Source organism: Ruegeria sp. CDSC081 (assembly GCF_059610485.1).
The window spans coordinates 1-57,200 of the sequence record NZ_JBXWNS010000010.1 but is presented as its reverse complement, the minus strand read 5'-3'; the positions used below and the strand labels follow the sequence as shown (position 1 = coordinate 57,200).

Sequence of the window (57,200 nt, the reverse complement as noted above, 5' to 3'; positions counted from 1 at the left end):
AGAAATGTGCGGGTCAGTGAGGCTCCGTCATACGCGTTGCCGGTTTTGCAATATGACTCGGGGTCTCTGGGCGCGATGGCCTATCGGCATTTGGCCCGGGAAGTCATGCATAAGAACAATAAAACCGCAGCCTGAGCGGTACTAGGAGGACCCTGTGACAGCCAGAAAATCAAAACCAAGAGGGTTGGGTCGCGGGCTTTCGGCGTTGATGGCAGATGTCACACAAGAGCCCCAGGGACGCGTGCCAACTGATTCACGGCGGCCGGACCTGACGGTTCCAATCGAAAAGCTTCACGCAAACCCAAATCAGCCGCGCCGCACCTTTGCCCGGGAACATCTGGATGAGCTTGCCGCCTCGGTCAAAGAGAAGGGGATCATTCAGCCGCTGATCGTCCGCGAGATTGCCGAAGGCGATTATGAAATCGTCGCGGGCGAGCGCCGCTGGCGCGCGGCGCAAATGGCGCAGTTGCATGATATCCCCGTTATCGTTCGCGATTTTGATGACACTGAGGTTCTGGAAGTCGCCATTATCGAAAACATCCAGCGCGCGGATTTGAATGCGGTGGAAGAGGCGGCCGGCTATAAGCAGCTGATGGACCGCTTTGGTCATACGCAAGAAAAGCTGGCTGAAGCATTGGGCAAAAGCCGCAGTCATATTGCCAATTTGCTGCGCCTGTTGTCCCTGCCAATGGATGTACAAACCCTTGTAATAGAAGGAAAATTATCGGCTGGCCATGCACGGACGCTGATCACGGCCGAGAATGCCTCGGACCTTGCAAAGCAAATTGTCAAAGACGGGCTGTCGGTGCGGGCAACGGAAGCGCTGGTGAAGAAGCAACAGCAGGGGGATGCGGCCCGACCGGCACCAAGGTCTCGGGATCTGAATGCGGGTAAAGATGCGGATACCCGGGCGCTGGAAAAGGATCTTTCCGCGATTCTGGCGATGAAAGTGGCGATCAATCACAAAGCGGGCTCGGAAACGGGGCAGGTGGTCCTGACCTATGAGAACCTGGATCAACTGGATGATCTTTGTTCCAAGCTCAGCCGCTAGGGCGGGTCCAGATAAATATCATCACGCCGCCAAGTACAATCGCCTGGATGATCAGGACATGAGACGGCGCAGACATCATGACCGATAATCCAAATACGGCGGCGACCGACAGGGTGGCCGCCTTTTTTGCGGCCGGACGAATCGCACCCGAACTCTGCCAATCGACGATCATTGGGCCAAACAGTCGGTGCGTTATCAGCCAGCTATGCAGCCGTGAAGACGAGCGGGCAAAGAAGAAGGCGGCGAGTAGCAGAAATGGAACCGTTGGTAGTAGGGGAAGTACCACCCCAACAGCGGCCAGCCCGACACATAACAATCCAAGCCCTGCCCACAGATATTGCATGGTCTACCCCAAAAGTTCGCGGATCACGGCGTTCAAGACGGCCCGCCCGTCGGTTGTAGCCATCAGTCTACCATCCAGCATTTGAACCATGCCGATATCCTGAAGATGGCCCAATGGGTCTTGTGGTAAGGGGTGGCCTGATATTCCCATATATCTATCTATATCTAGCCCGTCGGAAACTCTAAGACCCATCATAAGGTATTCACTTGCCTGATCTTCACGCGACAATGCGGCGCGTTCTTTCTCTCCGCTACCACAGGAAGCCGCATCCAACCACCGTTGCGGATTCAGATAGGTTTCAGTCGCGTATTTCTGGCCATTCTGGGTGATCCGCCCATGGGCGTCGGGGCCAATGCCGACATAGTCACCATAGCGCCAATAGATCAGATTGTGCTGTGATTCCGCGCCGGGGCGGGCGTGGTTCGATACCTCATAGGCGGGCAGACCATGAGCCTCGCAGATTTCTTGCGTGGCCAGATACATATCGGCGGCGCTATCATCCAAGGGCAGGCCGCGTAGCTTGCCCACGGCATAGCGATCACCAAAGGCGGTTCCGTCTTCTATGGTCAGTTGGTACAGCGACAGGTGATCGACCGCCATCGACAGGGCTTCGGTCAACTCTGCGCGCCAGGCATCAAGGGTTTGATGTTGCCGCGCATAGATCAGGTCAAAGCTGACCCGTTCAAAACAATGACGGGCTATGTCATAAGCAGCCCGCGCTTCGGCCACGCTGTGAATGCGGCCCAACCGGCGCAGATCGTCATCATTCAGCGCCTGTACCCCCATCGAGATACGGTTGACGCCTGCTTCTCGGTAGGCAGCGAACCGTCCCGCCTCGACCGAGCCGGGATTGGCTTCAAGTGTGATTTCCATGTCATTGGCGGGGTGCCAAAGGGCGCGGGCGGTATCAATCACTGCGGCGACGGTTTCGGGATCCATCAGAGACGGGGTGCCGCCGCCAAAGAAGATGGTGTTCAGGACACGGTTGGGGGTTTCGGAAGCGCTACGGCGCAGCTCGACCAGATATGCATCAAGCCATTGTTTTTGATCAATATTTTTGGAAACATGGCTGTTGAAATCGCAATAGGGGCATTTGGCCTCGCAAAAGGGCCAATGCACATACAGGCCAAAGCCCCCATTGCGCCAATCATCCGCCAAAACAGCCTTTCACGAACATCTCAACCGCGCGACCGCGATGGCTGATCTTGTTCTTTTCCCAGCGATCCATCTCGGCAAAGGTAATGTCATGACCCTCGGGCACAAACATTGGATCATAACCAAAGCCGTCCGCACCGCGAATGGGCCAGATCAAGTGACCGGGGGCGATGCCTTCGAACACCTCATCATGCCCGTCGGGCCAGGCCAAAACCAGCGTGCAACGAAATTGTGCGGTGCGGGGATGGGCAGCGTTCTTCGCCTCAAGCTCCCCATGTGCGCGTGTCATCGCCACCAGGAAATCGCGGCCATTGCCGGTTTCTGCCCAATCGGCGGTGTAGACGCCCGGCGCCCCGTCAAGCGCGTCGATGGTGATCCCGGAATCGTCCGACAGGGCAGGAAGGCCGGTGGCTTTGGCGGCGGCATGGGCCTTGATCCGGGCATTGCCGACGAATGTATCCTCGGTCTCTTCCGGTTCAGGCAGGTCCATGTCCGCGGCACCGATAACAGTGACGCCAAAGGGTTCAAGCAGATGTGCCATCTCCTCAAGCTTGCCTTTGTTATGCGTGGCCACCAGCAACCTGTCGCCGTCGAACTTGCGGGTCATGCGGTGGCGGCCTTTTGCGCAGCAGCCAGTTCACTAACGCCCTGTTCAGCCAGATCCATTAGTTGATCCATCTGAACGCGGCTAAAGACCGAGCCTTCGGCGCTCATTTGAACTTCGACCAATTTGCCGGACCCGGTCATGATAAAGTTGCCGTCCACGCCGGCTTCGCTGTCTTCGGGGTAATCCAGATCCAGCACCGGTTGACCGGCGTAGATACCGCAGGACACGGCTGCAACCGGGTCAACCAGCGGGTCCGAGATCACGTCACCCGTTTTCATCAGCTTGTTGACCGCAAGACGCAGCGCAACCCAACCGCCTGTGATCGAGGCACATCGGGTGCCACCATCGGCCTGGATCACATCGCAGTCGACGGTGATCTGGCGTTCACCCAAGGCAACCCGATCGACACCTGCACGCAGGGCACGGCCGATCAAACGCTGGATTTCCACGGTACGACCACCCTGCTTACCGCTGGCAGCCTCGCGCCGCATCCGTGTATTGGTCGCACGGGGCAGCATGCCGTATTCAGCGGTAACCCAGCCCAGGCCCGAACCCTTGATGAACGGTGGCACGCGATCTTCGATCGTGGCAGTGCACAATACATGGGTATCGCCCATCTTAATCAGGCAGGAACCTTCGGCATGTTTGGTAAATCCCGTTTCGATTGAAACGGCGCGCATTTCGTTTAGATCACGTCCTGAGGGTCGCATGGGAATTCCTTTGTTTGCTGGTTTGGGGATACCGCCCCGCAGCGTCAGGATGCAACCCTGATTGACCTTTCGCCTACCTGCTATTTAATGGCCATCCAGCAGAGGATTGCCGATGAGTGACGCAAGCAAAATTCTGAACGAGATGAATGACCGGTCGCGCGAGGTGTTTCGGCTGATCGTCGAAAGCTATTTGGATAGCGGTGAGCCTGTCGGCAGCCGTACCCTGACGCGCACTTTGTCGGAAAAAGTCAGTGCGGCGACGGTTCGCAATGTGATGCAGGATCTTGAGTTTCTAGGCCTGCTCGACAGCCCTCATGTCAGTGCGGGGCGGATTCCGACGCAACACGGGTTACGGATGTTCGTGGACGGATTGCTGGAGGTCGGTGATCTGGGCGCGGATGACCGGCAGAAGCTGGACGACACACTGGGCGCTAACTCGGGGGATGTCGGCGGGATGCTTGACCGTGTCGGTGCGGCCTTGTCACACGTGACACAAGGGGCCTCACTGGTTTTGACGCCGAAACACGAAGCGGAAATCAAACATATCGAATTTGTGTCGCTTGGGCATGACAGGGCCCTGGTGGTTTTGGTCTTTTCCGACGGTCAGGTGGAAAACCGGCTGTTCAAGCCGCCACCCGGGCAAACGCCCAGCTCGATGCGGGAAGCAGCGAATTTTCTGAACGCCCTGATCGAGGGCCGCACAATCAGCGAAGTCCGCCGTCAGATGCTGACCCAGATAGATGCGCGCAAGCAGGAAATTGACGTGTTGGCCCGAGAAATGGTCGACAGCGGCATGGCCGCATGGGACGGAGATGATGGCGACTCGGCCCGTTTGATCGTCCGAGGGCGGGCGAATCTGCTGGGTGAACGCGGCGAAGCAGATGAGTTGGAGCGCATTCGCACCCTGTTTGACGACCTCGAACGCAAGCGCGACATCGCCGAATTTCTGGAATTGACCGAAGAAGGCGAAGGTGTACGCATTTTTATCGGGTCTGAGAACAAACTTTTCTCACTTTCGGGTTCCTCTTTGGTGGTGTCTCCATATATGAACGCTGATCGTAAGATAATCGGTGCGGTTGGGGTCATCGGGCCCACACGTCTGAATTATGGACGGATCGTGCCGATCGTGGATTATACGGCGCAACTGGTCGGCAAACTGATATCCGACCGGAGCTAGAGGGTAAGAGATGGCAGAGCCCAAGAACGAAGATTTTCTGGACGATATCGCAACGGCCGAGGCCGAAGAACTGGCTGATGAATTTGCTGAGATCAGCGATGAAGCGCTGGAGCTGGATGAGCTGCGCGCCGAGCGCGACGACTACAAAGACAAATTCATGCGTGCATTGGCCGATGCGGAAAACGCGCGCAAGCGCGGCGACAAGGCTCGGCGCGATGCCGAACAGTATGGCGGCTCGAAACTGGCTCGTGACATGCTGCCGGTCTATGACAATATGAAACGCGCGCTTGAGGCCGCAACCGACGAGCAAAAAGAGGTCGCAGGCGCTTTGTTGGAAGGTGTTGAACTGACCATGCGCGCGCTGAAGGACGTGTTTCAGAAACACGGGATTCAGGTGATCACGCCAGAAGTTGGCGATCGGTTTGACCCCAATGTGCATGAGGCGATGTTCGAGGCCCCCGTGCCCGGAACACGCGCTGGTGACATCATACAGGTATCTGCAGAAGGCTTTATGCTGTACGACCGGCTCTTGCGCCCCGCGCAGGTGGGTGTGTCGTCCACGCCGGCAAGCTAAGCACCTAAGATATCAATCAATTATTGAGGCGGTCAGGATCTGGCCGCCTCTTTCAATTTATAGATCAGGTCCAATGCCTCGCGCGGGCTTAGCTCATCTGGCAAGATCTCACCCAACATATCCGCAACGGGTGAAGCTTTTGGGGGAGGCGGTGGCGGCGGGGCAGCTGAGAACAGCGGAAGATCGTCGATCAAAGCCTTTTGCTTGCCGCCTTCGCGTTCGGTTTTTTCCAGCTGGTCCAGCACAACGCGGGCACGTTCGACAACGGATGCCGGCAGGCCAGCCAGTTGCGCCACCTGGACACCATAAGACCGATCCGCGGCGCCTTTGTGAACCTCGTGCAAAAAGATCACCTCGCCCTCCCATTCCTTGACCGCAACGGTGGCGTTGTCGACACCTACCAGATTTCCGGCCAGCGCGGTCAGCTCGTGATAATGCGTTGCAAACAGCGCGCGACATTTATTGGCGGCGTGCAGATGTTCGAGCGTGGCCCAGGCGATGGAAAGCCCGTCATAGGTGGCCGTCCCGCGTCCGATTTCATCCAGGATGACCAGCGCATGATCGTCGGCCTGATTGAGGATGGCGGCGGTTTCGACCATTTCAACCATAAAGGTCGACCGACCCCTGGCCAGATCGTCAGATGCCCCGACACGGCTGAACAGCTGGCTGACCACACCGATATAGGCTTGTTCGGCTGGAACATAGCTGCCCATCTGTGCAAGCAGGGCGATCAGCGCATTCTGCCGCAGGAAGGTTGATTTACCCGCCATGTTGGGGCCGGTCAGCAACCAGATTGCAGCACCATCTTCGGCGCTGAGATCACAATCATTGGCGATAAACGCGTCACCGCTTTGTTGGCGCAGCGCATGTTCAACAACCGGATGCCGCCCGCCCTGAATATCAAAGGCACGAGAGGCATCGACCTGCGGGCGACACCAGCTCTCGCCCCGTGCCAGATCGGCCAGCGCAGTGGTTAGGTCCAGTTCTGCCAGCCCGCGCGCGGCTTGGTTCAGTTGCGCAGCACGGGTAAGAATCTCATCAGAAAGCCTTTGATAGAGCCGCTTTTCGATCTCCAAAGCATGATTTCCGGCGTTCAGGATACGGGTTTCGATCTCGGACAGTTCTACTGTCGTGAACCGCACCTGATTGGCCGTGGTTTGCCGGTGGATATAGGTTTCGGAGTACGGCGGGTTCAACATCTTCTCGGCATGGGTGGCCGTGGTTTCGATGAAATAGCCCAGCACGTTGTTATGTTTGATCTTCAGCGAGGTGATGCCGGTGTGCTCGGAATATTTCTGTTGAAATCCGGCGATGACCGAGCGGCCTTCGTCGCGCAGGGTGCGCGCCTCATCCAGTTCCGCGTCATAGCCGGGGGCAATGAAGCCGCCGTCGCGCGCCATCAGAGGCGGCTCGGCCACAAGCGCCTCATCCAGCAGGGTCAGCAGATCATCAAAGCCCGTCAGGTTTTGCACCGCAGTGGCCAGCAGGATCGGCAGATCCCCCGTCCCGCACAGTTCGGCTATGGTTGCAGCCTGCGCCAACCCGTTTCGGATCGCGGCCAGATCGCGGGGGCCGCCGCGTTCCAGCGACAGGCGCGACAAGGCGCGGTCCAGATCGGGGGTTTTGCGCAGGGCATCGCGAAGATCTTGGGCGATCAGGCTGTCCTCAGCCGCGAAACTCACCGCATCCAGCCGCCCGTGGATCACATCCAGATTGCGCGAGGGGCTGGACAGGCGCTGTTCCAACAACCGCGCGCCGCCCGGCGTGACTGTACGGTCAACCACCGACAAAAGCGATCCGGCGCGCCCGCCAGACAGCGACCGGGTCAGCTCCAGATTGCGGCGCGTTGCGGCGTCGATCTGCACCACGCGGTCCTCGGATTCTTTCAGCGGCGTTTGCAGCAGGGGCAATTTGCCTTTTTGCGTGATCTCCAAATAGTCAATCAATGCGCCCATAGCGGACACTTCGGCCCGGCCAAAATTTCCAAACGCGTCCAGCGCGCCCACGTGAAACAGAGCGCAGATGCGCTTTTCAGCCGCCGTGCTGTCGAAACTGGCACGGCCGATGGGCGTCAGTGAGATGCCCAGATCGCGGGCAGGTTCGTGCAGGACCTGTTCGGCCCCGTCCGCCACGATCAGCTCCGACGGAGCCAGCCGGGCCAGTTCAGGGCTTAGGCGCACAGAGGTCAAAGGCATCACGTGAAACGCCCCGGTTGAGATATCGGCCCAGGCAAGCGCCGCTTCATCCCTCACCTCGGCATAACAGGCCAGAAAGTTGTGGCGGCGCGCCTCTAGCAGCGCGTCCTCGGTCAGTGTTCCGGGTGTCACCAGCCGGACAACACCGCGCTTTACCACTGATTTAGAGCCTCTCTTCTTGGCCTCAGCCGGGCTTTCCATCTGTTCGCAAACGGCCACGCGAAAGCCTTTTCGGATCAGCGTCAGCAGGTATCCTTCGGCGGCATGGACCGGCACACCGCACATCGAGATGTCGGCGTCGTTGTGCTTGCCGCGTTTGGTCAGGGCGATGTCCAGCGCCTCGGCGGCGTTGACGGCATCCTCGAAAAACATCTCGTAGAAATCGCCCATCCGGTAAAACAGAAGGGCGTCGGCATGGGCCTCTTTGATTTCGAGATATTGCGCCATCATCGGCGTGACTGTGGACAAGGCTGATCCCTTTTGACGGCGTTCGGTCGCGACCTTACAAATCCGCCATCTGGTGCGAAAGGCAAAAGTATTCTCGTTGAGGCGCGCGCGTGCCTGCGCTATGAGGCAGAAGCCCCGTAGTTGCAGAGAAACGACGTATCAAATGCCCAAAGCGAAGATCACCAACGAAGAGGCGCTGGCCTTTCACCTGGACCCAACTCCTGGCAAGTGGGAGGTACAAGCCACCGTTCCCATGACCACGCAGCGCGACCTGTCGCTGGCCTACAGCCCCGGCGTGGCTGTTCCATGTGAAGCAATCGCGGAAAATCCAGAAACGGCCTATGACTATACCAACAAGGGAAATCTGGTCGCCGTGATCTCGAACGGGACGGCGGTTTTGGGTCTTGGTAATCTGGGCGCGCTGGGCTCAAAACCGGTGATGGAGGGCAAGTCAGTCCTGTTCAAGCGTTTCGCTGACGTAAACTCGATCGATATCGAGTTGGACACCGAAGACCCGGATGAGTTCTGCCGCGCCGTGCGTCTGATGGGCCCGACCTTTGGCGGCATCAATCTGGAAGACATCAAGGCGCCCGAGTGTTTCATCATCGAACAGCGCCTGAAGGAAGAAATGGATATCCCCGTCTTCCACGATGATCAGCATGGCACGGCGGTGATCTGTGCAGCGGGCCTGCTGAATGCGCTGCGTATCTCGGGCAAGAAGATTGAAGATGTGAAGATTGTTCTGAACGGTGCTGGGGCTGCTGGGATAGCGTGTATCGAACTGCTCAAGTCCATGGGCGCGCGGCATGAAAACTGCATCGTGTGTGACACCAAAGGCGTGATCTATCAGGGCCGGACCGAGGGCATGAACCAGTGGAAATCGGCCCATGCGATCACCACGGATCTGCGTACGCTGGAAGACGCCATGAAAGGCGCAGACGTCTTTCTGGGCGTGTCGGTCAAAGGGGCTGTGACGCAAGATATGGTAGCCAGCATGGCCGATAACCCGGTGATTTTTGCGATGGCAAACCCCGACCCCGAGATCACACCGGAAGAGGCGCATGAGGTGCGCGTAGATGCCATCGTCGCCACAGGGCGCAGCGATTATCCGAACCAGGTCAACAACGTGTTGGGCTTTCCCTACCTGTTCCGCGGTGCGCTGGATATCCACGCCCGCGCCATCAATGACGAGATGAAAATTGCCTGTGCCCACGCCCTGGCCAACCTCGCGCGCGAAGATGTCCCGGATGAGGTCGCGATGGCCTATGGTAAGTCGCTGACCTTTGGGCGCGATTATATTATCCCGACACCTTTCGATCCGCGCCTGATTCACCGCATTCCGCCCGCCGTTGCGCGGGCTGGGATGGATACCGGCGCGGCGCGGCGCCCGATTATCGACATGGACGCGTATGAGCTGAGCCTGAAATCCCGCATGGATCCGACCGCCAGCATTCTGCGCGGCCTGAACGCGCGGGCCCGTCAGGCGCAAAGCCGAATGATCTTTGCCGAGGGCGACGATCCGCGTGTGCTGCGGGCTGCGGTGATGTATCAACGCTCGGGCTTTGGTAAGGCGCTGGTCGTAGGCCGCCCGGATGACGTCAAGCAAAAGCTGGAAGAGGCCGGGCTGGGCGATGCTGTGCGTGAGCTGGAGATCGTGAATGCCGCCAACACTGCGCATCTCGATACCTATTCTGATTTTTTGTACGATCGCCTACAGCGTAAAGGCTTTGATCGAAAGGATATTCATCGACTTGCCGCGCGCGACCGGCATGTGTTTTCATCGCTGATGCTGGCGCATGGGCATGGCGACGGTTTGGTCTCGGGCGCGACGCGTAAATCGGCGCATGTGCTGGATCGGATCAACCATGTGTTCGACGCAGATGCGGCCCGTGGCGCGGCGGGTGTGACGGCGCTGTTGCACAAGGGGCGGATCGTGCTGATCGGCGACACTCTAGTCCATGAATGGCCGGACGAAAACGATCTGGCCAATATCGCCGAGCGCTCAGCAGCCGTTGCCCGCCATATGGGGCTGGAGCCGCGCGTTGCCTTTGTCAGCTTTTCGACGTTTGGCTACCCGGTGTCGGAGCGGGCCGAAAAGATGCACCGCGCTCCTGCCGTTCTGGATCAGCGTGGCGTAGATTTCGAATACGAAGGTGAAATGACGGTGGACGTGGCGCTGAATGTCGACCAGCAGGCAAACTATCCGTTCCAGCGCCTGACCGGACCGGCGAATATCCTGATTGTCCCAGCACGGCATTCGGCCTCGATCTCGACCAAGCTGATGCAGGAAATGGGTGGGGCCACGGTGATCGGCCCGATCTTGTCGGGCATCGACAAGCCGATTCAGATCTGTTCGACCATATCGACGGCCAATGACATTCTGAACATGGCCATTCTGGCCTCCTGCGATATTGGTTAAGCCATGACAATCTGGAATCTAGGCTCGATCAACGCAGACATGATTTATGATGTGCCACACCTGCCGGGCGCGGGTGAGACGCTTTCGGCCAACCGTTTGGATCGGTTTCTGGGCGGTAAGGGCGCTAATATGTCCGTCGCCGGCGCGCGGGCCGGCGCGCGGGTGGCGCATATTGGGGCCATTGGGCCCGACGGGCGCTGGGCGCGTGACAGGCTGACCGAATATGGCGTCGATACCCGGTGGATTGCCGAGGTTTCAGATCCTACCGGGCACGCCATTATCGCCGTAGACGCCGAGGGTGAAAACAACATCATCCTGTTTCAAGGCGCGAATCATGCAATTACGTCAGATCAACTGGGCCAGGCGCTGTCATCGGCGGATCAGGGTGATCTGATTGTGACGCAAAACGAAACCAACTTGCAGGTTGAAGCCGCAAAAATGGGCCGCGAAATGGGGCTGACTGTCTGTTACGCGGCGGCCCCTTTTCAAGCCGATGCAGTGCGGGCGGTTCTTCCGTATCTGGATTTCCTGATCCTAAATGAAGTCGAGGCCGAGCAGCTGCGGCAGGCAACCGGACAGGGCCTGTCCGAGTTGGGGATAGAGCATGTCATTGTGACCCTCGGATCAAAGGGCGCGCGATATCATCATAAGGGGACGACCTCGGATTTTTTGGCTCACAAGGTTCAGGCGGTGGACACAACTGGTGCGGGCGATACGTTCACAGGTTACGTTCTGGCAGGAATGGATCGTGGCATGCCGATGGAGCAGGCAATATTGCAGGCAAACCGGGCTGCCGCGTTGATGGTGACACGGCACGGTACGGCGGATGTCATTCCTGATCTGAAAGAAGTGCGCGAAGCGCGCTTTGATTAAGACCCGGCAAAGGGCGCGTCACTGCCCCACAGCTGTTTAACGCGGGCGTCGCGACCGCAGGCTTTGCGATAGGCCTTATAGGCGTTGCGTTGGCGTTTGGGACCGAACCGCGTAAAGACCAGTTTTTCGCCCTTATAGTAATCCTGATGATAGGCTTCGGCCGGGTAAAACCGGTCCTGTTGCAGGATCGGGGTGACAATCGTTTGACGCAGGACGTTCTGCGCTTTGGATTTTGCAGCCTCGGCCAACGCCTTTTCGCCTGTATTAGAGACGAAAATCGCTGTGCGGTAACTCTCTCCACGGTCGCAGAACTGTCCGCCCGCATCCGTAGGGTCGACCGAGCGGAAAAACAGGTTCAGCAGGGTTTCACGGGAAACACGGGCCGGGTCAAAGGTGATCTGAACAGCCTCATAATGGCCGGTGCCGCCTTTGGACACCTCGCCATAGGTTGGATCGGCGGTTGCGCCACCGGTATAGCCCGAGACCGCCTGAATCACGCCCGGCACGGATTCGAAATCGGATTCAACGCACCAGAAACATCCCCCGGCCACAGTCAGCGTTTCGGTCCCGGCAGCGGGAGCAGGGGCGGCGCGCAGCATTGCGACGATGAGGATCAACGCGAACAAAAGCCATGGCTTGACTGCATCAAGATATGTGGTTCGGATCATGGTGGGTCTCCTTCCATGATCAGACTGCCTTGGGAAAACCTCAGGCGCAACGCGCTGACATCTGTTCTCACGCGCTGGTGAGACGAGTTTATCGCCTTAGCCCAGCAACTGCCCCAGCTTCATCGCCACACCCATATTGCCCGAGATCTTGAGCTTGCCCATGGCAATACCGGTCATCGGGTTCAGCTTGCCGGTCAACAGCTTGGTCAGGTTCTCTTGTGAGATACGGATGGTGCAATCAGTGTCCTGATCCTGCGTCGTCGCCTGATTGTCGGCCAGAACAATCACACCGGCATCACCGCAATCGAATTTCAACGACCCATCAAAGTTTTTGCCATTCAGACCGTTCTGAATACCTTCTGCGATATCCTGCAACATGCCCCATCCTTTCAGTGTTGTGACTTGGGTAAAGACATATCCTACGGTGGAGCAAGAGTGACCTGACGGGAGGTGGCAAAAATGGACGCATAAAAAACCCGGCATCCTGAGGGGCTGCCGGGTCTTCAGGTCAAAATCTCAGCTGTCTTACTTCGACAGGCGTTTGTCGCGTGCTGCCAGAAGTTTCAAGCGCAGGGCGTTCAGTTGGATGAATCCCGCAGCGTCTTTCTGATCGTAGGCACCAGCATCCTCTTCGAAGGTCACGTGCGCCTCGGAATACAGCGAGTGTTCCGACCAGCGGCCAACGGTCGATGCCAGACCTTTGTACAGCTTCACGCGCACGGTGCCGGTGACATGATCCTGAGATTTGTCGATCGCGGCCTGCAGCATCTCGCGCTCGGGCGAGTACCAGAAGCCGTTATAGATCAGCTCTGCATATTGAGGCATCAGCTGGTCCTTCAAATGCATCGCGCCCCGATCCATGGTGATGGATTCGATGCCACGGTGTGCTTCCAACAGGATTGTGCCGCCGGGTGTTTCATAGATACCGCGCGATTTCATTCCAACGAAGCGGCCTTCAACCAGATCCAGACGTCCGATACCGTGCTTGCCGCCATATTCGTTCAGCTTGGTCAGGATGGTGGCCGGGCTCATCGCCTCGCCATTGATGCTGACCGCGTCACCTTTTTCGAACCCGATCTCGATGAATTCTGGTTTATTCGGCGCGTCCTCGGGGTGGACCGTGCGCTGATAGACGTAATCGGGCGCCATATCGGCGGGGTCTTCCAGAACCTTGCCCTCGGATGAGGTGTGCAGCAGGTTGGCATCAACCGAGAACGGCGCCTCGCCCCGCTTGTCCTTGGCGATCGGAATCTGGTTCGCCTCGGCAAATTCCAGCAGCTTGGTCCGGCTGGACAAGTCCCACTCGCGCCAGGGGGCTATGACCTTGATATCGGGATTCAGCGCGTATGCCGCCAGTTCGAACCGTACCTGATCGTTGCCCTTGCCGGTCGCGCCATGCGATACGGCATCCGCTCCGGTCGCCTCGGCAATCTCGACCAGACGTTTCGAGATCAACGGGCGCGCAATCGAGGTGCCCAGCAGGTACAGGCCCTCATACTGCGCATTCGCGCGGAACATCGGAAAGACGAAATCGCGGACGAATTCCTCGCGGATGTCCTCAATATAGATGTTTTCGGGCTTGATCCCCAGCAGCTCGGCCTTCTTGCGGGCGGGCTCCAACTCCTCGCCCTGACCCAGGTCGGCGGTGAAGGTTACGACCTCACAACCATACTCGGTCTGCAGCCATTTCAGGATGATCGAGGTATCAAGGCCACCGGAATAGGCCAGAACAACTTTCTTGGGCGCGGACATCTGACTTCCCTTTATGCGTAGAACGACTGGCCCCTAGCGGGTTTTGAACGCGGGGGCAAGTTATCTGCGTTGACGCAGGTCGGGATTTGGGGTGAAACAGAAGGAAAGAAAACAAGGATTGGTTGAAGGGATAGATTTCAGATGCTGGGTTGGAAGATTTTTGCACATTCGGTGCGGATGGTTATTGGAAATTTCCGGCAGGCGCTGCAGATTGCACTGTTACCTGTCGCCCTCAGTTACGCTGCGGTTTTTCTGTTTACTTACAGTTTTGGAATGTCACTTGATTTCTTTTTGAGCGGAGAGTGGGTAGGTCGAATTATGTCTGAGCCGGGCGGCTTTTCCCTCGCAGTGATTGGTCTCTGGCTCGTTCAACTGCTCTTAATGCTGTGGGTAATTGTGTCATGGCATCGGTTTGTCCTCTTAGAGGAATACCCAAATGGGTGGATTCCGCCTTTGCACCTTGATCGGGTCCTTTCATATATCGGACACGGGCTTTTGCTGCTTGTTTTGGGGGTGGTGCTTTTCTTACTATTGGCAATTGTTGTCGGTATTTTGAGCACGGATTCTGAAGTTCTTACTTTGATAGCTTTTGCCGTAGGAGGTTTCGCGGTTTCAATTTGTTTTTACCGGGTTGTTACAATTCTGCCTGCAGCAGCGATTGGTAGGCCAATCAAGCTTTCAGATGCGTGGTCCGCCACCAAAAACGCAAATGGTCAGCTCGTCTTATTAATGGTGATTACAATGGTGGCTCAATTGGTCTTCAATCTGGGCTCCTTGCCGCTTCTCGCTGTCCCTGTGATCGGCTATTTGGTTTCCTATACCGTTAACTTGGTGCTCTATTTGATCAATGTCAGCATCCTGACCACGATGTACGGCGTGTTTGTTGAAAAGCGCCAGCTGACCTGAGCCCGTACACATATGTATTCCTTGCTCTTTCAGCGATGATGGGGCAGGGAAACCGGCATGAGTGATTTCATGACCCGCGCCCGCGCTGCCGAACAGGCGATGCGCTCTGTGTTTCCGGTGACGCCTCTGCAGCGCAATGCCCATCTGTCTGATCGTTTCGGGGCCGATATATGGCTGAAACGTGAGGACCTCAGCCCGGTGCGGTCCTACAAGATCCGCGGTGCGTTCAACGCCATGCGCAAACAGCAGGGGCAGAACCTGTTTGTCTGCGCCAGCGCGGGAAATCATGCGCAGGGCGTGGCCTTTATGTGCAAGCACATGGATGTGAAGGGTGTGATCTTCATGCCCGTGACGACGCCGCAGCAGAAAATCCAGAAAACTCGTATCTTCGGCGGCGACAATATCGAGATTCATCTGACCGGCGACTATTTCGATGACACGTTGGCCGCCGCGCAGGCGTGGTGCACCGAACAGGGCGGCCATTTTCTGTCGCCCTTTGACGATGTTGATGTGATCGAGGGGCAAGCCTCGCTTGCGGTTGAGATCGAAGCGCAGTTGGGTGGGTTGCCGGACCACATCCTTTTGCCAGTAGGCGGTGGCGGCATGTCTGCGGGCGTGGCTACGTGGTTTGGCGATCGGACCCATTGCCTGTTTGTGGAACCCAAAGGCGGTGCCTGTCTGCACGCGGCAATGGCAGCAGGACATCCGGTGGCATTGGATCAGGTGGACAATTTCGTTGACGGTGCTGCCGTTGGTCGGATCGGTGAAAAACCGTTCGAATTGCTGAAATCCCGTCATCTGTCGGATGCTCTGGTCCTGTCCGAAGACCGAATCTGCACAACCATGATCGAGATGCTGAATGTCGAGGGCATCGTTCTGGAACCCGCCGGGGCCCTCGCGATTGAGGCGCTGAGCGATATTCAGAGTTTTATCCGAGGGAAAACCGTTGTCTGCGTAACCTCTGGCGGCAACTTCGATTTCGAACGTCTGCCCGAGGTCAAGGAACGCGCGCAGCGCTATCTGGGGGTGAAGAAATACTTCATCCTGCGCCTGCCACAGCGCCCTGGCGCATTGAAAGAGTTCCTGAACATACTTGGCCCCGAGGATGACATTGCGCGGTTTGAATACATGAAGAAATCGGCACGTAACTTCGGCTCGGTTCTGATTGGTATCGAAACCCGCAAGCCCGAAAACTTTGCCCGTCTGTTCGCGCATCTGGATGAAGCCGGGTTCACTTTTACGGATATCACCGAGGACGAGACCCTCGCCCAGTTTGTGATCTGAGCAAATGACCAGACTGCAATGTTGTCTGTCGCGGCGATGGATCAGCTGCGTTTGAAACAGACAATATACAGGGCCGGGTTGTCACCCATCGCTAGTGTACCTGTTTGCTGCCTGTACGGCGCCGCTCAGAGCTCGTTCAATCCTGCCTGAAACTCCGTTGCTGAGGTCCGGAATGTGCCGACTATTTCGGCGATATCGACGGTTGCGGCCTGACCCTGTGCCGAATGGCGCTCACCATCCTGGCAGAGCCTGGCCAATGTCCTGAATCCCAGACTAAGCGCGCTGCCCTTCAAGGAGTGTAGATTCTGTTCGAAGTCAGACCGATCATCATCGCCCTGCAAATGCTCCAGGCCTTGTTGCACCTCATCGAGAAAGATTTCCACTACCTCGTCAAACTCGTCGGCGCCGACCTCGTCCCGCAGCTGTCTGACCCTGGACCAGTCGATCATGGCCATCCTTTCCCTAAAGATAACGACCCGACTATCACTACAGGCCGTTGGTAAATCCGTGGTTAAGATGGATGCATTTACGACCTTCACAGGATGTTAAACAGCCGTGCGCTAGGGTCGTCCCGTTCCGCATTATGTGGCAGAGCTGAGGGTCAGGTGGCAGAGGTCAGTCAGGCAGAAACAAAGGCAGAGCTGGATTTTGGTGCGATTCGCAAGGTGCTGGTCGTTGATGACAGTCGTCTGCAACGTCGCATCCTTGTGGCCTCGCTGAAGAAATGGGGCTTTGAGGTGCTCGAGGCCGATAGCGGAGTGGCCGCCATCGAAATTTGTGCTGCCATGTCCCCCGATCTGGTCTTGAGCGACTGGGTCATGCCGGGGATGAGCGGGCTGGAATTCTGTCAGGCATTTCGGGCGCTGGAGAATGACGAATACAGCTATTTCATCCTTCTGACTTCAAAAAGCGAAAAGCAGGAGGTTGCGCGCGGACTGGATGCCGGGGCGGATGATTTTCTGATCAAACCTCTTGAGGCCGATGAATTGCGGGCGCGCATATCTGCGGGCGCACGGATATTGGATATGCAGCGTGAGCTGTCTGATAAGAACCGTATGATCGAGACCGCGCTCGAAGAACTGAAAGTGGTCCATGATGCGATCGACAAGGACCTGATTCAGGCGCGTAAGATACAGGAATCTCTGGTCCCCGAACTCACGCGTGATTTCGGTAGGTCGCGTATCAGCATGTTGCTGAAACCTTGTGGGCATATCGGTGGCGATCTGGTGGGAATGTTTTCACCGGGGGTCAACCGTGTGGGGTTTTACAGCATCGATGTGTCCGGCCACGGCATCACCTCGGCGATGATGACAGCACGGCTGGGCGGGTATCTGTCCAGCAAACATTTCGATCAGAACGTGGCGATGGAAAAGCGGTTTGATAAATTTTACGCATTGCTACCACCTGATCAGGTGGCAGAGATGCTCAATTCCCGCCTTATGGCCGATGCAGGCGTCGAAGAGTATTTTACTATGGTCTATGCTATTATTGACCTGCGAAACGGACATCTCAAGATGGTGCAGGCAGGGCATCCGCATCCGCTGTTGTTGCGAGAGGATGGTGGGACCGAGTATCTGGGGCAAGGTGGCCTGCCCATCGGACTGTTGCCGGATGTCACGTTTCAGCGAACCGATACCTACATGAAGCCCGGTGACAAGCTGTTGCTATATTCAGACGGGTTCACGGAATGCCGGATGGCGGATGGATCCCTGCTGGAAGAAGAGGGGCTGTGCAGAATGGTGACGGATTGTGCCACCGATCTCAGCGGGCCCGAATTTCTGGACGATATGTTCTGGCGGCTGACACAGGCCATGGATCCGGACCAGGGTATGGATGATGACGTATCTGCGGTTTTCTTTGAATACAGCGGGCCTTAAAGCCCCATCAGGTGTCCCGAAGCGAAATGTCGGTCGCCGCTGTTGCCCAGCATCTGCGCAGCATCCGCACTGTCCAGCCAAAGGGCTTCGTGGAATGGCTCTGAAGGTGGACCTATGCGGCGCACAGGGCGGGCTCGATATATCAAACAGACCTTTTCGGCCCACAGGTCATATTCGGGCATGTATGTGAAACGGCGAAAGGCGCCGACCCGCCGCGGGCTGGCAATCAACCAGCCGGTTTCTTCAAAGACTTCGCGATGCAGGGCCGTGATGGGCGATTCGCCCGGGTCAATACCGCCACCCGGCAACTGTAGATCAGGGCCGGGTTCGGTCTGGCAGGTCAGCAACAGATGTCGTCCTCGAGGCAACAATGCGTATACACCCACACGTCGTGTGTATTTGCGCCCCGCTTGTGGGGTTTCACCGAACCGTCTGATCATGTATGGCCCCTTACAACCCGAAATCTTCGACCTATATGCTGGCGGTATGCCAATCTGTGGCGTTTAAGGAAACCCCATGTCTCTTGGAACAAAAATCGCGTGGGACGACACCGTCCTGCCCTTTCAACTTGATATACCGGATATGCGCGGACGTGTGGCGCGGCTGGACGGAGTGTTGGATGGCATTCTGAAACAGCACGACTATCCTGAAAAGGTCGAGGCTTTGGTGGCCGAGATGGCCTTGCTGACTGCTCTGATCGGCCAGACCGTCTCGCTGCGCTGGAAGCTGTCGCTTCAGGTTCAGTCCAAAGGCGCCGTTCGGATGATCGCAACCGACTACTACGCTCCGCAGGCCGAGGGCGAACCGGCCCGCATCCGCGCCTATGCCAGTTTTGACCCGGACCGCCTGACCGATTCCACACCGTTTGATCAGGTGGGTGAAGGCTATTTCGCCATCATGATTGACCAGGGCGAGGGCACGCAACCTTACCAGGGGATCACACCGCTGGCTGGCGGCTCTCTCAGCGCATGCGCAGAGGCGTATTTCGCACAGTCCGAACAGTTGCCGACGCGGTTTTCACTGAGCTTCGGAAAATCAACTGAACCTGGCGTCGGTGAGCACTGGCGCGCAGGCGGCATCATGCTGCAGCACATGCCCAAAGCGTCACCATTTGTAGCCAATGCAGAGGGTGACGGTCAGATTCTGTCGGCGGATGATCTGGTTGACGGTGAAGAAGGTGAAAATTGGGGGCGCGTCAACATCCTTCTGGATACTGTTGATGACCTTGAACTGATCGGCCCTTCGATTGCGCCAACCGACCTGTTGATCCGGCTGTTTCACGAAGAACAGCCACGTGTTTATGATGCGCAATCGGTTCAGTTCGGCTGCACCTGCTCGGAAGAGCGCGTGCGCCAAAGCCTGTCGATCTATTCGGCGCGCGACATCGAAAAGATGACAACCCCCGAGGGCCAGGTCACTGCCGATTGTCAGTTCTGTGGTGCCCATTACGTATTGGACCCCGTCACCGTTGGCTTCGATGCCGGTGAGGCCTGATCCAACAGAACAGCTGCGGGCGGCCCTGAGCCGCCCCGGCAACGGGTCCAGTGATTTCGATCTGAACCCTGATGCGGTTTTGCCAGCGGGGCGCAAGCTACGTCCAGCCGGGGTTCTGGTTCCGATTCTTGTAACGGATGAGTCCCCGCGCCTGCTTTTGACCAAGCGCTCATCGGCGCTGAAACACCATCCCGGCCAGATCGCCTTTCCTGGCGGAAAACAGGATGAGACCGATCCGGATGTAACCGCAACCGCCCTGCGGGAAGCACAGGAAGAGATTGGCCTTTCCTCGGATTTGCCTGAAATTCTCGGGCATTTGCCTACCCATGAAACCGTGACGTCTTTTGTCGTAACCCCGGTTGTCGCGATCCTACGAGACGGGTTCGACCCAATTCCTGAGCCGGGTGAAGTTGACGAAGTTTTTTCAGTCCCACTTGCGCATGTTCTAAACCCTGCGAATTATATCGTTGAGTCGCGTCGCTGGCGGGGCCAGCGGCGGTATTATTTCACCGTGCCCTATGGCCCTTATTACATCTGGGGGGCTACGGCCCGGATGTTGCGGGGCTTGGCTGCGCGGGTGAGTGAATGATGAAGCTATCAGAAAGCTGGGTTACAAACCCGGCAACCCAGACAGTCTGCGCCGTTTTGATCGATGCCGGTTTTCAGGCGCTTTTCGTCGGCGGTTGCGTCCGCAACGCGCTTTTGGGGGCGCCGGTCTCGGATCTGGATATTGCCACGGACGCTCCGCCCCAGCAGGTGCTGGATTTGATGCGGGCGGCGGGGTTGAAGGCCATTCCAACTGGGATCGAGCATGGCACGATAACCGTTGTCAGCCAAAGCATCCCGCATGAGATCACGACCTTCCGGCGAGATGTCGAAACCGATGGCCGCCGGGCTGTAGTGGCGTTCTCGAACAATGTTGATGAAGATGCCAGCCGGCGCGATTTCACCATGAATGCGCTGTACGCCCGCCCGGATGGGACGCTTTTGGACCCGCTGAACGGACTGCCCGATCTAAAGGCCCGAAAGGTCCGGTTCATAGGCAACGCCCAGCACCGCATCCGCGAAGACTATCTGCGCTCTTTGCGCTATTTTCGGTTTCACGCCTGGTATGGGGATATCGAAGCCGGGTTTGATCCCGAAGCGCTGTCGGCCATTGCAACCAATCTGGACGGATTGGCAAGCCTGTCGCGCGAACGGGTTGGGGCCGAGTTTATGAATTTGCTGACCTCGCCTGACCCTGCGCCTTCGGTCGCTGCCATGCGCAGCACGGGCGTTCTGGCACAGATATTGCCGGGGGTTGAGGATCGATCACTTGCCCCGCTGATCGCCTTGGAACAGCAGGCTGGGGCAAAGCCCGAGCCGGTCCGGCGGCTTTCCTCCATCGCCACGCCCGAGATTGCCCAGACCCTGCGTCTGAGCAAGGCCCAGATGCAACGCCTGACACGGATGCGGGATGAGGCCGCGGGAACCGCGGGCACTGCCGAGCTTGGGTTCCGTTATGGCGAAGAGGACGGCCTGCACGAAGTTCTGCTGCGTTGTGCTTTGTTGGAACAGCCCTGGTCCGAGGATAAGCGGCAAGCGCTCCGGGACGGGGCGGCAGCGGATTTTCCCGTGCGGGCCGCTGACCTGATCCCTGACTTTACCGGCCCGGCGCTGGGCAAGAAACTGGCCGAGCTTGAGGCGCGCTGGATCGCCTCGGGTTTCACCCTGACGCGCTCCGAGTTGCTGGTCGAGTAAATTGAAGTCTCAAAAGGGGATGACAAGCCGGATCGTTTGTGTTTTCTTGCGCCTGTAACATGAATGGAGGGATGCGAATGTATTACGGGATCTGGTTCGGCTAAAGCCATAACACTTGACCCGTAGGGGTGGTGTTCTGGCGCCATCTTTTTTCGCATGACTTGTTATCTGCTCAATCGGAGCACTCTCTATGTTTCGCTATTTCGAAAATCTCGTCGACCCTTTTGTCGACTACGAAGAAACCGACACGCCGCCGACACGGCTGTGGCCCTTTATGTTGAACTATTCCCGCCCTTTTATGCGGGTGTTCTTTTGGGCCGGATTGATTTCGGTCGTGGTGGCCGCGGTTGAGGTCGGTCTGATCTATTATATGGGTCGCGTTGTTGACTTGCTGTCCGCCCCGCCGGACGAAGTTTGGCAGACCCATAGTACGGAACTGATCCTGGTGGCGCTTTTTGTGCTGCTGCTGCGACCCATGCTGCATGTCGTTGACGTGCTGTTGCTGAACAACACGATCCTGCCGAATTTTGGCACTTTGATCCGTTGGCGCGCGCACAAGCACGTGTTGCGGCAATCGGTGGGCTGGTTCGAGAATGATTTTGCAGGCCGCATTGCCAACCGGATCATGCAGACGCCGCCCGCTGCGGGTGAGGCCGTGTTTCAGGTGTTTGATGCGATTTCCTTCTCGCTGGCATACCTGATCGGCGCAGCCATTTTGTTGATGACGGCTGATGCCCGGCTGCTGTTGCCGTTGTTGATCTGGCTCGTGCTGTATGGGTTTCTGGTGCATTGGACGGTGCAGCGGGTGGGACCGGCTTCGAAGGCTGCCTCAGACGCGCGCTCGGCCGTAACGGGCCGGGTTGTGGACAGCTATACCAATATCCATTCCGTAAAGATGTTTGCCCATGGGGCACAGGAACTGGATTATGCGCGCGAAGCGATCGAGGAAACCCGCCGTACCTTTCAGGCTGAGATGCGGATTTTCACCATCATGGATGCGGTTCTGGTTGCATTGAACGGGCTGCTGATCGTTGGTGTGGTTGGCTGGGCGATTGCTCTGTGGATGCAGGGCAGTGCTACGGTCGGTGTGGTCGCGGCGGCCACAGCCCTGACCCTGCGCCTGAACGCGATGACCGGCTGGATCATGTGGGCGCTGACCAGTTTTTTCCGCCAGCTTGGTGTCGTTGCCGAAGGTATGGAGACAATCGCTCAGCCGATCGACCTGTTGGATGCGCCGCAGGCCAAACCCCTGCATCTGTCCAACGGCAAGATCGAGATTCGTGATCTGTCGCATCATTACGGTCGCAAGACCGGCGGGCTGGACCATATCAACCTGACCATCGAGCCTGGCGAAAAGATCGGTCTGATCGGACGGTCGGGAGCTGGGAAATCGACCCTAGTTAAGCTCCTACTTCGGTTCTACGATGTGGAGCAGGGGGCCATTTTGATCGACGATCAGGACATTGCCCGGGTCACTCAGGACAGCTTGCGCATCCATATCGGTATGGTGCAACAGGACAGCGCGTTGCTGCACCGCTCGGTGCGCGACAATATCCTCTATGGCCGCCCCGAGGCTTCCGAAGAGCAGATGATTGCCGCCGCCAAACAGGCCGAGGCGCATGAGTTCATCCTTGACCTGCAGGACCCGAAGGGGCGTACGGGCTATGATGCGCATGTCGGCGAGCGGGGCGTGAAGTTGTCAGGTGGTCAGCGGCAGCGGGTGACGCTGGCGCGGGTGATCCTGAAGGACGCGCCGATCCTGTTGCTGGATGAGGCGACCTCCGCGCTGGATTCCGAGGTTGAAGCGTCCATTCAGGAAACGCTCTATGGCATGATGCAGGGCAAATCCGTGATCGCGATTGCCCACCGCCTCAGCACCATTGCCCAAATGGATCGCATCCTGGTGATGGATGGCGGCCGGATCGTCGAGCAGGGCACCCATTCCGAATTGCTGTCACAGGGCGGGCTTTACGCCCAGTTCTGGGCACGGCAATCTGGGGGCTTCCTGAACACGGAGGCAGCTGAGTGAAACTTGCCGATCTCATAGATCCGTTCAAACCCACCGAAACGCCCCCGCCGCAAAGGCTGGGGGCGTTCATTCGCTGGTGCCTGTCCGGAGCTTGGCCGATGATCCTTGTCGCCTCCGTGTTTTCGGCCTCTGCCGGGGCGATGGAGGCCGGAACCGCCTGGATGCTGGGTCTGGTGATCGACATGGCAAACGAAAGCGGGCCGGATGGGGTTCTGACGGCGGGCAATCTTTGGATAATTGGAGGGGTCGCCGCATTTTTCATGCTGCTGCGACCGGCGCTGTTTGGTCTTTCGGCCTTTTCCAACAACTATATTGTCATGCCCAATATCCCGCCCCTGGTTCTGGCCAAGCTGAACCGGTGGACTTTGGGTCAGTCTGTGACCTATTTCGACGACGATTTTGCCGGGCGGATCGCTCAGAAACAGATGCAAACTTCGAACGCGATGGCCTCGGTCGTGTCCGAGACGATAAGCGCAATGGTTTTTGCGCTGGCGTCTCTGGCAGGGACTTTGCTTTTGTTAGGGTCTATTCATCTTCTGGTCATGCTGCCCTTCGCCGCCTGGTTGGCGGTGTATTTCCTGCTGATCCGCTGGTATTTGCCACGCATCCGGGCACGCTCAGCGGCGCGGGCCGGGGCGCGGGCGATGGTGTCGGGGCAGGTGGTCGACACGATCACCAATATCAAAACCGTCAAGCTGTTCGCCCATTCCGAGTTCGAGGATCAGGCAGCCCGAAACTCGATGGTCGATCTGCGCGAAAAGATGCTGGCCTTTGGCAAGCTCTCCGCCAGTTTTAGGTTCATACTGATGGTTCTGGCCGGGGTGTTGCCTGTGCTGTTGCTGGGGGTGACCTTGCTGCTGTGGCGGTCCGGGATGGCCAGCGCTGGTGATATCGTTGCGGCGGGCGCGATGTCCGTGCGAATTTCGCAGATGACCGGCTGGGTCAGTTTCACGCTGATGGGGCTCTATGCCAATGTTGGTGAGATCGAGAATGGCATGAAGACGCTCGCCAAGCGTGATCGGGTCGAGGATGCGGCAGGGGCGGTCAGGCTGAGCGTGCCAGAAGGTCAGATCGAGTTTGACCATGTCAGCTTTGCCTATGGCGGTGACATCGGTGGCGTGACCGACGTGCACATGACCGTACATCCTGGCGAAAAGCTGGGTATCGTCGGGGCATCGGGTGCGGGGAAATCTACGCTCGTTTCGCTTCTACTCAGGCTCTATGAAGGGGAAAACGGCGCAATTCGGATTGATGGGCGGGATGTGTCACAGGTGACGCAGGACAGTCTGCGCAGTCAAATCGGAATGGTCACGCAGGAAACTGCGATGTTCAACCGCTCGGCGCGCGAGAATATCCTATATGGCCGTCCTGATGCCTTAGAAGACGATATGATCGCCGCGGCGCAAAAGGCCGAGGCGCATGAATTTATCCTTGGCCTGCGGGATGCCCATGGTCGCAAGGGCTATGATGCTCATCTGGGCGAGCGCGGCGTCAAACTGAGCGGCGGTCAGCGGCAGCGGATTGCGCTTGCACGCGCCATCCTGAAAAACGCGCCGATTCTGGTGCTGGATGAGGCGACCTCGGCCTTGGATTCCGAGGTCGAAGCCTCGATCCAGACCGCGTTGCATCGGGTGATGCAGGGCAAGACGGTATTGGCGATTGCACATCGGCTGTCGACGCTAAGCGAGATGGACCGGATCGTCGTTCTGGATCAAGGGCAGATCGTTGAAATGGGAAGCCATGACGACTTGCTGGAGCAGGGCGGGCTTTATGCCCGGTTCTGGGATCGCCAATCGGGCGGGTTTATTCAGGCCGCCGCCGCCGAATAAGGGTTTTGTTGTGGGTAAAGCCCAGCTATCAGGCCCTCATGACGCAGCATTACAGCATTTTACGCCTTGGTCATCAGGGCGACGGCATCGCCGATGGACCGATCTACGCCCCCCGCACCTTGCCGGGGGAGGTGGTTAGCGGGACATTGGTTGGTCAAGTGCTGAGCGACATTCGGGTCGAGACCCCCTCTGACCAGCGGGTCAAAGCACCGTGCCGGCACTACAAAGCCTGCGGTGGCTGCCAGCTGCAGCATGCCGCAGATGATTTTGTCGCTGATTGGAAGGTTGAGGTCGTGCGCAACGCACTGGCCGCGCAGGGGCTCGAGGCCCCGATGCGGCCGATCTATACCTCGCCGGAACGATCACGGCGACGGGCTACGATTGCGGTTCGGCGGACCAAAAAAGGCACCATGGCCGGGTTCCATGGCCGCGCCTCGGACACGATCACCGAGATTTCCGATTGTCATCTGCTTGATCCGGCCCTGATTGCATCTGTCCCGGTGGCCGAGGCGCTTGCCGTTTTGGGTGGTAGCCGCAAAGGGGCGCTGGCGGTCACGCTGACCCTTTCTGATGGCGGTTTGGATGTCGCCGTCAAAGGCGGCAAACCGCTGGACGGTCCGTTGGAACTGGCCCTGGCACAGGCGACCGAGGCACATGGGCTTGCGCGGCTCAGCTGGGATGGCGAGGTGATCGCCTCGCGTCACGCCCCGATTCAGCGATTTGGCGTGGCGGCTGTCGTGCCGCCTCCAGGGGCATTCCTGCAGGCCACGAAGGACGGAGAACAGGCTCTATTACAGGCAGTTCTGCAGGCAACCAAGGGCGCCAAGCGGGTTGTGGACCTGTTTGCGGGCTGTGGAACATTTTCACTGCCACTGGCCCACGACGCCGAAGTTCACGCGGTTGAGGGCGAGGCCCTGATGACCGACGCTCTGGATCAAGGCTGGCGTCGCGCGCAAGGCCTGAAACGGGTCACGACCGAGGCGCGCGATCTGTTCCGCCGCCCGTTGATGCCAGATGAGCTGAAGAGCTTTGACGCGGTTGTCCTGGACCCGCCCCGCGCCGGGGCTGAGGCGCAGGTGGCCGAGCTGGCGCAGGCGCTGCCCCCGGTCATCGCCTATGTCTCATGCAACCCCGTGACCTTTGCGCGGGACGCAAAAAACCTGATTAACGCAGGCTATACCCTTGAATGGGTACAGGTGGTGGACCAATTTCGATGGTCGTCACACACGGAACTTGCCGCGCGGTTTGCATTGAACCCCGCATCATGACCAAACAGGAGAGTTTCAGAATGGGGTTTGCCCAGCGCCTGCAGGATATCACCGAAAACCCGACCTTTGGTTGGTTCATCACAGGTGTCATCATCTTCAACGCCATTCTGCTTGGCATGGAAACCTCACCCACATTGATGGAGGCCGCAGGGCCCGTGATTGTGGTGTTGGACAGCCTGTGCTTGGCCATCTTCGTGGCCGAGATTGCGATGAAACTGGTCGCCACAGGGCGCCGGTTCTTTACCAATGGTTGGAACCTGTTTGATTTCATCGTTGTTGGCATTGCCCTGATCCCAAGCGCCGGTGGCCTGTCAGTTCTGCGGGCGCTGCGGATCCTGCGGGTCTTGCGGGTGATCTCGGTCGCGCCACGGCTGCGCAGGGTGGTTGAGGGTTTCATCTCAGCTTTGCCGGGTATGGCCAGCGTTTTCCTGCTGATGGCGATCCTGTTTTACATCGGCGCGGTAATCTCGACCAAGCTGTTCTCGGGCACATTCCCGGACTGGTTCGGCGATTTGGGCCTGTCGGCCTATACGTTGTTCCAGATCATGACGCTGGAAAGCTGGTCCATGGGCATCGTGCGCCCGGTGATGGAGATTTATCCCTATGCGTGGATATTCTTTGTGCCATTCATCATGGTTACGACATTTGCAGTGGTGAACCTGTTGGTTGGTCTGATTGTGAATTCAATGCAGGATGCCCATCACGCCGAGGATGAGGTGAAAACCGATGCCTATCGTGATGAGGTGCTGGAAAGGCTGGAATCCATCGAACGCCGCTTGCTTGAGCAGTCGAACAGCAAAAAGTGATTTCAGTTTTCTGGATTTCTGGCATAATCACAAAAAAAGCAGAAGCAGGCATTAAACATGGATCGTCGAGCATTTGGAATGGGTGCTGTGGCTACGCTGGGTCTTTCGGCCTGCGCCTCGGCCAACCCCAGATTTCTGGCCTATGATGGCCCCGAGGTGACCTCTATGGTCATCAACAAAAGCGCGCGGAAGCTTTATCTTCTGCACAATGAACATGTCCTCAAGGAATATAAGGTCGATCTTGGCTTTGCCCCCAATGGCACCAAAACAAAACGCGGCGACGGCCGCACGCCAGAGGGCACCTATCTGATCGACCGGCGCAATCCCAAAAGCCGCTATCACCTGTCGCTGGGGATTTCCTATCCGGATTCGAAGGATATCGCAGAGGCCAAGGCTGCGGGCGTTGATCCGGGCGGTGACATCTTCATCCACGGCGAGCCGAAAACCCGGTCCGAGAAAAAGCGTGCCAAGAAGCAATCGGATTGGACGGCAGGGTGCATCGCTGTCAAGAATGAAGAGATCGAAGAGATCTATGCGATGGTGAATCGCGGCACAGTGATTACGCTGCGCCCGTAACCGGCTTCCAGACGTCAAACCCGAATTGCATATAGTCGCGCTGGTAGGTTTCGGCCGCCAGCGCCTCAAGTTTGGTGTCATAGATATCGCTCAGTGAAAACGGGATATCTGGTCTGGTATTGCCGGGCGCGGGCGGGCTGTCATGACCCAGCCGCCGCGCCAGATCCGGCAGGGCAGTTGCAATTTCTTCCTCGCGCAGGATCAGATCCGGCAGGGCAAAACCGACTACGCCCTCCAACACCTGCGCCTGACTGCACCAAACGCCGTCAACGCGCACAGGGGTTTGTCCCGCCAGGTTTTGCCGCAGGAAGGTCAGAAAAGCCGAGAATGCCTCATAATGCTGCTCGATGGGGTAGTTTTCAGCGCGTAACTGTCCGGGGATCGGAAGCTTGAACCGGTTGCGCAGCATATTGCGGATTTTCAGATAGGCGCCGGGCTCGGTGCTGAGGATGTAGGAACAAAAGGCCGAATGTGCGCGTACCAGCGGGTGCCGCACCACGGTGAATTTGCGATGCCCCGGATGATCCTGTAACCACTGGCGGGTCTTTTTGCGGTTTTGATCAGTGATCAGGTCATCCGCACTGATTGAATCAAGCGCAGCCATCCATTGCTTCACAACCCCTTCAATGCCGCTCCGCACGGGCAGATACATTAACGGGGTTTTCGGCGTGGCGACATAGGTCGCAACGGCCGCGCCACGCCGGGGTTCAAAATTCGGAGTTCTGTGCAGGCTGAAACTGTCGATGCGCGATAAGGCCTGTTCGGTCTCATCAGGGTTTGTCACCTTGGACAAGGCCGGCTCAGGGTTTTGGGGTTTGAGCGTGTCGTCGATCGTGGTCAACCGACCCGATACCCCAAGCCAGGCCGCCAGGCCGTTCAGGCTTTCGAGCCGGTTCAGATCGTCGTAAGCGATGAAAAAGGCGGTTTGCCCGCTGGCCTGAAGATGATGCAGCAAAGTCAGTTGAAAGGCCTGTTGCTGGTCCAGATAGTTTTCGAACTCACGAGGGTTGAAGGCGATCTGCTCGGTGCGCCGCCGCTTGACGTTTTTCAGCTGCCATTGCTTGGTCTCGCGCGCAATCTTCAACGAGATATAGCTGTCCAGAGGGTTGCGCGTCAGAATGATCTTGGCGCAACTCGGATCATCTAAAACAGGCTCTAACACACGCGGATCATGGCCCTGGAAAAAGCGAAACCCGTTCATTTCACCCTCAGCTGATCGGATTGCGTTCAGCAGGGTTTTAGGGTCATTGTCGCGTTCTTCGAGAGTGACGCCCAGCAGGCTGTCCCCCTTTAGCCTGCCAATGAAATGAGGATTGAAGGCCTCACCATGGCTGGAGACACCTTCCAATGCGTTCAGATTTGCCTCAAGCAGGTTCGATCCGGTCCGCATGGCGGCAAGTATTACGAAATAGTCGAATTTGGATGACATGAAACGCTATTGCACCAGATATGGTTTTCGATAAGGCCTGAGTTGCCCGCCAAAAATGTCATCGGCTGGAAAATCTCCCATAAGATAAGGGTGCATACCCTGGTTCTTCAGGTTTTGCAGGAACTTCCCGAACCCGGACAGGTCGACCATCGTAGGGGCTTGGGTCAGGTGGCTGGGATTCTGGCATCCGGTTTCTTCCAGAATTGATTGCAGAGGCTCCATCGGAGATTCCACAAACTCGGCCAGCGACCAGGTGCGCACTTTGGCCTTGGTCCAGACCGAAGTTAAAACCTCAAGCTGTTTGGTCTCGATTTGTTGCAGGCGGGCGGCTTCGTTACGGATATCCGCGAAATTTCCGTTCGAACGGAACAGGGGAATGGCCCAGGCGCCTGTGACAACGGAAATCTGCGCATTTCTGTCGCGCGCCAGAAACCAGTTGATATCCTGCGTATCCGTGGGGCCATATTGAAAGCACTGCCTCTCGCCCCGAGTATTCCAGATCAGGTTCGACAAAAACGCCGTAGGATTATAGTCCCGAAGGCTGGCACAATCGCTTAGTGCGCCGTTGACCAGAGGCGCCCCGCCGGCGAATTCCGCACGTTCGGGACCGAAGAGGTGACCGTGGACCTTTGTTCCGGTGGCTTCCGACAGCCAGGGCTCGAAATCTGCGAACAGTTCGGTAAACCCCTGGAATACCGAATAGGGGAACGACGTCAGTCCGTTTTCGCTGCCGTGGCGGGGAAAGCGGCTTTGCATATACAGGCCATCCCGGCCTCGGGTCCTGCGCTCGACCGCTTTCGAGAATAACCGGTCGATCTTGCCCGGGTTGGGTTCTGTAGGCTTCATCGCCTGTGCCTGGTTGGTCAGAAACGCCTGATAAAGCCGATTGGCCTGGGGCCAGATCTTGCGTGCTACAAAACAGTCCGACCGTCGCAATAGCTGTAGGTGATCGTCATAAAAGATATGCGGGCGACCTTGATAATCGAATTTGGACAGGGTCAGAGAGCGACTTTCGATATGTGTTGAATAAAGTCGAGTTAGGGTCTGAAAATAGCTTTCGTCGGGAATCCAGACGCGCCGGAAATAGCGATCATATGTTTTGCGTTTGGGATCTTGCAGAATGGCGGACAGCGTTTGACGGGTCAGGCACCACCATTGACTGCCCATATGTGGCACCAGACCTTCGGGTATCGACCGTCGGATTCCGATGGTCCGCTGTAGCTTTACGTAAGCGTCGAACAATTTGCGCTGTTTACGCCACGAGAACGGAAATCTCAGCGTAAATCGTTCCTGATCCAGTCCGCCAATCGTCCAGCTTACATCGGCTGTTGTCGCGCTTTCGATAAAGTCGACACGGGGCCGTTCCGCTAGATATGTGACCAGCTCATCGACGGGCCGTAGCGGCAGGCAGGCGCCCGAGGCCAGAAAGATATGGTGTACATCGGGAAAGGCCTTCAGCATCAGTTCAGCCGCTGATTGCGAGGCTGCAACAATGCCCCAACCGCCCCAGTTGCAGGTGTGGCGCTCCGAGAACCGGATCAGAGGTTCGTCCGCACAGGAGGCTACAAAGTCATCAAAAACAGTGTCCGCAACCTTGCGGTCGACATGGATCACCACCGGGCAGCCGGATGCCGCCCAATGGCGCGCGACCTGTTGCGCCCTTGGAAGCGCTGCGTGCACCAGCATGATGACGCCAAGGCTGCTCATGCCCAGTTCCCTTTCGACATGAGGCCAAGAATCTCAAGCTGTCGCCAGTTGATATATGCCTCGGACCAGTCGCACCAAAACACCGGACGGTCGTTCAGCCCTTCGGCATAGGCGCGATATTCGCCGGACCCGCGATAGTGCTGACGCCGCTCCATCTCTTCATGTGCCTTGTCGCCCAAGGTGTTGATCAGCTTGGCATGCAGCAACGCCCCGCTGGTCTTTTCGCCGCCCCAATCGTCATAGACCTGGTTCAGCCCGCGTGGCAGCAGCGAATGGGTCGAACTGACATAGACATACCGACGGTCCCACTTGACCAGCGGTATCTTGTTCAACGCAGGCGCCTTTTCCGGAGCCTGGCGGAAAAAGACACGGGCGCGCGGTCCACCCTGTATCCAGAGATTCCCGTATTCAGGGTTTTTGCTGATCACATAATTCCCGGCATCGAACCAACGGGCAATTTCGAAGGGGTCTTGCCCTTCACGATAGGGTTCGGCATCTACCGGGCCCTGCGGGTACATGTCGATCAGCATGGTGCCGAAACTGCGGACGGCACAGCCATCAAGCCAGTCGGTCAGGGCACGAATGGGCCGCGTGTCGCAGAACGGATAGATGAAGAACTCATCCGGATCGACCGTCAGAACCCAGTGCCCATCGGCGTATTTGCGCAGCAGATAGTTCGACCAATCAGTGCCATATGTGGCCCGCTTATAGCTGCCGTTGGACTGCCAGACCGATACGTCCGGCTGACTACTCAGAAACTCGCGGGTGCCGTCGTCGCTGTTGTTGTCCACAAACAAAAAACGATCAACGCCAAGTTTTCGGTAATATTCCAGAAAATAGGGCAGGCGGATTTTTTCGTTTCGCACAACGCTCATCAACAGGATGTCACCGGGTTGAATGGCGTTGGTTTTGTCGGAAACCGCTTCTAATTCGCGTCGTTTGCGAACGCAACGCAACAGGCGGCGCTTGCGCCGCAATCTCATTCGGTATGAATCCAACAGGCTCACGCGACTGCCCAACCTTTGTTTATACGCGAGCATACCCGGGGCCTGAACAAGCCAGAGTGGAGCCGGGCGAATGCCATTTTATGCCACTTTACCATCTAATGAAGCAACGCATTTAAAAGTAGTTAGTCCGAAACGTTGTTTTTCCAGTCAGTTTTACCCATCAAGCCAAGCTCACACAGTTGGCGCCATCCGATATATTTCACCGATTGTGGATCCCACATGATCGGGCGGTTAATTATGCCATCATAATAGTTGTCGAACTCCGCCGGGTCGTGAAAATGCTGCGCTCGGGTTTTCTCGATTCTTGATTTGATAACCACCTCGGGCAGGAACTTTGTGTGCAGTAGCACGCCCGAAGGGCCGTGGCTCCCCGGTCCGTCATAGGTGGCGTTCAAATCTCGGGGCAGGGCGGAATGGCAGGAGTTCACGTAAGCATAGTGCCTCGACCAGCGTACCAGCGGTATTTTGTTTAAAGTTGGTGACCGCTCGGGCCGGTCAGCAAAAAACACGCGTTCCCGTGCACCGCCCTGAACCCAGAGATTGCCCAGCGGCGATTGCCGTTTGGCGCGCAACGGGCCTGGATCAAACCAGCCCAAAACTTCGATCGGGTCGGTCCCGGGGTCATAGGGCTGTGTGCCGAGCTGATCTTTGGGGTACAGGTCCAACATCAAGGCTCCGAAAGCGTCGCGCCCCTGCACCTCTAGCTGTTGGGTCAAATCCTGCAGCGGATGGCTGTCCCATTCGGGATAGATAAGCAACTCATCCGCATCCACCATCAAAGTCCAATGGCCGTGACCAAATCGCATCTGTAGCCAGGTCAGCCAATCCAGCCCGTATCGTGAGGCGCGATAGCTGGCATCGGTTTGCCACAAGGATACATCCGGTTGATCTTTCAGATATGCGACCGAGCCATCATCGCTGCCGTTGTCCACGATCAGAAAATGATCAACGCCCAGCGACCGGTAGTGATGGAAATACCAGGGCAGGCGCGTGATTTCATTTCGCAGGGTGGTAAAGACCAGTATCGCACCCGGGCGTATCTGGTCGGTTTGGTCGACCAACTGGGTTAACTGATGGCGGCTGCGAAAGGATCGCCACAACAGCCGCCTGCGTTTCAGGCGCAAGCGATAGCGTTGCACCCATCCGATTGGCGGCAGGGTATCGTTCACGCGGCCCTCATCTGTCGTAATGCCCGTTCTGATGCCAGCGCCAGGCATCGGCAATCATCGTCTCTAACACGGACCTTTTGGGGGACCAGCCCAGTTCTTGCCCGGCCCTGTCAGAGCCCGAAACCAGCTTGGTGCAATCTCCGGCGCGGCGTGGACCGATTGTATAGGGCACTGCGCGATTGGTGACGGATTTCGACTGTTCGATCACCTCCATCACTGAAAAGCCGGACCCGGTGCCCAGGTTGAAAACGCGACTGTCTTTGCCCTGTTCCAGCCAGCGCAGCCCCAGAACATGCGCGTCAACCAGATCGCAGACATGCACGTAATCGCGGATACAGGTGCCATCAGCCGTGTCATAGTCGGTTCCGAACACAGTCAGCCCGTCGCGCTTGCCGTCAATCGCATCCAACATCAGCGGAACCAGATGGGTCTCGGGGCGGTGGAATTCGCCTACCTCTCCGTCCGGATCGGCGCCAGCCACGTTGAAGTAGCGAAAAATCACGTGGTTCATCCCGTGAGCGGCCTGGAAATCACGCAGGATATCCTCGATCGCGCGTTTGGAGGCGCCGTAAGCGTTCAGTGGATTTTGCGGGGTGTTTTCGTCGAGGACCACATTGTCATGTTCACCATAGGTGGCGCAGGTCGACGAAAACACGAAATCCAGACATCCAGCCGCCACGGCGGCCTCGATCAGGGTCAGCGAACCGGTGACATTGTTCGCCCAATATCTTCCGGGTTCGGACATCGCCTCACCCACCTGGCTGAGCGCGGCGAAATGCATCACGGCAGCGGGCTGATACTTGGCAAAAACCTCATCCAACCGCGCCCGGTCCAGCAGATCACCCTGTGCGAACGGGCCAAATTTGACCGCGTCCTGCCAACCGGTGATCAGGTTGTCATAGGTGACAGGTGTGTACCCGGCCAGCGCCAGCGCCTTGCAGGCATGGGATCCGATATATCCGGCACCGCCGGTTACAAGGATATGTGTCATATCAGATCCCGTTATTCCGGTTTTTCAGGGTGCGACAGCCTGCGGCACTCAGTCCAGCCCCATCGCGGCCATCATCGCTTCAAGTTTGGGAACGTCCTGCGGATTGTTTAGTTCCCAGAACTGGCGGCCTTTGGATTCGACTTCAACACACAGAACCTTACGCCCGTTTTCCATGAAACGCAGCTGTTCCAGCCCTTCCAGTTGCTCTAATGGACCGACAGGCCAGGACGGATAAGCCGCCAGCGCGTCAGGGCGGTAGGCATAGACGCCGACATGGTGAAACACCGGCGTTTCCTCCCCACCCGCATAAGTCTGTGAAGTAAAGGGCACGACCTCTTTCGAGAAATACATCGCTCCGTGATCGGTGGCGAAAACGGCGGTTGTTCCACCGACGCGCCCGTGTTTACGGTCATTCAGCAGGCTGTTGAGTGCATCGCCGTCGCAGCGCAGAACCGGAGTGGCCACCCCAGCCTTGGGTGCGGCACGCAGACCGGTGATCAGATCTTCGACGAACCAATGCGGGGTCAGCGGTGCATCGCCCTGCAGGTTCACCACAATGTCATAGCTTGCGCCCAGCACATCATGCGCTTCGGCGCAGCGTTCGGTGCCATTGCCACAGGTTCCCGAGGTCATCACAACCTCGGCCCCGAACCCTTCGGCCACCTCGCGAATGCGGTCGTCATCGGTGGCAACCACAACGCGGTCCACGCCCGAGACCGAACTGGCCGCGCGCCATGACCGCTCGATCAGAGTCATTGCATTGCCACTGGCTCCGGTGAGCGGCACCAGAGGTTTGCCCGGATAGCGGGTCGAGGCGTAGCGGGCGGGAATGGCGATCAGAACGGACATCAGGCCTCCTTCAGGTCTACACCCGGAGCGTAGGCGATAAAGAACGGGTTTGCATAGCCGTCCTTGCCATAGGTCAGCGGCGCATGATTGTCGAACCGGACAACTTTGCCGCCCGCACCTGTCAGCACGGCGTGACCTGCTGCGGTATCCCATTCCATCGTGCGGCCAACGCGGGGATAGATATCTGCCTCGCCCGTCGCAATTAGGCAGAATTTCAGCGACGAGCCCGCGCTTTTGCTGTCCTGCACTTGATATTTGTTGATGTAATCGTCGGTCGCCTGGTCACGATGTGACTTCGAGGCCACGACTAAAAGCGCGGAATTGTCTGGATCAGAGACCGAAATCGGAGTCACGGCGCCGGGTTGATCCTTGTCCAACGCGCCGGTTTCCTCGACCGATTGCCCGTCGGCCAAAGTATAGAACATCCGGCCGCGGGCTGGCGCATAAACCACGCCACGCGTTGGGGTGCCGTTTTCGACCAGCGCGATATTAACGGTGAAATCGCCGCGCCGGTTGATGAACTCTTTGGTGCCGTCCAGCGGATCAACGATCAGGAACGTATCGCCTTTTTCAGAATGCGAGGCGGCCTGTTCCTCAGTCACCAGCAGGATATCGGGGAACGCCGCGCGCAGACCGACCGAGATCAGCGCATCGGCGGCCTCATCTGCTTCGGTCACGGGGCTGGCATCGGATTTGACCTTCACGTCAAACTCATCCGAGTTATAGATGTCCATGATCGTATCGCCCGCTTCCAGGGCAAGACGTCGGATGACGGGGATGAGGGCATCATAGGTCACAAAAAAGCTCCGTTCCTGTGATTTGTTGATCGAATAACCTGACGGCCTTATGCTGTGCTGGTTACGGAACGGCAAGAATTTCGTGCCAGATTGCAGGCAATAATACAGGAAAGACGCTTCGGGTGTTTTATTACAAGCGAAACCGGTCGCTTATAGGCGGTGCGTTTACGACGGCGGAACTGGTGTTTCACGCCGTGGTCCGGAATGTCCGATCTCAACACAGCAATGCCGTGCTTTCGGTGCTTATCAATATTTTCCAGGTTCTGGTGCTGGTGAGTGTGTTTTACGTAATCATGTCCCTTCTTGGCGCGCGCGTTGCCAAAATCCGGGGTGAGTTCATTCTGTATCTGCTGTCTGGGGTTTTCCTGTTTCTGACGCACATTAAAGCCGTCGGTTCGGTTTCCGGAGTGGACACGGGTAATAACCCGATGATGCTGCATTCGCCGATGAACATGATGGTCGTGCTTATGGCTGCCGCTTTCGGGTCGCTGTATACTCAGGTTTTGACAATCGTCATCATCCTGTTTGTCTACAGCGTATCGGTTGCTCCGCTGGAAATTCAGGAGCCCGGTGGCGCCTTTGCCATGCTGATGCTGGCCTGGTTCACGGGCTGTGCGGTCGGCGTGGTGTTCATGGCGATCAAGCCCTGGTTTCCGACCACTGCGACGATCATGAGCACGATTTACCGGCGCCTGAATATGGTGTTCTCGGGAAAAATGTTCGTCGGCAATGCGCTGGGCGGGTTCATGTTGACCATGTTCGCCTGGAATCCGCTGTTTCACATTATCGACCAGTGTCGGGGTTTCGTTTTTCGGAATTACTATCCGCGCAATACCAACTGGGAATATCCTGTCTGGGTCGGGTTGGCTCTGTTGTTGATCGGCTTGCTTGGAATTTTCTTTACCCGCCAGCATGTGTCGCAAAGCTGGAGCGCACGCCGTTAACCCGCCACGCGCAAGGTCAGGTTGATCCGCCCGCCCTTTGGCAACAGTTTTGAAGACCCGAAACGAATGCGATCTACCCCGTGATAGGTTAGGCGCGCGGGTCCGCCCATCACAACAACATCGCCCGAGCCAAGCCAGATCGATTCCGTTTTGCCCCCTCGGGTCGTGTTGCCAATGCGGAACAACGCGTCGTCACCTAATGAGATCGAAAGGACCGGCCAGGAAAAATCGGCCTCGTCCTTATCCTGATGCAGGCCCATTCGCGCCCCTTCGCCATAGTAGTTGACCAAGCAACAGTCGGGGTCACGTTCGGGGCTGGCAAGATCGCGCCAGATATCCAGAATGCAGTCTGGAATGGTGGGCCATTCCATGCCCTTTGGATGGTGCGGCTGGTACCTGTACCCGTTCTTGTCAGTGACCCAACCCAGCGCCCCGGCCGAGGTCATGCGAACAGACATTTCCTTGCCCGAAGGGGTGGTCGGGCGGAACAAAGGTGCTGATTTCAGAATCGGACGCAACAGCGTGATCAGCTGTGCCTGGGCAACTCCGTCAAGGTAAGCTTTCCTGATTTCAAAACCGCGTAAAAGCAGCCGCGCCATTCCAGATTCCTCAATCCTTGCCAAAACCTTGCTAAAAAGGCTGCAGATTCCTGAAAACCTGCATTTGTGAATGCTTGCAGGCCCCTGTTCCCGTCCTTATATACGCCGGGACGCGCGATGGTGTAGGACCATTGCGCAAATCAGATCGGGGCCAGATGCCATAACGGGTCGGGCCTCGGGACATCGCCTTGAAGAGAAAGGGATTGAACATATGGGAAAAGTAATCGGGATTGACCTCGGCACCACCAACTCGTGCGTTGCCATCATGGACGGCTCGCAGCCGAAGGTCATCGAAAACGCCGAAGGGGCGCGGACCACGCCCTCGATCGTCGCCTTCACCGAAGATGAGCGACTGGTCGGTCAGCCTGCGAAACGCCAGGCGGTCACCAACCCCGACAACACGGTTTTTGGCGTCAAACGCCTGATCGGTCGTCGTGTAGATGATGCCGAAGTCGAAAAAGACAAGAAAATGGTACCATACGCCATCGTTGATGGCGGCAATGGCGACGCGTGGGTCGAAGCCCGCGGTGAAAAGTACTCCCCAAGCCAGATTTCGGCCTTCACTCTGGGCAAGATGAAGGAAACCGCTGAAAGCTACTTGGGTGAGGAAGTCACACAAGCCGTCATCACCGTTCCGGCCTATTTCAACGACGCACAGCGTCAGGCGACCAAAGATGCCGGTAAAATCGCCGGCCTGGAAGTGCTGCGGATCATCAACGAGCCGACAGCTGCCGCTCTGGCCTATGGTCTGGACAAGGAAGAAACCCAAACCATCGCGGTTTATGACCTTGGTGGCGGTACCTTCGACGTAACCATTCTGGAAATCGACGACGGGTTGTTCGAGGTTAAATCGACCAATGGCGACACCTTCCTGGGTGGTGAAGACTTTGACATGCGCATCGTCAACTACCTGGCGGATGAGTTCAAAAAGGAACACGGTGTCGATCTGTCCCAGGACAAGATGGCGCTGCAGCGTCTGAAAGAAGCTGCGGAAAAAGCCAAGATCGAACTGTCCTCGACCTCACAAACCGAGATCAACCAGCCGTTCATCTCGATGGGCGCCAACGGCCAGCCGCTGCACATGGTCATGAAACTGACCCGTGCCAAGCTGGAATCGCTGGTTGGTGATCTGATCAAGAAGTCGATGAAGCCCTGCGCGGCTGCTCTGAAAGATGCTGGCCTGTCGGCTGGCGATGTAGATGAGGTTGTTCTGGTCGGTGGTATGACCCGGATGCCGAAAGTGATCGAAGAGGTCACTAAATTCTTCGGTAAAGAGCCGCACAAAGGTGTGAACCCGGACGAAGTGGTTGCCATGGGCGCCGCCATTCAGGCCGGTGTTCTGCAGGGTGACGTCAAAGACGTTGTTCTGCTGGACGTGACACCGCTGTCGCTGGGTATCGAAACGCTGGGTGGTGTGTTCACCCGACTGATCGACCGCAACACCACGATCCCGACGAAAAAGTCTCAGGTCTTCTCGACCGCCGAAGACAACCAGAACGCCGTGACCATTCGCTGTTTCCAAGGGGAACGTGAAATGGCTGCGGACAACAAGATCCTGGGCCAGTTCAACCTCGAAGACATCCCGCCCGCACCGCGCGGCATGCCGCAGATCGAGGTGACTTTTGACATCGACGCCAACGGCATTGTCTCGGTTTCGGCCAAGGACAAAGGCACCGGCAAAGAGCAGAAGATCACCATCCAGGCATCGGGCGGCCTGTCCGACGAGGACATCGAAAAGATGGTCAAGGACGCCGAAGAGAACGCGGAGGCAGACAAGGAACGCCGCGAGCTGGTCGACGCAAAGAATCAGGCGGAAAGCCTGATCCACTCGACAGAAAAGTCGATGGAAGAACATGCCGACAAGGTTGATCCAACAACCATCGAAGCCATCGAGCTGGCGATTGCCGCGCTGAAAGACGAGCTGGAAACCGAGAATGCCGACAAGATCAAGTCGGGCATCCAGAACGTTACCGAAGCGGCCATGAAGCTGGGCGAAGCCATCTACAAAGCGCAAGCTGAAGACGGCGAAGATGAACCTGCCGCTGCGGATGCTGCACCGGGCGAGGATGACATCGTCGATGCCGAGTTCGAAGATCTGGACAACGACAAGCGTAGCTAACGGGTAACCGGGCCAATTCGGGCCGGTCCGGTCACCGGGCCGGCCCGATTACGTTGAGGCAGAAGGAAATACTGATGTCAAAACGCGACTATTACGATGTGCTCGGCGTATCCAAGGGTGCATCAGCGGACGAGATCAAGAAAGGCTTTCGCAAGAAGGCCAAAGAATTGCATCCCGACCGCAACAAGGACAATCCGGAGTCAGAGGCACAGTTCAAAGAAGCGAACGAGGCCTATGACGTCCTGAAAGATGCTGAACGCAAGGCGGCTTATGACAGGTTCGGTCATGCTGCATTCGAAAATGGCATGGGCGGCGGTGGCCGACCTGGCGCTGGCTTTGGTCAGGGCGACTTTTCCAGTGCATTCTCGGATGTGTTCGACGACCTGTTCGGCGATTTCATGGGTGGCCAACGGGGCGGGGGCGGTGGACGTCGTGCCGCACGCGGTTCGGATCTGCGCTATAACCTGCGCGTCTCGCTGGAAGAGGCGTATTCAGGTCAGCAGAAAACCATCAATGTCCCGGCAGCGGTTGCCTGTTCGTCCTGCGACGGATCTGGGGCTGAAGGCGGTGTTGAGCCCACCACCTGTCCGACCTGTTCGGGTATGGGCAAGGTGCGTGCGCAACAAGGCTTTTTCACAGTAGAACGCAGCTGTCCGACCTGTTCGGGCCTGGGTCAAATCGTCAAGAACCCCTGCAAATCCTGTCAGGGTGCGGGCCGTGTTGAAAAAGAACGCGCTTTGTCCGTTAACATTCCAGCCGGTGTCGAAACCGGCACGCGCATTCGTCTGGCCGGTGAAGGCGAGGCTGGAATGCGCGGTGGCCCTCCGGGTGATCTATACATCTTTGTAGAGGTCTCAGATCACAGGCTGTTCGAGCGAGACAGCGTGAACCTCTATTGCCGCGTGCCGGTCAGCATGGCCAAAGCCGCGCTTGGTGGTTCGATCGAAGTTCCAACCATCGACGGTGGCCGCGGGCGTGTGCAGATTCCAGCGGGCAGCCAATCGGGTCGCCAGATGCGCCTGCGCGGCAAGGGCATGCCAGCCCTACGTGGTGGCGGTGTTGGAGATATGTTCATTGAGCTGGCCGTGGAAACTCCGGTAAACCTCACCAGCCGCCAGAAAGAGCTGCTGCGCGAGTTCGACGACCTGGGTGAAGATAATCACCCGGAATCCAACAGCTTTTTCTCCTCCGTCAAATCCTTCTGGGACGGGATGAAGGGCTGAAGTCTTTTCCCAAAAAAGGGGGCGCTGCCCCCGCGACTCCCCCGAGGTATTTAGGGTCAGATGAAGCAGGTGATCCGCTCTTCATCGGGCTAAAATACCTCGGAGCGCGAGGCAGAGCCTCGCAAATCTCCGCTTGATTATTGTCGCCGCTCCTGAGATGGTCCGCGCAACCGTTGGGGTGCCTTGTTCGCAAGGCTGAGAGGTGCAGCTGCATCAACCCATCGAACCTGATCCGGGCAATACCGGCGGAGGGAACGGTCTTATGAATACAGACGTTTTCCCTGCCCCGTTGCCCCTAGAAGATGGAGCAACGACATGGCAGCTATTGCCCTGACCATTGCAGGGTCCGACAGCGGAGGCGGGGCCGGGATTCAGGCGGACCTCAAGGCGATGTCGGCGCTGGGCGTTTATGGGGCCAGCGTTATTACGGCGGTGACTGCTCAGAACACCCTGGCCGTGTCAGCCGTTCATGGCATTCCTCTGAGTGTGATCCGCGCGCAAATCGACGCCGTGCTGAGCGATCTGGATGTCGGGGCGATCAAGATCGGCATGCTGGCAACTCCCGAGATTATCGAGACCGTTGCAGATGCCCTTTCGGGCTATGCCGGGCCCATAGTTTTGGACCCTGTCATGATAGCGAAATCCGGGGATGCATTGCTGGCGGGTGATGCAATCCGGACCCTTATGGACCTTCTGATACCACGCGCGACTGTTCTGACGCCCAATTTGCCCGAGGCTGCGCGCTTGCTTGGACAGTCCGAAGCGCAGTCTCCGGATGAAATGGTGGTTCAGGGACAGGCCCTTTGCGCAAAGGGGGCCGCGTCTGTTTTGATGAAAGGTGGGCATGGACAGGGCGAGATATGTCATGATCTGTTGGTCGACGGTTCGGGATTGGTGGATGAATTCACAGCGCAGCGCCGGAACACAAAGAACACCCACGGAACCGGGTGTACATTGTCCTCGTCAATTTCCGCCGGGTTGGCCAAAGGTCTGAGTTTGCAGGATTCCGTGGCAGAGGCACATGCTTATTTGCAAGGCGCTATCGCCCAGGCTGATGGGCTGTGCGTGGGCCGGGGCCATGGTCCGGTGCATCATTTCCATTGGGTCTGGCCGGCGTGACGATCTGGTCTGTCATAGGGGCAGGCGTGGCCGGTTTGGCTGTTGCGTCCGAATTGGCCCATCGCGGCGCACGGGTGCAGGTCTTTGACCCCGCCGGCCTGCCGGGTCCGCATGGCTGTTCTTGGTGGGCCGGGGGAATGCTGGCCCCGTGGTGCGAGTTCGAAAATGCCGAAGAGCCGGTCTTGCGCCTGGGGCAGGGTGCTTTTGACTGGTGGGCGAACCGGACCAAGGTTCATCAGCGCGGTACTTTGGTCGTTTGCGGTGCGCGCGACTTGCCGGATTTGCGTCGATTTGGTCGTCGAACGCAGGGGCATCATGAGGTAGATCAGCAGGAACTAGCCGCATTAGAGCCTGATCTACATGGTTTCGGCAACGGTCTGTATTTCAAGGACGAAGCCCATATAGACCCACGCATGGCGCTGCAGGATGTCTTCGACAATCTTATCGCGCGGGGCGTTGCCTTTCATCGCGAACCCGCCCCTGCTGGGTTGGAGAACGCGATTGACTGCCGTGGTCTTCAGGCGCGGGACGCCTTGTCTGATCTTCGGGGCGTAAAGGGTGAGATGCTGGTGATCCGCTGCCCTGATGTGACGCTGACCCGGCCCGTGCGCCTGTTGCATCCCCGGATGCCGCTTTACATCGTGCCGCGTGGCGATGGCATCTACATGCTGGGCGCGACGATGATTGAATCCGAGGATAAAACCCGCATCACCGCGCGCTCGATGCTGGAACTGCTCAGCGCGGCCTATGCGTTGAACCCCGCTTTTGGCGAGGCCGAGGTGCTAGAGATCGGCGTCGATCTGCGCCCGGCCTTTCCCGACAATCTGCCTCGGATCCGGCGTCGGGGCGGGACGATTTACGCCAACGGGCTGTACCGCCACGGGTACCTGCTGGCACCTGCGCTGGCCCAAGGCGTTGCCGATCTGGCGCTTGAACACAAACATTCGGAGATGTTCGATGAAGATCGTGCTTAATGGCGAGCCGCGCGAGGTGCGGGCCGAGACCCTATCGGAATTGCTGATGGAATGCGGCTACTCGGGCCGTGTCGCCACTGCGGTGAACCAAGAATTCGTGCCCTCGGGGCTGCGTGTTGCCCATGCTTTGGTTGAAGGGGATCGGATCGAAATCGTCGCACCGATGCAGGGGGGCTGAGGATGAAATCCTTTTACGGAACCACATTAACCAACCCGCTGATGCTGGGCACGGCGCAATATCCCAGCCCGGCTATTCTGGAGCAGGCCTTTCGCGAAAGCGGGGCGGGTGTTGCCACTGTCTCGCTCAGACGTGAATCCGGTGCAGGGCAGACATTCTGGCAGATGATCCGCGATCTGGGCGTGTTGGTGCTGCCCAACACCGCCGGATGCCACACGGTCAAAGAGGCGGTGACCACCGCCCATATGGCGCGTGAGGTCTTTGATACCAAGTGGATCAAGCTGGAACTGATCGGCCATACCGACAGCCTGCAACCGGATGTGTTCCAGCTGGTCGAAGCTGCGCGCATTCTGACCAGCGACGGGTTTCAGGTCTTTCCCTATACGACCGACGATTTGATTGTCGGCGAACGGCTGCTTGCCGCCGGATGTGAGGTGCTGATGCCATGGGGCGCGCCGATCGGGTCAGGGCGGGGGCTGAACAATGAATATGCCCTGCGTGCGATGCGGGCAGAATTCCCGGATGTGCCCTTGGTGATTGACGCCGGTATCGGCCTGCCCAGCCACGCTGCCCAAGCGATGGAGCTGGGCTATGACGCCGTTCTTCTGAACACCGCCGTGGCCCGTGCCGGAGACCCCGCGTTGATGGCCCGCGCAATGGCCCGCGCGATCGAGGCCGGGCAACTGGCCCATCAGGCCGACCCGGTCGAGGCGCGCGATATGGCGGAACCTTCGACCCCGGTTATTGGAAAGGCATTTCTGTCATGACACTCGACCGGTTTTATCCGATCTTCGATCATTCGGACTGGCTGCGCCGGATGCTGCCGCTGGGTGTGAAACTGGTGCAGCTGCGGGTCAAGGACCAGCCCATGGATGTGGTGTGTGACCAGATTGCCAAGTCGCGCGACCTGTGCCGCGCAAATGGGACAGTTCTGGTGGTCAATGACTATTGGCAGGCGGCCATCGACGCCGGCTGTGACTGGGTGCATTTGGGGCAAGAGGATCTGGACGAGGCCGATTTGATTGCCATCCGCAAGGCGGGTTTGAAACTGGGCGTGTCCACCCATGATGATGATGAGTTAGAGCGCGTGCTGGCCATGGACCCCGACTATGTGGCGCTTGGCCCGGTCTATCCCACCATCCTGAAAAAGATGAAATGGCAGCAGCAGGGTCTGCCCCGCGTCACAGAATGGAAAGCGCGCGTTGGTGATACTCCACTGGTTGGCATCGGCGGGATGAGCGTCGAGCGTGCACCGGGTGTCCTGCAGGCTGGGGCGGATATCGTCTCGGTCGTGACCGATATTACCCTGAATACCGACCCCGAAGCGCGTCTGCGTCAATGGATCAAGGTCACCAGATGAGCCGGTATGCCCGTCAGACGATGTTACCCGAGATAGGGGCAGAAGGGCAGGGCCGACTGTCCTCGGCGCGCGTCCTGGTGGTAGGGGCAGGCGGGTTGGCTGCCCCGGTCCTGCAGTTGCTGGCCGGGGCAGGGGTCGGGCAGATCACGATCCTGGATAGGGATCAGGTTGAGCTGTCCAACCTGCACCGGCAGACCTTGTTTTCTGAGATGGATTGCGGACACCCCAAGGCCGAGCGTGCGGCGGCACGGTGCAAGGCGATCAATGGAGACATAGACGTCAGCGGCAAAAAACAGGCTCTAACAGGCGAAAATGCCAGTAACCTGGTCGCTCAGGCGGATGTGATCTTGGATTGCGCAGACAGCTATGCGGCCAGCTATATCCTGTCGGACACTTGCTTGGCGCAAGGCAAGCCGCTGATCAGCGCCTCGGTGCTTGGGCTGTCGGGCTATGTCGGAGGTTTCTGCGGCGGCGCGCCGTCTTTGCGGGCGCTGTTCCCGGATGCGCCGGACAGCGGGGCAAGCTGCGCCACCGCTGGTGTTCTGGGTTCGGTCGTCGGGACGGTCGGCGCGATGCAGGCACAGATGGCGTTGAACCTGATCCTTGGACTGACGCCCTCGGTGCTGGGTCAGATGGTTCAGTACGATGGTCGGACACTCCGCAGCACGGCCTTCCGCTTTGACGATGCGCCCGAACCGAACGGCTGTTTCCGGTTTCTCTCGGCCGGGCAACTGACGACAGATGACCAGATCATCGAGCTGCGCAGCCCCGAGGAATCCCCGCGCCCGGTACATCCTGATGCGCAACGGATATCGCCGGATGATCTGAATCAGATAGACCCTAATAAAGGCAAAAGGCTGGCATTGTGCTGTGCTACCGGATTGCGCGCCTGGCGTGCTGCCGAGCGAATTCAACCGAATTGGCCGGGCGAGATTGTTCTTGTCGCGGCTTCAACCTCGTGAACAGAAGGAACCGCGAGATATGAAAAAACTGATCGCTGCAATCGCCCTGCTGGCTGCCGCGCCGGCCTGGGCCGAGGATAAGATGACCGTCTTGTTGGATTGGTTTGTGAACCCGGACCATGGTCCAATTATCGTCGCACAGGAAAACGGCTATTTTGCCGACCAGGGGCTTGAGGTTGAAATCATCCCGCCTGCGGACCCCTCCGCGCCGCCGCGCCTGGTTGCTGCCGGTCAGGCCGATCTGGCGGTATCCTATCAGCCGCAGCTGCATCTGCAAATCCATGAGGGCTTGCCGCTGAAACGGGTCGGCACGCTGGTTGCCACCCCGCTGAACTGCCTGCTGGTGCTGGATGATGGCCCGATCAAGTCGCTGGCCGATCTGCGGGGCAAGAAAATCGGTTTCTCGGTCGCCGGTGTCGAAGAGGCGATCCTGACAACCCTTCTGGGGCAGCATGATATCGGTCTGGATGAGATTGAGATGGTCAATGTCAACTTCTCGCTGTCGCCGTCGCTGATGACCGGTCAGGTGGATGCGGTTATCGGGGCGTTCCGGAATTTTGAGCTGAACCAGATGGATATCGAAGGTGTCGCGGGTCGCTGTTTCTATATCGAAGAGGAAGGCATCCCACCCTATGATGAGCTGATCTATGTCGCCAATCCCGACACGATGGATGCCGACAAAATCGCCCGATTCTTGGCCGCGACCGAAAAAGCGACCCAGTATATCGTCAACAACCCGGAAAAAAGCTGGGAAATCTTCGCGGCCACCTCGCCCGAGCTGCAGGATGAACTGAATGCCCGTGCCTGGGTCGACACGCTGCCCCGGTTCGCGCTGCGTCCGGCGGCGTTTGATGCGGGTCGCTATGCGCGGTTCGAGGAGTTTCTGAAGAACAGCGGCATGATCGACAGCCTGAACCCGGTCAGCGACATTGCCATTGATGTGACCGCGCAATGAGCGATTACGGCAAAGCTTTCGCGCTGATGCGCGATGCTGCGCAAGGGCCTTGGGGGAATTACACCCGCCACGCCTTTGTGGAAGGAATGAAAGACGGAACGCTGCCGCGCGCGGCGTTCCTGCATTACCTGCGACAGGACTATGTGTTCCTGATCCATTTTTCCCGTGCTTGGGCACTGGCGGTTGTTAAGTCCGAGACTCATTCGGAAATGCTGACGGCTGTGGCCACAGTAAATGCGTTGGTCGCCGAGGAAATGCAGCTGCATATCGGTATCTGTGAGGCAGCTGGGATTTCCCATGAGGAGCTGTTCGCAACCCCTGAACGCGCCGAAAACCTGGCCTATACGCGCTTTGTGCTTGAGGCCGGATATAGTGGCGATTTGCTGGACCTGCTGGCGGCTCTGGCCCCTTGTGTGATGGGCTATGGTGAAATCGGCACGCGGCTGGCCTCCGAGGCAACATCCGAGGTCTATCGTGATTGGATCAATACCTATGCCAGTGACGACTACCAAGGCGCGTGCAAAGCGGTTGGAGAACTGCTCGATCAGGCTCTAACACGGCGTATTGGTGAGAACTTTGCAGCTTCGCCTCGCTGGGACCGCCTGTGCCAGACCTTCCGCACCGCAACCGAGCTAGAGGTTAACTTCTGGCAAATGGGGCTGACCCCATGACACGGGCGCCCGAACTGAGCATCAACGGCACGGCCACGATTGACGGCGCGACACTGTTCGCGCCGCTTACCCTGACCCTTGGGGCCGGGCAGTGGACTTGCCTGTTGGGCGGATCGGGCGTTGGTAAAACCACAATTCTACGTCTGATTGCCGGGCTTGATACAGGTGCCGTGTTCACCGGGCAGATCACCGCCGGCGATGGGTCCCCTGTGCAAGAGCATGTGGCCTATATGGCGCAGGATGATCTGTTGCTGCCCTGGGCGACGGTGGCGCAGAATGTCTCATTAGGTGCGCGGTTGCGGGGTCAAAAGCCAGATCTGGAGCGGCGCAACCGTCTGATACGGCGCATGCGGCTGCAGGATCATATGACCAAGAAACCGTCCGAGCTGTCCGGCGGTCAGCGCCAGCGCGTGGCCTTGGCCCGCACGCTGATGGAAGATCGCCCGATTGTTCTGCTGGATGAGCCGTTCTCGGCCCTTGATGCTCGCACCCGCGCCGACATGCAGGATCTTGCGGTCGAAGCGTTGCAGGGCCGGACTGTTCTGCTGGTCACCCATGATCCGGGTGAGGCGGCGCGGCTGGGCCAGTCCATCATGGTGATGACGCCGCAAGGCCTGACCCCCTGTGAGCCGCCGCATGCCCCCGCCCCGCGCCATGTGGACGACCTTGAAACGCTGGAAACCCAAGGCGCACTGTTGCGCCTGCTGCGTGAGGCGGTCGCATGAAATATCTCTCCGCCCTTGCAGCCACCGTGTTTGCGATTGCGATCTGGCAGGGTATCGTCTGGACGACCGGCTTGCCTAAGTTCATCCTGCCAAGCCCCGCCGTGGTGGCCGAGACTTGGTGGCAGAACCGTTGGCTGATCGCCGAACACACTTGGATCACTGCGGTCGAAGTGGTGATTGGATTGGCCTTTGGGACGGTTCTGGGTGTGGTCACTGCGCTGCAACTGGCCAATTCGCGGGCGGCGCGCGTGCTGGTACAGCCGATGCTGGTGTTCACGCAGGCTCTGCCGGTGTTTGCGCTGGCCCCGTTGTTGACGCTTTGGCTGGGCTATGGCCTCTGGTCCAAGGTCGCGATGGCGGTGCTGATCATCTATTTCCCGATCACCTCGTCTTTCTTCGATGGGCTGATGCGGACGCCGCAGGGCTATCTGGACCTTGCGCGCACGATGCAGGCCAGTCCGCGTGCAGTGCTGTGGTATATCCGCATTCCGGCGGCGATGCCCTCGCTGGCGTCGGGGATGAGGCTGGCCGCCGTCTATGCGCCGATCGGGGCGGTGATTGGTGAATGGGTCGGCTCGTCCCAAGGGTTGGGATATTTGATGCTGTTGGCCAATGGCCGTGCAAAGACCGATCTGATGTTCGCCGCGATGTTGACCTTGGGGGTGTTTTCCATCGTGTTGCATATGGTTGTCCGCAGCGCCACTGCCCGCATGGCAGGTGAGGTGCGTTAACCATCTGGAAACCGATTCTGCGTCAGGCTGAGAGCATGACACAGGACGCCTTTTCCGAAGCCCCAATGCTGTTCGATACAGACGAAGCCCCCGCGCAGCCGCTGCCGACGGGTCGGTTACCCTCCTACATCAAAGATCATCGCAAGCGGCTGCGCGCACGGTTCCTGTCTGGCGGGTCCGCCGCCATGCCGGATTATGAGCTGTTGGAGTTGGTGCTGTTCCGTTCAATCCCCCGGCAGGATGTGAAACCGCTGGCGCGTGCGCTGATGGAGGCGTTTGGCGATTTCAACCGGGTGCTGACCGCGCCCGAGGAACGGCTGCGCCAAATCAAAGGTGTCGGGGATAGCGTGATCACCGATCTGAAAATCCTTGAGGCCTGCGCCCATCGCATGGCCCGCGCGCGGGTGATGAGGCGACATGTGATTTCCGGATGGGACGCATTGCTGGACTATTGCCACACCACCATGGCCCATCGCGAGACCGAACAATTCCGTGTGTTCTATCTGGATCGCAAAAACGTGCTGATCGCTGATGAGGAGCAGGCCAAGGGCACGGTGGATCATGTCCCTGTCTATCCGCGTGAGGTTGCCAAACGGGCGCTGGAGCTGAATGCCTCGGCGTTGATACTTGTGCATAACCATCCGTCAGGTGACCCGACCCCGTCGCAATCGGATATCGACATGACCAACCGAATTCAGGATGCCTGCCTGGCACTGGGCCTGACGCTGCATGACCATCTGATCATTGGAAAGTCGAACGAGTTGAGCTTCAGGTCCGAAGGCTATCTGTGAGTGCTATTGAACCCAGACCTCGACTCGGCGGTTGACCTTTCGGCCCCATTTCGTGTCGTCGCAGGCCATGGGCATGGCCTCGCCAAAGGCGTCGACCGTGATTTCGACGCTGTCCCCGATAGCGGTTTCAATCTCGGCCAATACGGCATTGCGAACGGTTTTTGCCCGCAACAATGCGATCCGCGCATTGGTTGACGCTGCCCCTTCGCCATCGCTGAAGCCGACAAACCTAAGCTTTCGGGCATCGAGGGTCCCGGATTCCAAAAGAAGGGCAAGATGTCGGATATTGGACCGTGACTGCGCATCCGGGCGCGAGGAACCGGGCTCGAACCGGAAGGACAGTGACAGGCGGGACATGGGTCTGAAAATCTCGACCAGCCGCTGAAGTTCCTCCAAACCAACTTCTGATCCGCCCGACGCGATCGCATTGGCAAGTCGATCCCCTTGCACCCCAAGACCCATAGTCTCTGGGGTTTGATCGACAAAGCCAGCCTCGCGTATTGCCATCTGCGCCTCGGCTCCCTGGGTGTAGGCCAGGAATTGACGTGCAAAACGCGGCAATCGCCGGTCCGGCAGGTATAAAAACATAGGCGAGGTCAGCGGATAATCTTCGGTCTTGATTGACTGCCGAGTTGCCGCCAGCGCATGACCGCATCCGCCGGTCAATGGCAGGGCACGCGCGGTGCTGGCTTCGGCTTGGCTTGCGACACCTATTGAAAAGGGATCCGCAGCAACGGTACGCACCAGATCAGTACTGCGGTCATGCCGAATGGCCGCCTCGGAAAGGGCTGTGCCGGAGGGTGCCAGAAGCCTGTCTTCGACATTCTGGGCCAGACCCGAACCGGCTTCCGGAAGGTGCAGTGAAATTGGCACATCGGGCCCGCCCAACTCGGCCCAATTCGTAATCTCGCCCGAAAACACCCGGGTTAATTCCGCAAGCGAGATTTGCTGTAACGGGTTCGAGTTGGCAACGATTGGTACCAAAGCGTCAAGCGCGATGACGCGGGCCCGGCGGGTGCGGGTCAGATCGCCAAGGCCTACCGCTTGTGCGGCTTGCTCCTCTTCGGGTCGGATTTCGCGCAACGCCAGAACAATATCAGCCTGGTTTTCTGCCTGCGCCCTAAATCCGCGCTCAGTGTTCCCTGCGTCAAAGAAGAACCGACCCAGCGGTGCTGCCCTCCCGGGTTGGTGCAGTTCGTAAGAAAATGTGTTGGTGGTCAGCCTGTTTGGGGTTGCCGACAACCCTTGCTGCTGTGCGAAGCCAACAATCAGCGCTGGTAGAACTTTTTCCGCCATGACCGAAGATCCAGCAAATCGGATTTCAGCCACAAAATCGGTCAGGCTTGGGCAGGCAGGGCCGGTACAGGTCACACCGGACCCATCAACTGTCAGCGTGCCGAATTGTGTTGCCACGCGATAGAACTCGCCGTCAAATCCCAGCAGGTCACCGGTGATTTCGACCTTGCCGTCATGCGACATAAGCGAGATGTCTTGCGCCTGTGCGCCCGACGCGATTGTAACGGAAGCCAGTGCAGCCGCTGCCACACGAAAGAATTTCATAAGATGCCCGAGCCTGCCTGCGGATTTAGTTTGCGGCGATTGTCAGGTCTTGGAAGAGATTATTCAACACCAGAAACTCTCCGGTGCGGGAGCATTCAGGAAAACTCAGCGTCCTGTCTTTTGATCTCAACCGATCATCCCGCAATTCAAGCGACTGGATGTTCAGGTCGCGCCCGCAATTTTCTGAAGTCACCTCGGTTTCGACAGTGATTTCTATCGACCCGTTTTGGTTGGAAAGACCAGCAGGGAACGAATAGATTTCGATGTTTTTCATGTCCCCGGTTCCGGTATTGCCCAGACGCACTACCTGTCCGGCGCCTTCGGTCGGGGTCTCGGCCGAGACATGGCCATTGCCGCCATAGCTGGCCCCGAATTCCAGCGCATGAATTTGCAGGTCAGTTTCACCCTGCCATTGCAGGGCAATGCGTTCGTAATTGGCAATGTCAGCGATATGGGTGGTTGCGACTGTTCCATGCTGGTCTTCAAACGAGATCAGAAAGATCGCATATTCTGACAGGGCCGGGATTGTCATGTCCATGCGCCCTACTGCGTCGGTGCGCTGTGTGACTGTCAGACCGCTGTGGTGAATTTCCACGGATTCATTACTGTGGCAGGGGGCGTTGACGACCAGCCGGGCGGCAGCACCGGGAACGGCAGTAGCGCGCGCACTGAGGGTGCAGTCAATGGGATTGACAGGTTCTGACCGACTGGACTCGATAAAACGGTTGTCGGACCCGGTCTCTTTGCTTGTTCCGTGAACCGGTGCAGATGAGGTCAGAACGACTTCGCTTAACCCGGGGATGATTGAAGCCTGATCCGTAACTGATGCCACATCGACAGAAGCCCGCTCCCCTCGCGGTTGCGCAGGGGTTCCGTTCTGCATGAGGTAGCCAATGGCCAATGCACAAGCAACGGTGCCGCCAGTGGTTACGTAGTTCTTAATTACAAACAAGACACCCTCCCCAGTTGAAGGAGCGATTCGCACCCTGCAGTTGAATCACGGCTAATATGTGGCCGTGAGGCGGACTCATTGTGTCTCGATTGTGGTGACGTTAGGTCAACCGGCCATGGCAATGCTTAAACTTCTTGCCTGAACCGCAGGGGCACTTGTCGTTGCGCGACGGGTTTCCCCAAGTTGCCGGGTCGTCTTCGACAAATCCAGGCCGCGCATCACCCGAGGCTTCGGCCTCGGCCACCGCTTCGGCGTGACCAGTGGCCTGATCTACCGCCTGCTGCGCCCGTGCCTGCTGCGCTTGCATCTGGGTCAGCATTTCGCGCTGCTCCTCTTCGGTCAGCGGTCGCACGCGGGACAGCTGCTGGGTCACGGTTTCGCGCAACGAATCCAGCATGGATTCGAACAGCTGGAAGCTTTCGTTCTTGTATTCGTTCAGCGGGTCGCGCTGGGCATAGCCGCGGAAGCCCACGACCGAGCGCAGATGTTCCAGCGTCAGCAGATGTTCGCGCCATTTGCTGTCGATCGTGTTCAGCAAGACCTGCTTTTCGATGTTGCGCATGTTCTCGGGGCCGAACGCGGCCACTTTTTGCGCCATCATCTCGTCAGCGGCGTTGATCAGCCGTTCGCGCACCTGCTCGTCATCCACGCCTTCCTCAGCGGCCCAATCCTGAACCGGGGCGTCAATGGTCAATTTTTCCTTGACCGCTGCGTGCAAACCCTCGGTATCCCACTGATCAGCATAGGATTTCGGCGGCATATATTCGTCGATCAGATCGTCGATCACCTGTTCACGCATGTCTGATACGATTTCGGACAGATCGTCGGCGGACATGATTTCGCGCCGTTGGCTGAATACCACCTTACGCTGGTCGTTCATCACATCGTCGAATTTCAGGACGTTCTTGCGCATGTCAAAGTTGCGACCTTCGACCTTGGATTGCGCCCGCTCCAGCGATTTGTTCACCCAAGGGTGGACGATGGCCTCACCTTCTTTCATGCCCAGCGTGGTCAGAACCTTGTCCAACCGTTCCGAGCCGAAGATGCGCATTAGGTCGTCTTCGAGGCTGAGGTAAAACACGGTGCGGCCCGGATCACCCTGACGGCCGGACCGGCCCCGCAGCTGGTTGTCGATACGGCGGCTCTCGTGCCGTTCGGACGCCATGACATACAGCCCACCGGCAGCCAGGACCTTTTCTTTTTCTTCAGCATGGCGGGCTTCTTCCGCGGCACGCAGCTCGGCCGGATCTGCCTCGGGGTTTTCGGCCAGCGCCTGCAGAACCTTCATTTCCACATTGCCGCCCAGCTGAATATCAGTACCGCGACCGGCCATGTTGGTGGCGATGGTTACTGCGCCATATCGGCCCGCATCGGCAACGATCTGCGCCTCTTGCTCGTGTTGGCGGGCATTCAGAACATTGTGCTGGATACCCTCTTTGGTGAGCATCTGGCTGAGCAATTCGGACTTTTCGATGGACGTGGTGCCCAGAAGGACCGGTTGTCCGTTTTTCTGGGCTTCCTTTGTCTCGTCGATCATGGCGCCGTATTTTTCGGCCGCGGTACGAAAGACCTGATCGTCCTCATCCAGACGCGCGATCGGTTTGTTGGTTGGTACTTCGACAACGCCCAGACCGTAGATTTCGGCAAATTCCTCAGCCTCGGTCAGCGCGGTGCCGGTCATGCCGCCCAGCTTGTCATACAGGCGGAAGTAGTTTTGGAACGTCACGCTGGCCAATGTTACGTTTTCGGGCTGGATCTGCACGTTTTCCTTGGCTTCGATGGCCTGATGAAGACCTTCCGACAGGCGACGACCTGGCATCATGCGACCGGTGAACTCATCAATCAGAACGACATTGCCGTCCCGCACGATGTAATCTTTGTCACGTGTAAACAGCTTATGCGCGCGCAAGCCCTGGTTCACGTGGTGAACGACTGTGGTGCTTTCAGGATCATACAGCGAATGGTCTTCTGGGATCAGGCCGTTGGCAATCAACTGTTGCTCCAGAAACTCGTTACCCTCATCCGTGAAGGTCACGTTCCGGGACTTTTCGTCCAGCGTGAAGTGATCTTCTCCCAATGACGGAATCAGCGCATCAATCGCGGTATACAGGTCCGACCGGTCCTCGGAGGGCCCGGAAATGACCAGCGGCGTCCGCGCCTCGTCAATCAGGATCGAGTCGACCTCATCCACGATCGCGAAATTGTGGTGTTTCTGGTAAATTTGATCCAGTTCCGCCTTCATATTATCGCGCAGATAATCAAAACCCAGCTCATTGTTGGTGGCATAGGTCACGTCACAGGCATAAGCAGCCTTTTTCTCGGCATCGGGCTGCCCTGACCAGATGACACCGGTGGTCATGCCCACGGCGGCAAACACCTTGCCCATCCATTCAGAGTCGCGCTTGGCCAGGTATTCGTTCACCGTGACCACATGCACGCCCTTACCGGTCAGCGCGTTCAGATAGGCGGGGAGGGTCGCAACCAATGTCTTGCCTTCACCCGTTTTCATCTCGGAAATATTGCCCTGATGCAGGAAGGCGCCGCCCATCAACTGCACATCAAAGGCACGCAGGCCCAGCGCGCGTTTTGCCCCTTCGCGTACGTTGGCAAACGCCTCGGGCAGCAGATCATCCAGGCTTTCGCCTTCCAGCGCACGTTTGCGCAGCTCGGCGGTCTTTGCGATCAGGCCGTCATCCGACAGATTCTCGAACTCGGGTTCCAGCGCGTTGATCTGTTCGATCAGGGGGCGGGTCGCCTTGATCTTGCGGTCGTTCGGTGTTCCGAACACCTTTTTGGCGAGCGTTCCGAGTCCCAGCATGTTCACTCCAGCGGATCTGTTCTTGTCTTGGTTTTGACAGGCTTGCCCACCTTGCGCGCAACCCATAGATACGGGGGGTGAAAGGCGGCCCTGTCCAAGGCTTCAAAGCGATGTAAGCGGCAGGTTCCAGAGTGTCAACGCTGCGCCCTGCCGTGGCAAAGAAATAGGATGATTCCATGCCCAAAGGCCTCACTTTTCTGCCATCGCTGGCCCTTGCAACGGTGATGGCGCTGCCATTGGCCGCCGAAACCAAGCCCGATGCCAGCACGGTGGTCGCCCGCGTAAACGGCGAAGAAATCACTCTGGCGCATGTGATCGCAACAGTTGCGACACTGCCCCCCAACTATCAGCAGGTCGAAGATGATGTTCTGTATGATTTCATCATCGAACAGCTGATTCAGCAGCAGTTGCTGGGCCAGGAGCAAGAAGGGCTGAGCAATCTGAACGCCTTGGCCATCGAGAACGAGACGCGGTCGTTGCTGGCGGTTCAGACCGTAAATGCCCTGATCGACGAAGTTGTAACGGCAGAAACCATTCAGACCGCCTATGATGCGCGCTTTGCCGAGTTTGAAGGCGAAGATGAGTTTAATGCCAGCCATATTCTGGTCGAGACCGAGGATGAGGCCAAAGACCTTAAGGCTCAGTTGGATGATGGCGCCGACTTTGCCGAGCTGGCCAAAGAAAAATCAACCGGTCCTTCCGGCCCGAATGGCGGGGTGCTGGGTTGGTTCGGCAAGGGGCAGATGGTTCCCGAGTTTGAAACCGCCGTTGTCGCGCTTGAGAAGGATCAGGTGTCGGACCCGGTGCAGACACAGTTCGGCTGGCACGTGATCATTCTGAATGACAAGCGCAAATCCGAAGCGCCCGCACTTGATGCGGTACGCGACGAGCTGGCACAGGATCTGCAAAGTGAAGCTATTCAGGCACGTATCGGCGAATTGACCCAGGCTGCACAGATCGAACGTCCTGCACTCGAAGATGTGACTCCGGGCATCGTGCGTCAGTTGGACCTGATTCAGGAGTAACCCCGTGGCCTCGATCACCAAAGTCTCTCCGCTGGCCCCGGCGGCGTTTCCCGAATTGCCCGCGATTGACGGTGTGCGCTTTGCGACCGTCGAAGCCGGCGTACGCTATCAAGGCCGCACCGATGTGATGCTGGCGGTCCTTGATCCAGGCACTTCAGTGGCTGGGGTCTTTACCCGCTCGGCCACACGCGCGGCACCCGTGCTGGATTGTCAGGACAAGATCGGCGGGCCAAGTGACGGGCCGGCGGCGATCCTTGTGAATTCGGGCAATGCCAATGCATTTACCGGGCATTATGGCCAAAGCTCGGTCGCCGAGGTGACGCAAGCAGTGTCCAAGACCACAGGCGTACCGGTCGAACGGGTTTTTACCTCGTCAACTGGTGTGATCGGTGAACCCTTGCCGCATGACCGCATCGTGGCGCAGCTTGAGGCCCTGAAATCCGGCCTCAGTCGCCACGCAATCGAAGATGCAGCGCGGGCCATCATGACCACGGATACCTTTCCGAAAGGAGCCTCGGCGCAGGTCGAGATTGATGGAAAAACGGTCTCTATTGCGGGGATTTCCAAGGGTTCTGGCATGATCGCGCCTGATATGGCGACGATGCTGGTTTATATCTTCACCGACGCCCAGGTCGAGCAATCCGCGTTGCAGCAGATGCTGGGTGCGCAAACCGACCGCACTTTCAACTGCATCACCGTCGACAGCGACACTTCGACGTCGGACAGCCTGCTGCTGTGCGCCACCGGGGCGTCGGGCGTGGATGCCACCGGCAATGCCGCCTTTGCCGAGGCTTTGGAAACCGTGATGCTGGACCTAGCCCAGCAAGTGGTCCGCGACGGCGAGGGCGCCACGAAATTCGTAGAAATTCGTGTGACCGGGGCTGTCACCGATGCCGACGCCAAGGTGCATGGATTGGCGATTGCCAATTCACCACTGATAAAAACCGCCATTGCGGGCGAAGACCCGAATTGGGGCCGCGTCGTCATGGCCATCGGAAAATCGGGTGCAGCTGCCGACCGTGACCTGCTGAGCATTTCTTTCGGAGACATCCTTGTGGCCGAAAAAGGTTGGGTCAGTCCCGATTACCGCGAGGAAGACGCCGCCGAATACATGAAAGCTCAGGACCTTGTAATCGGCGTCGATCTGGGGCTGGGCGCGGGTAAATCCACCGTTTGGACCTGCGACCTGACCCATGGCTATATCGAGATCAACGCGGATTACCGGTCGTGAAAACAGTTCTGGTTTCTGCGGTCGCCCTGATAGACATTGAGGGCCGGGTGCTGCTGACGCAGCGCCCCGAAGGCAAATCCATGGCTGGACTTTGGGAGTTTCCCGGCGGCAAGATCGAACCCGGCGAAACGCCCGAGGTCGCCCTGATCCGCGAACTGCACGAAGAACTGGGCATCAACACATGGTCCTCCTGCCTTGCGCCGCTGACCTTCGCCAGCCACAGCTATGATGATTTCCACCTGCTGATGCCGCTGTTTGCCTGCCGCAAATGGGAAGGCATTCCACAATCGAAGGAAGGACAGGCGCTGAAATGGGTGCGTGCGAATGATCTGCGCAGTTACCCGATGCCTGCGGCAGATGTGCCGTTGATCCCGATTTTGCGGGATTGGCTTTAGGGTCCTGGTTCGATCTTGTCTGGACGCTGGAATTCAGCGGGCGATTTAAACCTATTGCAGCGCTTAGGTCGTGTTGACAAAAGGGATTCACAGCGCCCGCTGATCGTGATTCAAGCCGGTATCTGCGATGGAGGCCAGC

General features: G+C 58.0%; 55 protein-coding genes and 1 riboswitch (1 of these 56 running past the window's edge). Of the genes, 34 read left to right on the top strand and 21 right to left on the bottom strand.

The genetic code is table 11. From position 1 onward, the window contains the following. Both AC2FH9_RS17105 and AC2FH9_RS17100 read left to right on the top strand, forming a co-directional pair. Positions 1-135 carry the 3' portion of a ParA family protein gene (locus tag AC2FH9_RS17105; RefSeq protein ID WP_496872337.1) on the top strand. Its footprint begins 669 nt before the window's first position, so 135 of the gene's 804 nt are visible here — the last part of the coding sequence; its start codon lies beyond the left edge, outside the window; its stop codon occupies positions 133-135. Between the two features lie 19 nt (positions 136-154). After that, on the top strand, positions 155-1,051 hold the full coding sequence (locus AC2FH9_RS17100) for a ParB/RepB/Spo0J family partition protein (RefSeq protein ID WP_496872336.1): 897 nt from the start codon (positions 155-157) through the stop codon (positions 1,049-1,051). Here the strand turns inward: AC2FH9_RS17100 and AC2FH9_RS17095 are convergent. From AC2FH9_RS17095 to rph, 4 genes are read right to left on the bottom strand one after another with little or no spacing between them, the layout of a single operon-like run. Then, on the bottom strand, positions 1,041-1,394 hold the full coding sequence (locus tag AC2FH9_RS17095; protein WP_496698695.1) for a YbaN family protein: 354 nt from the start codon (positions 1,392-1,394) through the stop codon (positions 1,041-1,043). The two genes, AC2FH9_RS17100 and AC2FH9_RS17095, sit on opposite strands and share 11 nt — an antisense overlap. A gap of 3 nt (positions 1,395-1,397) precedes the next feature. Next, entirely contained in the window at positions 1,398-2,552 is a 1,155-nt protein-coding gene (gene hemW / locus AC2FH9_RS17090) for a radical SAM family heme chaperone HemW (protein ID WP_496872334.1), read from the bottom strand. Further along, complete coding sequence (gene rdgB / locus AC2FH9_RS17085) at positions 2,542-3,156, bottom strand: RdgB/HAM1 family non-canonical purine NTP pyrophosphatase (protein ID WP_496698698.1); 615 nt, start codon at positions 3,154-3,156, stop codon at positions 2,542-2,544. Before rdgB ends, hemW begins: the two co-directional genes overlap by 11 nt. Continuing rightward, entirely contained in the window at positions 3,153-3,866 is a 714-nt protein-coding gene (gene rph, locus AC2FH9_RS17080; RefSeq protein WP_496698700.1) for a ribonuclease PH, read from the bottom strand. The genes rdgB and rph overlap by 4 nt, the downstream gene beginning before the upstream one ends. 112 nt (positions 3,867-3,978) lie before the next feature. Here rph and hrcA point away from each other — a divergent pair, with 112 nt between their 5' ends. Together hrcA and AC2FH9_RS17070 are read left to right on the top strand one after the other, a co-directional pair. Next, on the top strand, positions 3,979-5,043 hold the full coding sequence (gene hrcA, locus AC2FH9_RS17075) for a heat-inducible transcriptional repressor HrcA (protein WP_281995819.1): 1,065 nt from the start codon (positions 3,979-3,981) through the stop codon (positions 5,041-5,043). 10 nt (positions 5,044-5,053) lie between these two features. After that, positions 5,054-5,617 (top strand): nucleotide exchange factor GrpE, encoded by a 564-nt coding sequence (locus AC2FH9_RS17070; protein WP_496872333.1) that lies wholly within the window; start codon positions 5,054-5,056, stop codon positions 5,615-5,617. A 32-nt stretch (positions 5,618-5,649) separates the two neighbouring features. On the opposite strand, the gene mutS is transcribed toward AC2FH9_RS17070, so the two are convergent. Continuing rightward, complete coding sequence (gene mutS / locus AC2FH9_RS17065; protein ID WP_496872429.1) at positions 5,650-8,262, bottom strand: DNA mismatch repair protein MutS; 2,613 nt, start codon at positions 8,260-8,262, stop codon at positions 5,650-5,652. A gap of 160 nt (positions 8,263-8,422) precedes the next feature. Here mutS and AC2FH9_RS17060 point away from each other — a divergent pair, with 160 nt between their 5' ends. Together AC2FH9_RS17060 and AC2FH9_RS17055 are read left to right on the top strand one after the other, a co-directional pair. Further along, positions 8,423-10,678, top strand: coding sequence for an NADP-dependent malic enzyme (locus AC2FH9_RS17060; RefSeq protein WP_496698705.1), 2,256 nt, complete (start codon positions 8,423-8,425; stop codon positions 10,676-10,678). 3 nt (positions 10,679-10,681) lie between these two features. Continuing rightward, complete coding sequence (locus AC2FH9_RS17055) at positions 10,682-11,551, top strand: ribokinase (protein ID WP_496690211.1); 870 nt, start codon at positions 10,682-10,684, stop codon at positions 11,549-11,551. On the opposite strand, the gene msrA is transcribed toward AC2FH9_RS17055, so the two are convergent. The 3 genes from msrA to AC2FH9_RS17040 all read right to left on the bottom strand — a co-directional run bounded on the left by msrA (position 11,548) and on the right by AC2FH9_RS17040 (position 13,971). Beyond that, a complete protein-coding gene (msrA, locus tag AC2FH9_RS17050; protein ID WP_496698707.1) occupies positions 11,548-12,219 on the bottom strand; it encodes a peptide-methionine (S)-S-oxide reductase MsrA in 672 nt (223 codons plus the stop codon). The two genes, AC2FH9_RS17055 and msrA, sit on opposite strands and share 4 nt — an antisense overlap. A gap of 96 nt (positions 12,220-12,315) precedes the next feature. Next, positions 12,316-12,597, bottom strand: coding sequence for an SCP2 sterol-binding domain-containing protein (locus AC2FH9_RS17045; RefSeq protein ID WP_496703247.1), 282 nt, complete (start codon positions 12,595-12,597; stop codon positions 12,316-12,318). 147 nt (positions 12,598-12,744) lie between these two features. Next, positions 12,745-13,971: an argininosuccinate synthase gene (locus tag AC2FH9_RS17040; protein WP_142637390.1), complete on the bottom strand. Its 1,227-nt coding sequence runs from the start codon at positions 13,969-13,971 to the stop codon at positions 12,745-12,747. Positions 13,972-14,112: 141 nt separating this feature from the next. Between AC2FH9_RS17040 and AC2FH9_RS17035 the strand changes: the two genes are divergently transcribed. Together AC2FH9_RS17035 and ilvA are read left to right on the top strand one after the other, a co-directional pair. After that, the gene (locus tag AC2FH9_RS17035) at positions 14,113-14,877 is read left to right on the top strand and encodes a hypothetical protein (protein WP_496872331.1); all 765 of its coding nucleotides are present in this window, start codon (positions 14,113-14,115) and stop codon (positions 14,875-14,877) included. 57 nt (positions 14,878-14,934) lie between these two features. Then, positions 14,935-16,161, top strand: a complete 1,227-nt coding sequence (gene ilvA, locus AC2FH9_RS17030; protein WP_142637386.1) for a threonine ammonia-lyase IlvA — start codon at positions 14,935-14,937, stop codon at positions 16,159-16,161. Positions 16,162-16,286: 125 nt separating this feature from the next. Here the strand turns inward: ilvA and AC2FH9_RS17025 are convergent, their stop codons facing one another. Further along, entirely contained in the window at positions 16,287-16,616 is a 330-nt protein-coding gene (locus AC2FH9_RS17025) for an Hpt domain-containing protein (protein WP_496698713.1), read from the bottom strand. A 150-nt stretch (positions 16,617-16,766) separates the two neighbouring features. Here AC2FH9_RS17025 and AC2FH9_RS17020 point away from each other — a divergent pair, with 150 nt between their 5' ends. Then, entirely contained in the window at positions 16,767-18,038 is a 1,272-nt protein-coding gene (locus AC2FH9_RS17020) for a PP2C family protein-serine/threonine phosphatase (RefSeq protein ID WP_496872330.1), read from the top strand. Here AC2FH9_RS17020 and AC2FH9_RS17015 read toward each other — a convergent pair. Beyond that, entirely contained in the window at positions 18,035-18,478 is a 444-nt protein-coding gene (locus AC2FH9_RS17015) for an NUDIX hydrolase (protein ID WP_271950593.1), read from the bottom strand. The two genes, AC2FH9_RS17020 and AC2FH9_RS17015, sit on opposite strands and share 4 nt — an antisense overlap. Positions 18,479-18,554: 76 nt before the next feature. Here AC2FH9_RS17015 and hslO point away from each other — a divergent pair, with 76 nt between their 5' ends. From hslO to AC2FH9_RS16975, 8 genes are all read left to right on the top strand, one after another. Next, positions 18,555-19,532 (top strand): Hsp33 family molecular chaperone HslO, encoded by a 978-nt coding sequence (gene hslO, locus AC2FH9_RS17010; protein ID WP_271950591.1) that lies wholly within the window; start codon positions 18,555-18,557, stop codon positions 19,530-19,532. Continuing rightward, positions 19,516-20,121, top strand: a complete 606-nt coding sequence (locus tag AC2FH9_RS17005) for a CoA pyrophosphatase (protein WP_496707354.1) — start codon at positions 19,516-19,518, stop codon at positions 20,119-20,121. The genes hslO and AC2FH9_RS17005 overlap by 17 nt, the downstream gene beginning before the upstream one ends. Beyond that, positions 20,121-21,272 carry a CCA tRNA nucleotidyltransferase gene (locus AC2FH9_RS17000; protein ID WP_496872427.1) on the top strand — a complete coding sequence of 384 codons (1,152 nt, stop codon included), beginning with the start codon at positions 20,121-20,123 and terminating at the stop codon, positions 21,270-21,272. The genes AC2FH9_RS17005 and AC2FH9_RS17000 overlap by 1 nt, the downstream gene beginning before the upstream one ends. Before the next feature lie 190 nt (positions 21,273-21,462). Beyond that, positions 21,463-23,301 (top strand): ABC transporter ATP-binding protein, encoded by a 1,839-nt coding sequence (locus AC2FH9_RS16995; protein ID WP_496709514.1) that lies wholly within the window; start codon positions 21,463-21,465, stop codon positions 23,299-23,301. Next, positions 23,298-25,130 (top strand): ABC transporter ATP-binding protein, encoded by a 1,833-nt coding sequence (locus AC2FH9_RS16990; protein ID WP_496698719.1) that lies wholly within the window; start codon positions 23,298-23,300, stop codon positions 25,128-25,130. The genes AC2FH9_RS16995 and AC2FH9_RS16990 overlap by 4 nt, the downstream gene beginning before the upstream one ends. A 38-nt stretch (positions 25,131-25,168) precedes the next feature. Next, entirely contained in the window at positions 25,169-26,398 is a 1,230-nt protein-coding gene (locus AC2FH9_RS16985; protein WP_496872327.1) for a class I SAM-dependent RNA methyltransferase, read from the top strand. 20 nt (positions 26,399-26,418) lie between these two features. After that, positions 26,419-27,204 (top strand): ion transporter, encoded by a 786-nt coding sequence (locus tag AC2FH9_RS16980; protein WP_496872426.1) that lies wholly within the window; start codon positions 26,419-26,421, stop codon positions 27,202-27,204. A 57-nt stretch (positions 27,205-27,261) separates the two neighbouring features. Further along, positions 27,262-27,780: a L,D-transpeptidase family protein gene (locus tag AC2FH9_RS16975; RefSeq protein ID WP_142637369.1), complete on the top strand. Its 519-nt coding sequence runs from the start codon at positions 27,262-27,264 to the stop codon at positions 27,778-27,780. Here AC2FH9_RS16975 and AC2FH9_RS16970 read toward each other — a convergent pair. From AC2FH9_RS16970 to cysQ, 7 genes are all read right to left on the bottom strand, one after another. Continuing rightward, a complete protein-coding gene (locus AC2FH9_RS16970; protein WP_496872326.1) occupies positions 27,764-29,209 on the bottom strand; it encodes a nodulation protein NodH in 1,446 nt (481 codons plus the stop codon). The genes AC2FH9_RS16975 and AC2FH9_RS16970 overlap by 17 nt on opposite strands. A gap of 6 nt (positions 29,210-29,215) precedes the next feature. Continuing rightward, positions 29,216-30,916: a DUF5927 domain-containing protein gene (locus AC2FH9_RS16965; RefSeq protein WP_496750913.1), complete on the bottom strand. Its 1,701-nt coding sequence runs from the start codon at positions 30,914-30,916 to the stop codon at positions 29,216-29,218. Continuing rightward, a complete protein-coding gene (locus AC2FH9_RS16960) occupies positions 30,913-31,899 on the bottom strand; it encodes a glycosyltransferase family 2 protein (protein ID WP_496690221.1) in 987 nt (328 codons plus the stop codon). Before AC2FH9_RS16960 ends, AC2FH9_RS16965 begins: the two co-directional genes overlap by 4 nt. A gap of 146 nt (positions 31,900-32,045) precedes the next feature. Further along, on the bottom strand, positions 32,046-33,140 hold the full coding sequence (locus AC2FH9_RS16955) for a glycosyltransferase family 2 protein (RefSeq protein ID WP_496872324.1): 1,095 nt from the start codon (positions 33,138-33,140) through the stop codon (positions 32,046-32,048). Further along, the gene (galE, locus tag AC2FH9_RS16950) at positions 33,100-34,083 is read right to left on the bottom strand and encodes a UDP-glucose 4-epimerase GalE (RefSeq protein ID WP_496872323.1); all 984 of its coding nucleotides are present in this window, start codon (positions 34,081-34,083) and stop codon (positions 33,100-33,102) included. Before galE ends, AC2FH9_RS16955 begins: the two co-directional genes overlap by 41 nt. A 48-nt stretch (positions 34,084-34,131) precedes the next feature. Continuing rightward, positions 34,132-34,932 carry a 3-deoxy-manno-octulosonate cytidylyltransferase gene (locus tag AC2FH9_RS16945; protein ID WP_496872322.1) on the bottom strand — a complete coding sequence of 267 codons (801 nt, stop codon included), beginning with the start codon at positions 34,930-34,932 and terminating at the stop codon, positions 34,132-34,134. Further along, the gene (gene cysQ, locus AC2FH9_RS16940; RefSeq protein WP_496698731.1) at positions 34,932-35,729 is read right to left on the bottom strand and encodes a 3'(2'),5'-bisphosphate nucleotidase CysQ; all 798 of its coding nucleotides are present in this window, start codon (positions 35,727-35,729) and stop codon (positions 34,932-34,934) included. Before cysQ ends, AC2FH9_RS16945 begins: the two co-directional genes overlap by 1 nt. A gap of 122 nt (positions 35,730-35,851) precedes the next feature. Between cysQ and AC2FH9_RS16935 the strand changes: the two genes are divergently transcribed. Continuing rightward, on the top strand, positions 35,852-36,673 hold the full coding sequence (locus AC2FH9_RS16935; protein WP_496692621.1) for an ABC transporter permease: 822 nt from the start codon (positions 35,852-35,854) through the stop codon (positions 36,671-36,673). Here AC2FH9_RS16935 and AC2FH9_RS16930 read toward each other — a convergent pair. Then, positions 36,670-37,272, bottom strand: a complete 603-nt coding sequence (locus AC2FH9_RS16930; RefSeq protein ID WP_496698734.1) for an alpha-ketoglutarate-dependent dioxygenase AlkB family protein — start codon at positions 37,270-37,272, stop codon at positions 36,670-36,672. The two genes, AC2FH9_RS16935 and AC2FH9_RS16930, sit on opposite strands and share 4 nt — an antisense overlap. A 211-nt stretch (positions 37,273-37,483) precedes the next feature. On the opposite strand from AC2FH9_RS16930, the gene dnaK reads away from it, so the two are divergent. From dnaK to radC, 13 genes are all read left to right on the top strand, one after another. Continuing rightward, on the top strand, positions 37,484-39,391 hold the full coding sequence (gene dnaK / locus AC2FH9_RS16925; RefSeq protein WP_281973405.1) for a molecular chaperone DnaK: 1,908 nt from the start codon (positions 37,484-37,486) through the stop codon (positions 39,389-39,391). Positions 39,392-39,465: 74 nt separating this feature from the next. Continuing rightward, positions 39,466-40,614 carry a molecular chaperone DnaJ gene (dnaJ, locus tag AC2FH9_RS16920; protein WP_142637347.1) on the top strand — a complete coding sequence of 383 codons (1,149 nt, stop codon included), beginning with the start codon at positions 39,466-39,468 and terminating at the stop codon, positions 40,612-40,614. 164 nt (positions 40,615-40,778) lie between these two features. Next, a riboswitch (TPP riboswitch) is annotated at positions 40,779-40,885 on the top strand. A gap of 44 nt (positions 40,886-40,929) precedes the next feature. Next, positions 40,930-41,733 carry a bifunctional hydroxymethylpyrimidine kinase/phosphomethylpyrimidine kinase gene (gene thiD / locus AC2FH9_RS16915; protein WP_496750904.1) on the top strand — a complete coding sequence of 268 codons (804 nt, stop codon included), beginning with the start codon at positions 40,930-40,932 and terminating at the stop codon, positions 41,731-41,733. Beyond that, the gene (locus AC2FH9_RS16910) at positions 41,730-42,707 is read left to right on the top strand and encodes an FAD-dependent oxidoreductase (RefSeq protein WP_496872321.1); all 978 of its coding nucleotides are present in this window, start codon (positions 41,730-41,732) and stop codon (positions 42,705-42,707) included. The genes thiD and AC2FH9_RS16910 overlap by 4 nt, the downstream gene beginning before the upstream one ends. After that, complete coding sequence (thiS, locus tag AC2FH9_RS16905) at positions 42,691-42,885, top strand: sulfur carrier protein ThiS (protein WP_496698738.1); 195 nt, start codon at positions 42,691-42,693, stop codon at positions 42,883-42,885. The genes AC2FH9_RS16910 and thiS overlap by 17 nt, the downstream gene beginning before the upstream one ends. Before the next feature lie 2 nt (positions 42,886-42,887). Next, a complete protein-coding gene (locus tag AC2FH9_RS16900) occupies positions 42,888-43,652 on the top strand; it encodes a thiazole synthase (RefSeq protein ID WP_496872319.1) in 765 nt (254 codons plus the stop codon). Continuing rightward, the gene (locus tag AC2FH9_RS16895; RefSeq protein WP_496750901.1) at positions 43,649-44,245 is read left to right on the top strand and encodes a thiamine phosphate synthase; all 597 of its coding nucleotides are present in this window, start codon (positions 43,649-43,651) and stop codon (positions 44,243-44,245) included. Before AC2FH9_RS16900 ends, AC2FH9_RS16895 begins: the two co-directional genes overlap by 4 nt. Further along, entirely contained in the window at positions 44,242-45,207 is a 966-nt protein-coding gene (locus AC2FH9_RS16890) for a ThiF family adenylyltransferase (RefSeq protein WP_496872318.1), read from the top strand. Before AC2FH9_RS16895 ends, AC2FH9_RS16890 begins: the two co-directional genes overlap by 4 nt. A 19-nt stretch (positions 45,208-45,226) precedes the next feature. Then, complete coding sequence (locus AC2FH9_RS16885; protein WP_496698745.1) at positions 45,227-46,162, top strand: ABC transporter substrate-binding protein; 936 nt, start codon at positions 45,227-45,229, stop codon at positions 46,160-46,162. After that, a complete protein-coding gene (gene tenA, locus AC2FH9_RS16880; protein ID WP_496787201.1) occupies positions 46,159-46,833 on the top strand; it encodes a thiaminase II in 675 nt (224 codons plus the stop codon). Before AC2FH9_RS16885 ends, tenA begins: the two co-directional genes overlap by 4 nt. Beyond that, positions 46,830-47,558, top strand: coding sequence for an ABC transporter ATP-binding protein (locus AC2FH9_RS16875; RefSeq protein WP_496872316.1), 729 nt, complete (start codon positions 46,830-46,832; stop codon positions 47,556-47,558). Before tenA ends, AC2FH9_RS16875 begins: the two co-directional genes overlap by 4 nt. Further along, positions 47,555-48,289, top strand: coding sequence for an ABC transporter permease (locus AC2FH9_RS16870; RefSeq protein WP_496750896.1), 735 nt, complete (start codon positions 47,555-47,557; stop codon positions 48,287-48,289). The genes AC2FH9_RS16875 and AC2FH9_RS16870 overlap by 4 nt, the downstream gene beginning before the upstream one ends. Before the next feature lie 35 nt (positions 48,290-48,324). Beyond that, the gene (gene radC, locus AC2FH9_RS16865) at positions 48,325-49,080 is read left to right on the top strand and encodes a RadC family protein (protein WP_496750895.1); all 756 of its coding nucleotides are present in this window, start codon (positions 48,325-48,327) and stop codon (positions 49,078-49,080) included. Between the two features lie 3 nt (positions 49,081-49,083). Here radC and AC2FH9_RS16860 read toward each other — a convergent pair whose 3' ends face one another. The 3 genes from AC2FH9_RS16860 to secA form a co-directional block, all read right to left on the bottom strand. After that, entirely contained in the window at positions 49,084-50,640 is a 1,557-nt protein-coding gene (locus tag AC2FH9_RS16860) for a phosphate ABC transporter substrate-binding/OmpA family protein (RefSeq protein ID WP_496872315.1), read from the bottom strand. 25 nt (positions 50,641-50,665) lie between these two features. Next, the gene (locus tag AC2FH9_RS16855; RefSeq protein ID WP_142637323.1) at positions 50,666-51,592 is read right to left on the bottom strand and encodes a hypothetical protein; all 927 of its coding nucleotides are present in this window, start codon (positions 51,590-51,592) and stop codon (positions 50,666-50,668) included. A 100-nt stretch (positions 51,593-51,692) separates the two neighbouring features. Then, positions 51,693-54,410 carry a preprotein translocase subunit SecA gene (gene secA / locus AC2FH9_RS16850; protein WP_496692629.1) on the bottom strand — a complete coding sequence of 906 codons (2,718 nt, stop codon included), beginning with the start codon at positions 54,408-54,410 and terminating at the stop codon, positions 51,693-51,695. A 176-nt stretch (positions 54,411-54,586) separates the two neighbouring features. Here secA and AC2FH9_RS16845 point away from each other — a divergent pair, with 176 nt between their 5' ends. The 3 genes from AC2FH9_RS16845 to mutT are packed head-to-tail and all read left to right on the top strand — an operon-like array spanning position 54,587 to position 57,061. Beyond that, the gene (locus AC2FH9_RS16845; RefSeq protein WP_142637319.1) at positions 54,587-55,435 is read left to right on the top strand and encodes a peptidylprolyl isomerase; all 849 of its coding nucleotides are present in this window, start codon (positions 54,587-54,589) and stop codon (positions 55,433-55,435) included. A gap of 4 nt (positions 55,436-55,439) precedes the next feature. Beyond that, complete coding sequence (argJ, locus tag AC2FH9_RS16840; protein WP_496872313.1) at positions 55,440-56,666, top strand: bifunctional glutamate N-acetyltransferase/amino-acid acetyltransferase ArgJ; 1,227 nt, start codon at positions 55,440-55,442, stop codon at positions 56,664-56,666. Next, positions 56,663-57,061 (top strand): 8-oxo-dGTP diphosphatase MutT, encoded by a 399-nt coding sequence (mutT, locus tag AC2FH9_RS16835; RefSeq protein ID WP_496750888.1) that lies wholly within the window; start codon positions 56,663-56,665, stop codon positions 57,059-57,061. The genes argJ and mutT overlap by 4 nt, the downstream gene beginning before the upstream one ends. Positions 57,062-57,200: the final 139 nt, after the last annotated feature.

Coding starts and splice junctions, on each gene's coding strand:
- AC2FH9_RS17095 (WP_496698695.1), bottom strand. CDS start 1,394: ATGCAATATCTGTGGGCAGGGCTTGGATTGTTATGTGTCGGGCTGGCC.
- rdgB (WP_496698698.1), bottom strand. CDS start 3,156: ATGACCCGCAAGTTCGACGGCGACAGGTTGCTGGTGGCCACGCATAAC.
- rph (WP_496698700.1), bottom strand. CDS start 3,866: ATGCGACCCTCAGGACGTGATCTAAACGAAATGCGCGCCGTTTCAATC.
- hrcA (WP_281995819.1), top strand. CDS start 3,979: ATGAGTGACGCAAGCAAAATTCTGAACGAGATGAATGACCGGTCGCGC.
- AC2FH9_RS17070 (WP_496872333.1), top strand. CDS start 5,054: ATGGCAGAGCCCAAGAACGAAGATTTTCTGGACGATATCGCAACGGCC.
- mutS (WP_496872429.1), bottom strand. CDS start 8,262: ATGATGGCGCAATATCTCGAAATCAAAGAGGCCCATGCCGACGCCCTT.
- AC2FH9_RS17060 (WP_496698705.1), top strand. CDS start 8,423: ATGCCCAAAGCGAAGATCACCAACGAAGAGGCGCTGGCCTTTCACCTG.
- AC2FH9_RS17055 (WP_496690211.1), top strand. CDS start 10,682: ATGACAATCTGGAATCTAGGCTCGATCAACGCAGACATGATTTATGAT.
- msrA (WP_496698707.1), bottom strand. CDS start 12,219: ATGATCCGAACCACATATCTTGATGCAGTCAAGCCATGGCTTTTGTTC.
- AC2FH9_RS17045 (WP_496703247.1), bottom strand. CDS start 12,597: ATGTTGCAGGATATCGCAGAAGGTATTCAGAACGGTCTGAATGGCAAA.
- AC2FH9_RS17040 (WP_142637390.1), bottom strand. CDS start 13,971: ATGTCCGCGCCCAAGAAAGTTGTTCTGGCCTATTCCGGTGGCCTTGAT.
- AC2FH9_RS17035 (WP_496872331.1), top strand. CDS start 14,113: ATGCTGGGTTGGAAGATTTTTGCACATTCGGTGCGGATGGTTATTGGA.
- ilvA (WP_142637386.1), top strand. CDS start 14,935: ATGAGTGATTTCATGACCCGCGCCCGCGCTGCCGAACAGGCGATGCGC.
- AC2FH9_RS17025 (WP_496698713.1), bottom strand. CDS start 16,616: ATGGCCATGATCGACTGGTCCAGGGTCAGACAGCTGCGGGACGAGGTC.
- AC2FH9_RS17015 (WP_271950593.1), bottom strand. CDS start 18,478: ATGATCAGACGGTTCGGTGAAACCCCACAAGCGGGGCGCAAATACACA.
- hslO (WP_271950591.1), top strand. CDS start 18,555: ATGTCTCTTGGAACAAAAATCGCGTGGGACGACACCGTCCTGCCCTTT.
- AC2FH9_RS17005 (WP_496707354.1), top strand. CDS start 19,516: ATGCCGGTGAGGCCTGATCCAACAGAACAGCTGCGGGCGGCCCTGAGC.
- AC2FH9_RS17000 (WP_496872427.1), top strand. CDS start 20,121: ATGAAGCTATCAGAAAGCTGGGTTACAAACCCGGCAACCCAGACAGTC.
- AC2FH9_RS16995 (WP_496709514.1), top strand. CDS start 21,463: ATGTTTCGCTATTTCGAAAATCTCGTCGACCCTTTTGTCGACTACGAA.
- AC2FH9_RS16985 (WP_496872327.1), top strand. CDS start 25,169: ATGACGCAGCATTACAGCATTTTACGCCTTGGTCATCAGGGCGACGGC.
- AC2FH9_RS16980 (WP_496872426.1), top strand. CDS start 26,419: ATGGGGTTTGCCCAGCGCCTGCAGGATATCACCGAAAACCCGACCTTT.
- AC2FH9_RS16975 (WP_142637369.1), top strand. CDS start 27,262: ATGGATCGTCGAGCATTTGGAATGGGTGCTGTGGCTACGCTGGGTCTT.
- AC2FH9_RS16970 (WP_496872326.1), bottom strand. CDS start 29,209: ATGTCATCCAAATTCGACTATTTCGTAATACTTGCCGCCATGCGGACC.
- AC2FH9_RS16965 (WP_496750913.1), bottom strand. CDS start 30,916: ATGAGCAGCCTTGGCGTCATCATGCTGGTGCACGCAGCGCTTCCAAGG.
- AC2FH9_RS16960 (WP_496690221.1), bottom strand. CDS start 31,899: ATGAGATTGCGGCGCAAGCGCCGCCTGTTGCGTTGCGTTCGCAAACGA.
- AC2FH9_RS16955 (WP_496872324.1), bottom strand. CDS start 33,140: ATGCCTGGCGCTGGCATCAGAACGGGCATTACGACAGATGAGGGCCGC.
- galE (WP_496872323.1), bottom strand. CDS start 34,083: ATGACACATATCCTTGTAACCGGCGGTGCCGGATATATCGGATCCCAT.
- AC2FH9_RS16945 (WP_496872322.1), bottom strand. CDS start 34,932: ATGTCCGTTCTGATCGCCATTCCCGCCCGCTACGCCTCGACCCGCTAT.
- AC2FH9_RS16930 (WP_496698734.1), bottom strand. CDS start 37,272: ATGGCGCGGCTGCTTTTACGCGGTTTTGAAATCAGGAAAGCTTACCTT.
- dnaK (WP_281973405.1), top strand. CDS start 37,484: ATGGGAAAAGTAATCGGGATTGACCTCGGCACCACCAACTCGTGCGTT.
- dnaJ (WP_142637347.1), top strand. CDS start 39,466: ATGTCAAAACGCGACTATTACGATGTGCTCGGCGTATCCAAGGGTGCA.
- thiD (WP_496750904.1), top strand. CDS start 40,930: ATGGCAGCTATTGCCCTGACCATTGCAGGGTCCGACAGCGGAGGCGGG.
- thiS (WP_496698738.1), top strand. CDS start 42,691: ATGAAGATCGTGCTTAATGGCGAGCCGCGCGAGGTGCGGGCCGAGACC.
- AC2FH9_RS16900 (WP_496872319.1), top strand. CDS start 42,888: ATGAAATCCTTTTACGGAACCACATTAACCAACCCGCTGATGCTGGGC.
- AC2FH9_RS16895 (WP_496750901.1), top strand. CDS start 43,649: ATGACACTCGACCGGTTTTATCCGATCTTCGATCATTCGGACTGGCTG.
- AC2FH9_RS16890 (WP_496872318.1), top strand. CDS start 44,242: ATGAGCCGGTATGCCCGTCAGACGATGTTACCCGAGATAGGGGCAGAA.
- AC2FH9_RS16885 (WP_496698745.1), top strand. CDS start 45,227: ATGAAAAAACTGATCGCTGCAATCGCCCTGCTGGCTGCCGCGCCGGCC.
- tenA (WP_496787201.1), top strand. CDS start 46,159: ATGAGCGATTACGGCAAAGCTTTCGCGCTGATGCGCGATGCTGCGCAA.
- AC2FH9_RS16875 (WP_496872316.1), top strand. CDS start 46,830: ATGACACGGGCGCCCGAACTGAGCATCAACGGCACGGCCACGATTGAC.
- AC2FH9_RS16870 (WP_496750896.1), top strand. CDS start 47,555: ATGAAATATCTCTCCGCCCTTGCAGCCACCGTGTTTGCGATTGCGATC.
- radC (WP_496750895.1), top strand. CDS start 48,325: ATGACACAGGACGCCTTTTCCGAAGCCCCAATGCTGTTCGATACAGAC.
- AC2FH9_RS16860 (WP_496872315.1), bottom strand. CDS start 50,640: ATGAAATTCTTTCGTGTGGCAGCGGCTGCACTGGCTTCCGTTACAATC.
- secA (WP_496692629.1), bottom strand. CDS start 54,410: ATGCTGGGACTCGGAACGCTCGCCAAAAAGGTGTTCGGAACACCGAAC.
- AC2FH9_RS16845 (WP_142637319.1), top strand. CDS start 54,587: ATGCCCAAAGGCCTCACTTTTCTGCCATCGCTGGCCCTTGCAACGGTG.